Annotated in this window: 53 protein-coding genes (2 of these 53 running past the window's edge); 30 read left to right on the top strand and 23 right to left on the bottom strand. The window is 70.4% G+C overall.

What is annotated here, in order from left to right; genetic code table 11:
• The 3 genes in view from ACGFNU_RS33685 to ACGFNU_RS33675 are tightly spaced (at most 47 nt apart) and all read right to left on the bottom strand, a layout consistent with a single transcriptional unit that may run on beyond the window.
• Positions 1–243 carry the 5' portion of a RidA family protein gene (locus ACGFNU_RS33685; protein WP_392600258.1) on the bottom strand. It extends 159 nt beyond the left edge of the window, so 243 of the gene's 402 nt are visible here — the first part of the coding sequence; its start codon is at positions 241–243; the stop codon falls past the left edge of the window.
• A gap of 12 nt (positions 244–255) precedes the next feature.
• The gene (locus tag ACGFNU_RS33680; RefSeq protein WP_392600256.1) at positions 256–1,425 is read right to left on the bottom strand and encodes an MFS transporter; all 1,170 of its coding nucleotides are present in this window, start codon (positions 1,423–1,425) and stop codon (positions 256–258) included.
• 47 nt (positions 1,426–1,472) lie between these two features.
• On the bottom strand, positions 1,473–1,952 hold the full coding sequence (locus ACGFNU_RS33675) for an RrF2 family transcriptional regulator (RefSeq protein WP_392600254.1): 480 nt from the start codon (positions 1,950–1,952) through the stop codon (positions 1,473–1,475).
• Between the two features lie 255 nt (positions 1,953–2,207).
• Between ACGFNU_RS33675 and ACGFNU_RS33670 the strand changes: the two genes are divergently transcribed.
• Together ACGFNU_RS33670 and ACGFNU_RS33665 are read left to right on the top strand one after the other, a co-directional pair.
• The gene (locus ACGFNU_RS33670; protein ID WP_392600252.1) at positions 2,208–2,696 is read left to right on the top strand and encodes a cupin domain-containing protein; all 489 of its coding nucleotides are present in this window, start codon (positions 2,208–2,210) and stop codon (positions 2,694–2,696) included.
• 156 nt (positions 2,697–2,852) lie between these two features.
• Positions 2,853–3,071: an alpha/beta fold hydrolase gene (locus ACGFNU_RS33665; protein WP_392600250.1), complete on the top strand. Its 219-nt coding sequence runs from the start codon at positions 2,853–2,855 to the stop codon at positions 3,069–3,071.
• 92 nt (positions 3,072–3,163) lie between these two features.
• Here the strand turns inward: ACGFNU_RS33665 and ACGFNU_RS33660 are convergent, their stop codons facing one another.
• The 4 genes from ACGFNU_RS33660 to ACGFNU_RS33645 form a co-directional block, all read right to left on the bottom strand.
• Positions 3,164–3,835 carry a hypothetical protein gene (locus ACGFNU_RS33660; protein WP_392600248.1) on the bottom strand — a complete coding sequence of 224 codons (672 nt, stop codon included), beginning with the start codon at positions 3,833–3,835 and terminating at the stop codon, positions 3,164–3,166.
• A gap of 21 nt (positions 3,836–3,856) precedes the next feature.
• Positions 3,857–4,450 carry a hypothetical protein gene (locus ACGFNU_RS33655; protein WP_392600246.1) on the bottom strand — a complete coding sequence of 198 codons (594 nt, stop codon included), beginning with the start codon at positions 4,448–4,450 and terminating at the stop codon, positions 3,857–3,859.
• A 407-nt stretch (positions 4,451–4,857) separates the two neighbouring features.
• A complete protein-coding gene (locus ACGFNU_RS33650; protein ID WP_392600244.1) occupies positions 4,858–5,550 on the bottom strand; it encodes a hypothetical protein in 693 nt (230 codons plus the stop codon).
• 418 nt (positions 5,551–5,968) lie between these two features.
• Positions 5,969–6,541, bottom strand: a complete 573-nt coding sequence (locus ACGFNU_RS33645) for a TetR/AcrR family transcriptional regulator (RefSeq protein ID WP_392600242.1) — start codon at positions 6,539–6,541, stop codon at positions 5,969–5,971.
• 87 nt (positions 6,542–6,628) lie between these two features.
• On the opposite strand from ACGFNU_RS33645, the gene ACGFNU_RS33640 reads away from it, so the two are divergent.
• Positions 6,629–7,030: a nuclear transport factor 2 family protein gene (locus ACGFNU_RS33640; protein ID WP_392600240.1), complete on the top strand. Its 402-nt coding sequence runs from the start codon at positions 6,629–6,631 to the stop codon at positions 7,028–7,030.
• A gap of 33 nt (positions 7,031–7,063) precedes the next feature.
• The gene (locus tag ACGFNU_RS33635) at positions 7,064–8,068 is read left to right on the top strand and encodes an NAD(P)-dependent alcohol dehydrogenase (RefSeq protein ID WP_392600238.1); all 1,005 of its coding nucleotides are present in this window, start codon (positions 7,064–7,066) and stop codon (positions 8,066–8,068) included.
• On the opposite strand, the gene ACGFNU_RS33630 is transcribed toward ACGFNU_RS33635, so the two are convergent.
• Positions 8,058–8,693: a response regulator transcription factor gene (locus ACGFNU_RS33630; RefSeq protein WP_392600686.1), complete on the bottom strand. Its 636-nt coding sequence runs from the start codon at positions 8,691–8,693 to the stop codon at positions 8,058–8,060. The genes ACGFNU_RS33635 and ACGFNU_RS33630 overlap by 11 nt on opposite strands.
• 130 nt (positions 8,694–8,823) lie before the next feature.
• On the opposite strand from ACGFNU_RS33630, the gene ACGFNU_RS33625 reads away from it, so the two are divergent.
• Positions 8,824–10,014, top strand: coding sequence for a serine hydrolase domain-containing protein (locus ACGFNU_RS33625; RefSeq protein ID WP_392600236.1), 1,191 nt, complete (start codon positions 8,824–8,826; stop codon positions 10,012–10,014).
• 245 nt (positions 10,015–10,259) lie between these two features.
• On the opposite strand, the gene ACGFNU_RS33620 is transcribed toward ACGFNU_RS33625, so the two are convergent.
• Positions 10,260–11,246: a helix-turn-helix transcriptional regulator gene (locus tag ACGFNU_RS33620; protein WP_392600234.1), complete on the bottom strand. Its 987-nt coding sequence runs from the start codon at positions 11,244–11,246 to the stop codon at positions 10,260–10,262.
• A 63-nt stretch (positions 11,247–11,309) separates the two neighbouring features.
• Between ACGFNU_RS33620 and ACGFNU_RS33615 the strand changes: the two genes are divergently transcribed.
• Together ACGFNU_RS33615 and ACGFNU_RS33610 are read left to right on the top strand one after the other, a co-directional pair.
• Complete coding sequence (locus ACGFNU_RS33615; RefSeq protein ID WP_392600232.1) at positions 11,310–11,918, top strand: DinB family protein; 609 nt, start codon at positions 11,310–11,312, stop codon at positions 11,916–11,918.
• A 133-nt stretch (positions 11,919–12,051) separates the two neighbouring features.
• The gene (locus tag ACGFNU_RS33610; protein ID WP_392600230.1) at positions 12,052–13,152 is read left to right on the top strand and encodes a winged helix DNA-binding domain-containing protein; all 1,101 of its coding nucleotides are present in this window, start codon (positions 12,052–12,054) and stop codon (positions 13,150–13,152) included.
• A 513-nt stretch (positions 13,153–13,665) separates the two neighbouring features.
• Here ACGFNU_RS33610 and ACGFNU_RS33605 read toward each other — a convergent pair.
• A complete protein-coding gene (locus tag ACGFNU_RS33605) occupies positions 13,666–13,821 on the bottom strand; it encodes a hypothetical protein (protein ID WP_392600228.1) in 156 nt (51 codons plus the stop codon).
• Between the two features lie 261 nt (positions 13,822–14,082).
• The gene (locus tag ACGFNU_RS33600) at positions 14,083–14,445 is read right to left on the bottom strand and encodes a hypothetical protein (protein WP_392600226.1); all 363 of its coding nucleotides are present in this window, start codon (positions 14,443–14,445) and stop codon (positions 14,083–14,085) included.
• Positions 14,446–14,950: 505 nt separating this feature from the next.
• Between ACGFNU_RS33600 and ACGFNU_RS33595 the strand changes: the two genes are divergently transcribed.
• Positions 14,951–15,532, top strand: a complete 582-nt coding sequence (locus tag ACGFNU_RS33595) for a Scr1 family TA system antitoxin-like transcriptional regulator (RefSeq protein ID WP_392600223.1) — start codon at positions 14,951–14,953, stop codon at positions 15,530–15,532.
• Between the two features lie 318 nt (positions 15,533–15,850).
• On the top strand, positions 15,851–16,771 hold the full coding sequence (locus ACGFNU_RS33590) for a hypothetical protein (protein ID WP_392600221.1): 921 nt from the start codon (positions 15,851–15,853) through the stop codon (positions 16,769–16,771).
• Here the strand turns inward: ACGFNU_RS33590 and ACGFNU_RS33585 are convergent, their stop codons facing one another.
• Positions 16,772–17,680 (bottom strand): LysR family transcriptional regulator, encoded by a 909-nt coding sequence (locus tag ACGFNU_RS33585; protein WP_392600219.1) that lies wholly within the window; start codon positions 17,678–17,680, stop codon positions 16,772–16,774. It lies immediately after the preceding gene.
• Between the two features lie 79 nt (positions 17,681–17,759).
• On the opposite strand from ACGFNU_RS33585, the gene ACGFNU_RS33580 reads away from it, so the two are divergent.
• Together ACGFNU_RS33580 and ACGFNU_RS33575 are read left to right on the top strand one after the other, a co-directional pair.
• The gene (locus tag ACGFNU_RS33580; RefSeq protein WP_392600217.1) at positions 17,760–19,004 is read left to right on the top strand and encodes an MFS transporter; all 1,245 of its coding nucleotides are present in this window, start codon (positions 17,760–17,762) and stop codon (positions 19,002–19,004) included.
• An 18-nt stretch (positions 19,005–19,022) separates the two neighbouring features.
• Positions 19,023–19,886, top strand: coding sequence for an NAD(P)H-binding protein (locus ACGFNU_RS33575; protein ID WP_392600215.1), 864 nt, complete (start codon positions 19,023–19,025; stop codon positions 19,884–19,886).
• A 15-nt stretch (positions 19,887–19,901) separates the two neighbouring features.
• Here ACGFNU_RS33575 and ACGFNU_RS33570 read toward each other — a convergent pair whose 3' ends face one another.
• Positions 19,902–20,468, bottom strand: a complete 567-nt coding sequence (locus ACGFNU_RS33570; protein ID WP_392600684.1) for a flavodoxin family protein — start codon at positions 20,466–20,468, stop codon at positions 19,902–19,904.
• Positions 20,469–20,783: 315 nt separating this feature from the next.
• Here ACGFNU_RS33570 and ACGFNU_RS33565 point away from each other — a divergent pair, with 315 nt between their 5' ends.
• Positions 20,784–20,924 carry a VOC family protein gene (locus ACGFNU_RS33565; protein WP_392600213.1) on the top strand — a complete coding sequence of 47 codons (141 nt, stop codon included), beginning with the start codon at positions 20,784–20,786 and terminating at the stop codon, positions 20,922–20,924.
• A gap of 18 nt (positions 20,925–20,942) precedes the next feature.
• Here ACGFNU_RS33565 and ACGFNU_RS33560 read toward each other — a convergent pair whose 3' ends face one another.
• Positions 20,943–21,929 (bottom strand): pentapeptide repeat-containing protein, encoded by a 987-nt coding sequence (locus tag ACGFNU_RS33560; RefSeq protein WP_392600211.1) that lies wholly within the window; start codon positions 21,927–21,929, stop codon positions 20,943–20,945.
• Between the two features lie 460 nt (positions 21,930–22,389).
• Here ACGFNU_RS33560 and ACGFNU_RS33555 point away from each other — a divergent pair, with 460 nt between their 5' ends.
• Positions 22,390–23,700 (top strand): VWA domain-containing protein, encoded by a 1,311-nt coding sequence (locus ACGFNU_RS33555; protein ID WP_392600210.1) that lies wholly within the window; start codon positions 22,390–22,392, stop codon positions 23,698–23,700.
• Positions 23,701–23,953: 253 nt separating this feature from the next.
• On the opposite strand, the gene ACGFNU_RS33550 is transcribed toward ACGFNU_RS33555, so the two are convergent.
• Both ACGFNU_RS33550 and ACGFNU_RS33545 read right to left on the bottom strand, forming a co-directional pair.
• Positions 23,954–25,519: a sialidase family protein gene (locus ACGFNU_RS33550; protein WP_392600209.1), complete on the bottom strand. Its 1,566-nt coding sequence runs from the start codon at positions 25,517–25,519 to the stop codon at positions 23,954–23,956.
• Positions 25,520–25,649: 130 nt separating this feature from the next.
• Positions 25,650–26,255 carry a TetR/AcrR family transcriptional regulator gene (locus ACGFNU_RS33545; protein WP_392600208.1) on the bottom strand — a complete coding sequence of 202 codons (606 nt, stop codon included), beginning with the start codon at positions 26,253–26,255 and terminating at the stop codon, positions 25,650–25,652.
• 118 nt (positions 26,256–26,373) lie between these two features.
• On the opposite strand from ACGFNU_RS33545, the gene ACGFNU_RS33540 reads away from it, so the two are divergent.
• On the top strand, positions 26,374–27,399 hold the full coding sequence (locus tag ACGFNU_RS33540; RefSeq protein ID WP_392600206.1) for a hypothetical protein: 1,026 nt from the start codon (positions 26,374–26,376) through the stop codon (positions 27,397–27,399).
• A gap of 92 nt (positions 27,400–27,491) precedes the next feature.
• Here the strand turns inward: ACGFNU_RS33540 and ACGFNU_RS33535 are convergent, their stop codons facing one another.
• Entirely contained in the window at positions 27,492–27,827 is a 336-nt protein-coding gene (locus tag ACGFNU_RS33535) for an ArsR/SmtB family transcription factor (protein WP_392600204.1), read from the bottom strand.
• Between the two features lie 275 nt (positions 27,828–28,102).
• Positions 28,103–28,480 (bottom strand): hypothetical protein, encoded by a 378-nt coding sequence (locus ACGFNU_RS33530; protein WP_392600202.1) that lies wholly within the window; start codon positions 28,478–28,480, stop codon positions 28,103–28,105.
• Between the two features lie 77 nt (positions 28,481–28,557).
• Here ACGFNU_RS33530 and ACGFNU_RS33525 point away from each other — a divergent pair, with 77 nt between their 5' ends.
• The gene (locus ACGFNU_RS33525; RefSeq protein ID WP_392600201.1) at positions 28,558–29,268 is read left to right on the top strand and encodes a DUF6624 domain-containing protein; all 711 of its coding nucleotides are present in this window, start codon (positions 28,558–28,560) and stop codon (positions 29,266–29,268) included.
• Positions 29,269–29,271: 3 nt separating this feature from the next.
• Here ACGFNU_RS33525 and ACGFNU_RS33520 read toward each other — a convergent pair whose 3' ends face one another.
• Positions 29,272–29,946, bottom strand: coding sequence for a hypothetical protein (locus tag ACGFNU_RS33520; protein ID WP_392600199.1), 675 nt, complete (start codon positions 29,944–29,946; stop codon positions 29,272–29,274).
• A gap of 186 nt (positions 29,947–30,132) precedes the next feature.
• Between ACGFNU_RS33520 and ACGFNU_RS33515 the strand changes: the two genes are divergently transcribed.
• From ACGFNU_RS33515 to ACGFNU_RS33490, 6 genes are all read left to right on the top strand, one after another.
• Complete coding sequence (locus ACGFNU_RS33515) at positions 30,133–31,158, top strand: hypothetical protein (protein WP_392600197.1); 1,026 nt, start codon at positions 30,133–30,135, stop codon at positions 31,156–31,158.
• A gap of 139 nt (positions 31,159–31,297) precedes the next feature.
• A complete protein-coding gene (locus ACGFNU_RS33510) occupies positions 31,298–32,281 on the top strand; it encodes a hypothetical protein (protein ID WP_392600196.1) in 984 nt (327 codons plus the stop codon).
• Complete coding sequence (locus ACGFNU_RS33505) at positions 32,278–33,681, top strand: FAD/NAD(P)-binding protein (RefSeq protein WP_392600194.1); 1,404 nt, start codon at positions 32,278–32,280, stop codon at positions 33,679–33,681. The genes ACGFNU_RS33510 and ACGFNU_RS33505 overlap by 4 nt, the downstream gene beginning before the upstream one ends.
• Positions 33,682–33,754: 73 nt before the next feature.
• Complete coding sequence (locus ACGFNU_RS33500) at positions 33,755–34,177, top strand: SDR family NAD(P)-dependent oxidoreductase (RefSeq protein ID WP_392600192.1); 423 nt, start codon at positions 33,755–33,757, stop codon at positions 34,175–34,177.
• A complete protein-coding gene (locus ACGFNU_RS33495; RefSeq protein WP_392600190.1) occupies positions 34,105–34,449 on the top strand; it encodes a hypothetical protein in 345 nt (114 codons plus the stop codon). Before ACGFNU_RS33500 ends, ACGFNU_RS33495 begins: the two co-directional genes overlap by 73 nt.
• 305 nt (positions 34,450–34,754) lie before the next feature.
• Positions 34,755–35,414: a maleylpyruvate isomerase N-terminal domain-containing protein gene (locus tag ACGFNU_RS33490; RefSeq protein WP_392600189.1), complete on the top strand. Its 660-nt coding sequence runs from the start codon at positions 34,755–34,757 to the stop codon at positions 35,412–35,414.
• 155 nt (positions 35,415–35,569) lie between these two features.
• Here the strand turns inward: ACGFNU_RS33490 and ACGFNU_RS33485 are convergent, their stop codons facing one another.
• Positions 35,570–36,985, bottom strand: coding sequence for a PLP-dependent aminotransferase family protein (locus ACGFNU_RS33485; RefSeq protein ID WP_392600187.1), 1,416 nt, complete (start codon positions 36,983–36,985; stop codon positions 35,570–35,572).
• A 46-nt stretch (positions 36,986–37,031) separates the two neighbouring features.
• Here ACGFNU_RS33485 and ACGFNU_RS33480 point away from each other — a divergent pair, with 46 nt between their 5' ends.
• Both ACGFNU_RS33480 and ACGFNU_RS33475 read left to right on the top strand, forming a co-directional pair.
• Complete coding sequence (locus ACGFNU_RS33480; protein WP_392600186.1) at positions 37,032–38,267, top strand: MFS transporter; 1,236 nt, start codon at positions 37,032–37,034, stop codon at positions 38,265–38,267.
• Between the two features lie 146 nt (positions 38,268–38,413).
• The gene (locus ACGFNU_RS33475) at positions 38,414–38,866 is read left to right on the top strand and encodes a hypothetical protein (RefSeq protein ID WP_392600185.1); all 453 of its coding nucleotides are present in this window, start codon (positions 38,414–38,416) and stop codon (positions 38,864–38,866) included.
• Positions 38,867–38,986: 120 nt separating this feature from the next.
• Here the strand turns inward: ACGFNU_RS33475 and ACGFNU_RS33470 are convergent, their stop codons facing one another.
• Genes ACGFNU_RS33470 through ACGFNU_RS33460 form a run of 3 tightly spaced genes read right to left on the bottom strand, consistent with a single transcriptional unit; the run spans position 38,987 to position 44,052 of the window.
• A complete protein-coding gene (locus ACGFNU_RS33470) occupies positions 38,987–42,364 on the bottom strand; it encodes a DUF4132 domain-containing protein (protein WP_392600184.1) in 3,378 nt (1,125 codons plus the stop codon).
• Positions 42,365–42,421: 57 nt separating this feature from the next.
• On the bottom strand, positions 42,422–43,438 hold the full coding sequence (locus tag ACGFNU_RS33465) for a CU044_5270 family protein (protein ID WP_392600183.1): 1,017 nt from the start codon (positions 43,436–43,438) through the stop codon (positions 42,422–42,424).
• Positions 43,435–44,052, bottom strand: a complete 618-nt coding sequence (locus ACGFNU_RS33460; RefSeq protein WP_392600182.1) for an RNA polymerase sigma factor — start codon at positions 44,050–44,052, stop codon at positions 43,435–43,437. The genes ACGFNU_RS33465 and ACGFNU_RS33460 overlap by 4 nt, the downstream gene beginning before the upstream one ends.
• 300 nt (positions 44,053–44,352) lie before the next feature.
• On the opposite strand from ACGFNU_RS33460, the gene accD reads away from it, so the two are divergent.
• The 7 genes from accD to ACGFNU_RS33425 form a co-directional block, all read left to right on the top strand.
• Positions 44,353–46,218, top strand: coding sequence for an acetyl-CoA carboxylase, carboxyltransferase subunit beta (accD, locus tag ACGFNU_RS33455; RefSeq protein WP_392600180.1), 1,866 nt, complete (start codon positions 44,353–44,355; stop codon positions 46,216–46,218).
• The gene (locus ACGFNU_RS33450) at positions 46,219–46,746 is read left to right on the top strand and encodes an acetyl-CoA carboxylase biotin carboxyl carrier protein (protein ID WP_392600178.1); all 528 of its coding nucleotides are present in this window, start codon (positions 46,219–46,221) and stop codon (positions 46,744–46,746) included.
• A 5-nt stretch (positions 46,747–46,751) separates the two neighbouring features.
• Positions 46,752–48,110, top strand: coding sequence for an acetyl/propionyl/methylcrotonyl-CoA carboxylase subunit alpha (locus ACGFNU_RS33445; protein ID WP_392600176.1), 1,359 nt, complete (start codon positions 46,752–46,754; stop codon positions 48,108–48,110).
• 217 nt (positions 48,111–48,327) lie between these two features.
• A complete protein-coding gene (locus ACGFNU_RS33440; RefSeq protein ID WP_392600175.1) occupies positions 48,328–49,089 on the top strand; it encodes an IclR family transcriptional regulator in 762 nt (253 codons plus the stop codon).
• Positions 49,090–49,209: 120 nt separating this feature from the next.
• Positions 49,210–50,652, top strand: coding sequence for an acyltransferase domain-containing protein (locus ACGFNU_RS33435; RefSeq protein ID WP_392600173.1), 1,443 nt, complete (start codon positions 49,210–49,212; stop codon positions 50,650–50,652).
• Positions 50,649–55,487 carry an SDR family NAD(P)-dependent oxidoreductase gene (locus ACGFNU_RS33430; RefSeq protein WP_392600172.1) on the top strand — a complete coding sequence of 1,613 codons (4,839 nt, stop codon included), beginning with the start codon at positions 50,649–50,651 and terminating at the stop codon, positions 55,485–55,487. The genes ACGFNU_RS33435 and ACGFNU_RS33430 overlap by 4 nt, the downstream gene beginning before the upstream one ends.
• An 86-nt stretch (positions 55,488–55,573) precedes the next feature.
• Positions 55,574–55,805: the 5' portion of an ArsR/SmtB family transcription factor gene (locus tag ACGFNU_RS33425; protein ID WP_392600170.1), read on the top strand. 137 nt of this gene lie beyond the right edge of the window; 232 of the gene's 369 nt are visible here — the first part of the coding sequence; it begins with the start codon at positions 55,574–55,576; the stop codon falls past the right edge of the window.

Genomic DNA, 55,805 nt, shown 5'->3' with positions numbered 1-55,805 from the left:
GATGAACGTGCGGAGTTGGACGACGTCGGTGTAGCCGAGGTCTACGGCGGCCAGGGCGATGCCTAGGTTGGCCAGGGCACGGTCTACCTGCTCCGCGAAATCGGCGGTGGTGACCTGGCCCTGTTCGTCGGAGGCGTACTGGCCCGCGATGAACACCAGGCCGCCTGGCGTGCGTGCGATGTGGCTGTAGCCGAAGCCGGTCGGGTCGTGAAGGTCGGCCGGGTTGATGATGATGTGCGACATGGCTGCCTCTCGTTATCGGTTGGTACGGGAAGTGCTGATCGTGATGGTGGCCAGTAGCGCCAGGAGGGCGGCGGCCCAGAGGGCGCCGGTGGTCGTGGTGCGGTCGACGATGGCGCCCCCGAGGAGGGCGCCCAAAGCGATGGACAGGTTGAAGGCGGTGACGAAGAGGGAGGACGCGGCCTCGCCCGCTTGGGGCGCGGTGTCGTCCGCTTCGGGCGCGGCCTTCAGCATCCAGGTTTGCAGGCTCACCGACACCCCGCCGTAGGCCAGTCCCCAGGCGACCAGCAGGACGGTGGCGACGACGAGGCCGGAGCCGGACGCGGCGAACAGGGCCGTGACGGCCGCGAGCGCGGCGCAGAGCGTCAGGAGGGTGCCGCGCAGGTGTGCCGCGATCTGTGATCCGGCCACGAAGTTGCCCGCGATTCCGGCGACGCCGTAGGCCATCAGGAGGGGGCCGACGAACGCTTCGTCCACGATCGGACGCACGAAGGTGTAGGCGGTGAAGTGGCCGGTGATCAGCAGGAACGTGACGAGCACGCCGACGCGGACCCCGGCGTTGCGCCGCAGCAACTCCGGCAACTCCCGGAAGGCGATGGCGCCCCGGGGCGGCAGCGGCGGTACGAGGATGACCAGCGCGGCCAACGCGGCGAGGCCCAGGATGCCGACGGCGGCGAAGGCCGCGCGCCAGCCGCCGAGATCGCCGATCAGTGTTCCCGCCGGAATGCCCGCGACGGAGGCGGTGGAGACGCCGCCGAACACGATCGCCGTGGCCCGGGGGACGTGCTCGGCGCGGACGAGCCGTCCCGCCAGACCGCCGGCGATGGCCCAGAACCCGCCGACACTCACGCCGATCGCCAGCCGTGCCGCCAAGAGGACGGCGTAGTGCGGGGCCACGGCGCAGACCAGGTTGGCGGCCGCCATGAGGCCGACCAGCGCGGCCAGCAGCACCCGCCGGTCCACACGGGCGGCGGTCACGGTGACGAGGGGGGCCGCGGCGGCGGCGACGAGGCCGGGCACGGTCAGCATCAGCCCCGCCGCGCCGTCGGAGACGTCCAGGTCGGAGGCGATCGGGGTGAGCAGGCCCACGGGCAGCAGTTCGGAGGTCATCAGCGCGAAGATCCCGAGCGCGACCGCCAGGACCGCCGACCACTCCCGCTTAGCTACTATCTGACTATAGAACATCCAGAATTACTCCCGGGAAAAGCCCCCTCCGGGGGAGGGGGCGGTTTTCAGGTACGGGTCTTGCCCAGGCCGTTCCGCGTCTGGCCCGGGACGGCGGGGAAGCGTTCCTCCACCGTCGACTTGATGTCGGCGAGGGTGCGTCCCGCCAGCTCCCGCCGCCAGGTCAGCTCGGCCTGGCGCATGGTCTGGGAGATCACGCAGGTCGCCCGGTAGTCGGCACCCTGTTCGCCGCCGGGCGCCTGCCGAAGGATCTCGGTGCACTCGAACGCCTCCTGCGGGCCCTCGATCGCCGTCACCACGTCCAGCACCGTGATCTGCGCAGGCCGCCGAGCCAGCCGGAAGCCGCCTCGCGGGCCGGACGTCGAGCTGAGGATCCCGGCGCGGACCAGCGCCTGCAGCTGCTTGTTGAGGTAGGCGGGGGGCAGGTCGTAGAACGCGGCGAGCGTCGCGGTGGGCACCGCACGATCGTTATCGACCCACGCCAGGTTGAGGCACGTGTGCAGTGCCCATTCCACTCCCTCGCCCATCCGCATGATTCTGGACCTTACACGTCCAAGATTGTCCCGCGCCATCCGCCCGCCGAAACCGAGCACCCGCGATCGTCCGCCGACGGTGCACGTACTCAACGAGGAGGCGCGCTTGCAGGTCGGAGGACGCGTCGGTCGGGCGCGCCGGACGCCGGGAGGGCGAGCCGGAGTCAGGTCACTCCCGACGACCGGGCCGTCCACCGGCTGCGAGATCGTTCACCGCTACGTTGAGGGCAACTGACGAGGAGGAACGGAATGTCCTATCCGGACGCGCTCTACCTGGGTGACGAAGGCGAGATCACCGGCAGGTTCCACACCGCGGACACCGTGCCGGACCTGTTGATCGGCGGGCGTACGAAGGTGCACTACCTGGCCACCGGCGAGAGCACCGGCGGCCAGTACGGGCTCTACCGATGGGAGATGGGCGCCGAGCCGTCAGGAGGGAGCCCGCATTTCCACAAGACCTTCTCCGAATCCTTCTTCATCCTGGACGGGACGGTCAGCCTCTACAACGGGGACGCCTGGACCAAGGCCTCGCCAGGCGACTTCCTCTTCGCGCCCGCAGGAGGAATTCACGCGTTCCGCAACGAGGACGGGCCGGCCACGATGCTGGTGCTGTTCGCCCCGGGCGCTCCCCGCGAGCCCTACTTCGAGGAACTGGCCGAGATCGTGGCGAGCGGACGGCAGCTGAGCGACGCGGAATGGACCGACCTCTACAACCGCCACGACCAGTACATGGTCTAGCCGGTCGGGCGTGCAGTCCGAGATCGGCGTGGTCGACGAGCGTTCACCGGACGACCGGAACGCCGACATCCGGCGAACAGCGCATGCAAGGCCTTCCGCCCGCTCTCCGTCGTCTGCGGGCGGCTGCGGGCGGAGGTCGCTGGTTACCTGATCCCGATGCTCGCCGCCGATCATCGCGTTCTGGCCATCGATCTGCGTGGTCATGGCTGGTCGGATGCTCCGCGGCACGGCTATGCCAAGGAGGCGATGGCCGAAGACGTGCTGGCGGTCATGGACGCGCTCGGCGTGGAACGGGCGAAGCTGGTCGGCCACGACTGGGGCGGCTGGATCGGCTTCCTGCTGTGCCTGTCGGCGGAGCGGGCCGCCTGCAAGTAAGGAGGAGGCTGAGAGGCGGAACGTTCAATGTGATGTGTGTCATATTCGATGCCCGACCCCGTTGGTGACGGGGTCGGGCATCGGTTTCGCGCCTACTTGAAGGTGGCGGAGAACTGGGTGAGCGTCTTGGCGTGCTTCCAGCCGGCAGGTAGGTCGGAAGCCTCGGCGCCGACGCCGAACATCTGGGTGTCGCTCTGGCCTTGGAGCCACATGCCGTCGGTGTAGGGCGCGTACAGGGGCGCGGTCGCCGGGATGTTCGCCGGGCGGACGACGGTCTCGTCGGGGGAGGGGCGCCAATTGGTGATGTCGTCGAGGACGGCGACCACCTTGGCCTGCGGGTTGAGCGCCGTGAGCTTGGCGGGGGAGGTGCTGCCGTCGGTGTAGACCGAGACGTAGACCTTCCCGTCCTTCACCTTGTCCGCGTCGCCGTCCAGCACCTTCTGAACGTTGACGACGAAGGTGACGTAGGTCTCCTCGGGCCCGGCCTGGGCCGGATTGGCCGCGGCCAGCCGGATTCCGTTCTCCACCTTGGCCAGCGTTCCCTCGACGATGAGGTCGGCCTTCTTCCTGGCGTCCGCCGGGGACGTCAGCGCGTCGTAGTCGACGTGGACGTTCTGGCCGGCCAGCTCGGTCAGCTCGCGCACCGAGCCCGCGGTGCTCGTACCGCTCACGGCGGTGACCCTGCCACCGGAGTCCGCGCCGGAGCAGGCGGTCGCCGTGAACGCGAGAGCGAGCGCGGCGGCGGACATGACGACGATCTTCATTTCAGTGGTCTCCCGCTCGGCTCAGTAGGACCCGTTGAGATGGCTGCGGTCGTGGGCGCTGTAGCTGCGCCAGGCGATCGCGCGGCTCGGGACCTCGCCGCTGATCATGGCGCACTGGTGCGAGCCGGTGACGTGGTGGTCGAAGCCGACGGTGTGGCCGATCTCGTGCACGGCCGTCTTGCGGTAGTCGTACCAGTCGTCGGTGCCTTCGGCGATCTCCGGGAAGTCGATCCAGATGGTGTTGCTGTCACACCGGGGACCGATGGTCTTGGTGCACCTGGTGCGCCCCCGCACGCCCCCTTCCAGGTTCTTGGTGCGCCAGATGACGTCAGTCTTGATCGTGCAGCTCTCGGACGAGGCGGACATGTCCGTGGTGTTGGCCAGCCGGTTCATGCCCCAGACGACGGACGTCCTGCGATTGGTCGTCCAGCCGCCGCCGGTGATGCAGTACGTGTGGGTGGCGTTGTCGGCCAGTCGGTCCTCGGGCCACGGAGTCGCCTGCGCAGGGGCCTGGACGGCCACCAGCGCGCCGGAGGCTACGGCCGCGACGGCGAGGATCCGGAGGACGCCGTGAACGCGGCGCCTCCGGTCGTCCGGGGGAGGGGATTCTGTCATGTCACCATCTCGTTCGCTCAGGGGGTGCAGGGGCGCGCCGAGGCGTTGAACAGGAGCTAAGCCCTTTACCAAGTGGTGACGACAGATGCCACGGCACCATGTGGATCTAGTGCCCTGGGCCCATGCGCGCGACATTCAGCCCGAAAGCCGTCTTAGGGCGGCCCAGGCTGGGGCTTGTGGACGGAAACTCCTGGCGGAGCTGTTTGCGTGGGGGAGTCGGTGTCAGGTGCGCGGCGTGCAGCGTTCCTGCGGCGACCTCGTCCTGAACGGCTCCGGCGAGGACGTGCCGGTGCCGGTCTGGGGCTCGCCGCAGAGGATCGGCTGTGGTGCACGGAGTCGCGGTCGCGCCAGGAGCAGCCGGCATCGGCTGCGCATCTGCCTCCAGGTCCTACCCGCCGGCTGGGATCTCAGCTGAGGCCGGTTCCGCAGTCGGTGCGGATCCGGGCGCTCGCCGCGTAGGCGTCCCCTATCGGCGCCGCGTCGCTTTCGAGGTGCACGGTCAGGCGGTAGTTGTACGTGCCCACGCGTCCCTTGGGGCAGACGTCGGTCACCTTGCCGCCGCGTTGGTCCTGGCTTGTCGTCCAGGCGGTCTTCCCTACGCCGCCGTACGAACGCCAACTGGCCCAGCTGTCGCGCTGGATCACGTACCGCTGCCGCATGCGCCCGGGGCGGCCCGAGCAGCGGGTGCTGAATCCGGCGCTCTTGATCTGGGCTCGCGGTGGCGCGCCACCGACGACGATCTCGCCCGACACCGCGAGTTTCTCTACGGTCGTGGTGCACCACCAGCCGCGCACCTTGGTGATCCGGACGGTGTCGCACTCGTCCGGACGAAGTGGCGCACGATGGTCGGCGACCCGTTCGGCGTCCGGATCCTTGGGCGCCGCGTCCACGTCCCCGACCGTCATCCGCACCGATCCATCGCCCATCTCCTCCGCTCGCCACGGCACTCGGGTCGCGCTGGGCGTGGGCTTGGGCGACGCCGTGCCGGTTCGTCCGGCGCAGGGCTTCGGCGACGCCGGCAGCGCCGCGTCCCGCGGACTCGGCGAACCGCATCCCGCCGCGGCGAGCGTGCAGAGCAACATGACGGCCGGCCAGCGCATACGCCGCTCCTGGTGAGACGGGATCCGATCACGGCTCAGACGATCAGCCCGCCCCGCCGGTTCCTCGCGGGGCCCGCCCAGCCGGCAGGTGCACAGGAGCCCAGCTGGCAGGCGTGCAGCGTGCACGTGTCGGCAGGTGGCAAAGCGCAGCTGGCGGGTGCGCAGGGCGCGCGCGCGTATTGGCAGACGGGCCGCATGCGCGCGCGTATCGAGCAGGCGGGTAGCGCCAGCCGCCAGGTGCGCAGAGCGCAGCCAGCGGGCGCACAGGGCGCGCGCGTATTGACAGACGCACAGAGTGCGCGAGTTTGCAGGGCCGCAGCGTGCGCGTATTGGCAGGTGGGCAGGGCGTAGTCGGCGGGTGTGCAGAGTGCGTGTTGGAGGGCGGCTCCTGGTTCTTGCCGCTGGAAGCGCGCTTTCGTCAGCTGTCGGCCGCGTTGAGGATCTGTTCGGCCAGTTCGCGGGCGGAGGTCGCCGGGTTGGTGTCGGGGTGGGTCGCTCCGGTCGCCAAGGCGCCGTTGATGAGGAGGAGGAGCTGGCCGGCGGCGTGGGCGGGCTGCGGATGGCCGAGCTCGCGGAGTTCGTCTTCGAGGAGCTGGTGGACGCGCTCGCGGTAGTGGCGGGTGATGGCGTGCCCGGGATGGTCGGGGTCGGTCAGGGTGAGGTCGGCGGCCAGATAGCGGCAGCCGCGGAACTCGGGCTTGTCGACGACCTCGGCGAGCCTGTCGAAGATGGCCAGCAGCCGGTCGCGCGGGTCGGCACCGGCGGCGTTCATGGTCCGGTGGTAGTCGGCCTCGTCTTCGGCGGTACTGCGGCGCAGCACTTCGGCGATCAGCCCGTCCTTGCCGCCGAAATGCTCGTACAGCGAGCGCCGGGCCACGTTCGCGGCCTTGAGCAGCGCGTCGACGCCGATGCCCACGCCGTGGCGGTAGGTCAGGTCCTGGGCCGCGTCCAGCAGTCGGTCGCGCGGGCCCGGCGCGGTGCGTGTGCTCATGGACGCAAGCCTGCCAGGGGTTGACCGGTAGATCAACCGTTCTATATGGTCGAGTAGACCGAATGTTCTATCTACAGGGAGCCGATCATGACGGTTCGCACGACCACCGAGGTCATCGACCGCTTCAACCACGCCTTCGTCAACCACGACCCCGACGCGCTCACCGACCTGATCGGCGACGCATGCGTGATGGAGGCGATCCAGCCCGCGCCGGACGGAGCCCGCTCCGAGGGCCGCGAGGCCTGCCTCGCGTTCTGGCGCGCGCTCGCCGAGGACCGCACCACCCAATTCGAGGTCGAGGACGTCGCGGTCGCCGGCGAGCGGGCGACGATCCGCTGGCGCTACCACTTCGGCGCCGGCCCCGCCGATTCGGTCCGGGGTGTGAACCTCATGCACGTCCAGGACGGCCTGATCGTCGAGGCCCTCGGTTACAGCAAGACCGCCGGCGAGGTCCCGCTGGCGGCCGAGACGGACGTGGCCAACGGCTGACGATCGAGAACGAGGACGGAAGGAGCACCTCCCATGCGCAGCTACCACGTGAACAGCGGTGCCGGGATCGACGGGCTGGCGATCAGGAAGCACGAGGACCCGGTGCCGGGCGCCGGGCAGGTCCTGGTCGCGGTGCGGGCGACCTCGTTGAGTTACCGCGAGCTGATGGTGCTCCGCGGCGACTACGTGCTGCCGGTGAAGCCCGACGTGATTCCGGTATCGGACGGGGCAGGCCAGATCGTCGCGGTCGGCCCCGGGATCAGCGAGGCGCGAATCGGTGACCGGGTGGCCGCCACGCTCTTCCCGAGTTGGCAGGACGGGCCGTTCGGGGCCGAGCACCTGCCGCAGCGTGGCGGTTCGCTGGACGGAATGCTCACCGAGCTCACGTTGATCGACGAGGACGCGCTCGTAGCGATCCCCGGCCATCTCTCCTATGAGGAGGCCGCGACGCTCCCGTGCGCCGCGGTCACCGCCTGGAACGCGGTGACCGGAGACGGCATCGGACTGCGGCCCGGCCAGACGCTGGTGACGCAGGGGTCGGGCGGGGTGTCGTTGTTCGCGCTGCAGTTCGCCAAGGCGCTCGGCGCGCGGGTGATCGCCACGACGAGCAGCCCGGCGAAGGCCGAGCGCCTGGCCGAGCTCGGCGCCGACGAGGTCATCGACTACCGGGCCACGCCCGACTGGCCTGGCAAGGTGCGGGAACTGACGGGCGGCCGGGGCGCCGACCGCGTCGTCGATGTCGCAGGCCTTCTGGAGAGGTCGCTGGCCGCGGTGACGACGGCGGGCCACGTCGCCTGCGTGGGCTTCGTCTCCGGGACGGCGTCGCCGATCGACCCCCGGGCGATCTTCGCCTCCGGCGCCACCCTGCGTGCCGTCGCCGTCGGCAGCCGGGCGCAGTTCGTCGCGATGAACCGCGCCGTCGAGGTCAATGGCCTCAAACCGGTCATCGACCGCGTGTTCGCGTTCGACGACGCCCCGGACGCCTACCGCCACTACGCCTCGGGCAAGGCATTCGGCAAGGTGGTCATCACCCTCTGAACGGATATGGCCCCGGTCCGTCCACCCCAGACACTCCTGCCGGACCCTCGTCCCGACCTAGCCAGGACGTAACAAGCGTGGCCTGCTCGCCAGCATCAGCGCGACCCGCAGCGCCCGCGCACCCCACGGCCAAGGAGTAAGCAGCGCGGCGAGTCATTGACGTGGGCGGTCTAGGTAGGTGAGGACGGCTAGGCCGCGGCGGTGGCCGCGGTCGTCGGGGGATGACCTCGGGGTCCATGGCCGTGCCGCCCTCGGCGACCCGGCGTACGGCGTCGACGAACTCGGCCACCCGGCCGACCCGGTCCTTGAGCAGGTAGCCGATGCCGCCGCGGCCGTCGGAGAGCAGCTCGCCCGCGTACTCTCGTTCCACATACTGAGACAGCACGAGCACCGGCAGGCCGTCGTGGCGGCGGCGGGCCTCCAGGGCGGCGCGGATGCCCTCGTCGCGGAAGGACGGCGGCAGCCGCACGTCGACGATCGTGACGTCCGGGCGGTGCTCGTCGACGGCCGCGAGGAGGCCCGGCGCGTCCCCGGCGACCGCGCAGACCTCGAAGCCCTTGGCGGCGAGCAGGAGTTCCAGTCCGCCTGCCAGCAGGACGTTGTCCTCGGCGATCACGATCCGCACGGCGTGCACGTCCACCGGGACACCGGAACGCGCGGCCACAAAGGGAGATGGGGGCACTACAGCAGGCTGTACCTCTTGCGGGCAGCAGGCGGTATCGTCCCCGGCCGCCGCCGAACCTAGCGTCCGGGGCATGACCAAGACATTGAAGACATCGCGCCGTCCCTCGTCGCTCCGGCGCATCCTGCCCCCCGCCGTCACGTTCATCGCAATGCTGTCGGGAACGGCGGCGTACGCCCTGGACACCGGGGACGCGCCGACCCGGCTGCAGCGCGATGCCGACGCGCTGAGAGAGACCGGCGCGAGTGGAGTGCTCGCGGAGGCGCGGACGCCCGGCGGCCGTGCCGTCGCCCGCAGCGGTGTCGCCGACCTCGCCACCCGTGCTCCCGTCAGGCCCGACTCCTACCACCGGATCGGCAGCACGACCAAGACGTTCGTCGCCACCGTCGTCCTGCAACTCGCAGGCGAAGGCAAGGTCGGACTGGACGACACCGTCGACCGCTGGCTGCCCGGCGTGGTGCGAGGCAACGGCAACGACGGCACCAAGATCACGGTGCGGCAGCTGCTCGGCCACACCAGCGGCGTCCCCGAATACGCCGACGACGTGCCGATGGAGCAGGCCCGCACGCCCGAGGCGTTCCGGCGTGAACGCTTCCGCACCTACTCGCCGGAGCAGCTCGTCGCGATGGCGATGCGGCACCGGCCCACGTTCGAGCCGGGCGCCGGCTGGGCCTACTCCAGCACCAACTACGTCCTCGCCGGGATGATCATCGAGAAGGCCACCGGGCGGCCCTGGCAGCAGGAGGTCCACGAGCGGATCATCGAAACCCTCGGCCTCCGGCACACCCTCATCCCCGGAACCTCCGCCTCCTTGCCCCAACCTCACATGACCGTTTACAAGCGGTTCGTTCCCGGCGGACCGGAGACGGACGTGTCGACCTTCGCCGCGGGCCACCCGGACGGGTCGCTCATCAGCACGACCAGCGACGTCAACCGGTTCCTCCAGGCACTCGTGAGCGGTCGCCTGCTACGTCCCGCCCAGCTGGCCGAGATGCAGCACACCACTCCGGCCAAGCCCTTCCAGGAAATCTGGCGCGACGCCGGGTACGGGCTGGGCCTGATGAAGCGCCGCCTGTCCTGCGGGGGATGGGTGTGGTTCCACGGCGGAGGCGGCTGGAACTCCATCACCGACAACGCGGTGACCCCCGACGGCCGCCGCGCCGCCACCGTCTTCTACGCCACTCGCCTGCAGCCGGACCAGTCGCCGATCCAGCAGTACAAGGCTTCCGCAGACCTCATCGACAACGCCCTCTGCACCTCCTAACCGACGCCCCCGGGCCGACGTTCCTCCTGACCGACGCGCCCGTTGACCGACGCGCCTGTTGACCGACGCGCCGCGGCCGCTCGCCTTCGGGCGGCCGCGGCAGGTCTGGTCATGGAACGTCTGTGATGCGCTGGGTCGAGCGCGTTGTCTGGGGCTCTGACGTCTGCTGACCTGATCTGAGGCGGGTCGCTCGGCTCAGGCTTGCCGATTGCTCGCGAGGCGGGTCCGGCGCGGGATCAGCGGAATCAGTCGGGACGGTCGGCCGCTGCCTTGGCGTAGCGGCGGGCCAGGTGGGCGAACGCGTCCTTGAGTTCGGCCGGGCCGACGACCTCGATGTCGGCGTCGAACCTGCCCAGGGCGGACGCCAGGCCGGGCCATGACCACGAGCCCAGGACGAGGCGGCAGCGGTCCGGGCCGAGTTCCTCGACGACTCCGTCGCGGGTGTAGCCGGACACGACGGCGGCGGGCAGGCCGAGGATCACCTCGCCTCGGCAGGGCCAGTCGCCAGCGCCGCCACGGAACCAGCCGGCCACGAAGGTGGCCACGTCACCCCCTGGGAGTTCGCGCGGCGTGAAGCGGGGCCCGGTCGGCGTGCGCGGGGTGATGCGGTCCGCGCGGAAGGTACGCCAGTCCTCGCGGTCGAGGTCCCAGGCGACGAGGTACCAGCGTCCTCCCCAGGTGACGAGGTGATGCGGCTGCACCCGGCGCGGCGGGTTCGGCGCGCCGTCCGCCTCTGGCGTGGAGATCGGGCTGTAGTCGAAGCGCAGCACCTCGCGGGCGTGGACGGCGGCGCTGAGGGCCGTGAGCACGCCGCTGCCGACCCGCGGGTCCGGCCGGGACGAGGGCCGTTCGACGGCGGTGACCTGGAGGGTGTCGATCCGGTGGCGCAGCCGTCCTGGCATCACCTGCCGGATGGTGTTGAGCGCGCGCGCCGCGGCTTCCTCGATCCCGGCGCCGGTGGTGGTGGCGATCTGGAGCGCGATGGCGAGGGCGACGGCCTGCTCGTCGTCGAACAGCAGCGGGGGCAGCTCCGTACCGGCGTCGAGCCGGTATCCGCCGTCGGGCCCCTTGAAGGCCACGATGGGATAGCCGAGCTCGCGCAGCCGGTCGACGTCGCGGCGCACGGTCCGCGGGCTGACGTCCAGCCGTTCGGCCAGGAGCGCCCCTGGCCAGTCCCGGCGCGCCTGGAGCAGCGAGAGCAACGAGAGCAGCCGCGCTGAAGTCTTCGGCATGACGCCAATATTGCCGCGAGAAGAGGACACATCCTGACCGCTTCCCCCGCCACTGTGGGTCTCGTGCCGAACAACGACCACGACCCGAAGGGCCCGAATGCCGTGACCGCGACCACCACGCCCCTCGACACCGAGCGGGCCGACCTGCTCGCCGCGCTCGCGACCGCCCGATCGGCCCTGATCAAGACGACGCGCGGGCTGAGCGACGAGCAGGCCGCCGAGCGTCCGACGGTCAGCGCGCTGTGCCTGGGCGGGCTGATCAAGCACGTCGCGTCCCTCGAAGAAGGATGGCTCCGCTTCGCCGTCGAGGGCCCGTCGGCGATGCGCTACGACCTGCCCGAGGGCGTCACCTGGGCCGACCTCGCGGCCGGTACCGCACGCGAGATCCCGCAGTGGGCGATCGACCACCAGAACGAGTTCCAGCTGTCGCCCGGCGAGACGCTGGCCGGGATCGTCGCGCGCTACGAGCGGGTCGCGGCCCGCACCGAGGAGATCATCGCGTCCGTTCCCGGCCTGTCGGCGACGCACCCGCTGCCGGACGCGCCGTGGCACGAGCCGGGAGCGGTGCACAGCGTGCGCCGGGTGCTCATGCACGTCATCGCCGAGACCGCGCAGCACGCCGGGCACGCCGACATCCTGCGCGAGACCCTCGACGGCCGGAAATCGACCTGACCACCGCCGGATCACGGCAAGATCGGACGAGCCGCCGACCAGGCACCAGCACCCGGCCGGCGGCCGTCCGGTCCCCTCAAGAAAGGAACGCCGCCATCGTGACGACGCACGAGCGCGACGCGGCACGACCCCGATGACCGTTCTCGACACCCGGGCGCTCAACCGCGCGACGCTCGCCCGGCAGTTGCTGCTCGATCGCGCCGACCTCCCCGTTCTCGACGCCGTCGCGCATCTGTGCGGCCTGCAAGCCCAAGAGCCGCAAGAACCGTTCGCCGGGCTCTGGTCGCGGCTGCGCGCGTTCGACCCGTCGACGCTCTCGGACCTGCTGACCGGACGGGACGTGGTGCGCGTCCACCTCATGCGCCGCACCGTTCATCTCGTCACCGCCGACGACGCCCTGGCCTGGCGGGCCCGCCACGACAGCATGCTGCGCCAGAAAACGTTCGGTGCCTACCGCCGCGAACTCGACGGGATGGACCTCGACGAGCTCGCCGCGGCAGGCTGGGCGGTGATGGCCGACGGCGAACCCCGCTCGATGACCGAGCTCGCGCGGGCGCTGGCCGAACGCTGGCCGGCGGTCCCACCGCGGCCGCTGGGCGAGATACTGATCGCCGCCCTCATCCCGGTGGTGCAGTTGCCGCCGCGCGGGCTGTGGCGGACGAAAGGGGGCGTACGCAACGTCCCGCTTTCTTCGTGGCTGGGACGTGAGATCGACGCACCGCCTTCGGACGGCTCCGATCCTGTGGGGCAGGCGCTGGTACGGCGCTACCTGGCCGCGTTCGGCCCCGCCGCCACGGCGGACCTGCGCGCCTGGTGCGGCCTGACCGGCCTGCCAGGGGCGGTCGCCGCGGTGCGCGAGGAGCTGATCTCCTTCCGCGACGAGCGAGGCCGCGAACTGCTGGACCTCCCGGACGCGCCGCGTCCCGACCCCGGCACGCCCGCGCCGGTACGGTTCCTGCCCGCGTTCGACAACGCGATCCTCGGCTACCACGACCGCGGCCGCATCATCGACGACGCCCACCGCGGCCTGTCGGTCGCCGGTGAACGCGTCGTCCTGGTCGACGGCCGCGTCGCCGCCACCTGGACCGTCAAGGACGCCACAGTGATCGTCACCCCGCTGCGCGACCTCTCCCGAACCGACCGCACCGCCGTCGCCGAGGAGGGCGAAGCCCTGGCGGCGTTCCTCTCCGACAACGAAAGCCACCGCATCCAGATCGCCGCGTCCCCCAGTTGACGCCGCTTCCCGGAAGCACGAACCAACTCAGCGGGCGCTGCCTCTCGATGCGGTTCTACAGCGTCAGGACCGCAGGACCCGGCTTCGGACGATCAGGATGTTTCGGTGGCTGCGCGGGTGCGCCGGCGGGCGGCGCTCAGCCGTGACCAGTCGGCCCGCATACGTGACGGAGCCGCCGGCCTCCGGGATGGCAACGCCGTAGGACGTGATGAGTGGTCACAGGCGGCTGAGATGCACGCGGCCGGTCTCGATGAGCATGCCGCCGGCCTGGCCAAGCAGGTGGAGCAGTTGCTGGGTGAGGCTGCCGGACGTGACGATGCCGCCGCGGGTCAGGCGGGGTCACAGCCCACCGCACAGGCCCGCAACCGTGCGGATCGGGCGGTGATCCGGACGAGCCTGGCGGCTGCGCAGTTGTCGCGGTCCGCCGCTCGGATGGGGCGCGACAGCGCCAGCCGGCGACACCCCCGCCGAGGACACCTGACCAGGGTTAATCGGTGATGGCGGGTGTGGTGGTCAGGGCGAGGCCGGTGGGGTCCAGGCAGCCGTGCGCTTGTACTCCTCCAGGGTGAAGGCGGCGCGTTCGCCGGTGCGGCGGCGGTAGTGGTGCAGCCGGTAGATCAGCCGGGACCGGGCGCCGGGCCGGTAGCAGACCATCCCGGCCATCGACACCCGGCTGCCGTGCTGGCCGCGGTGCTTTCACCTGCGGCCACACCTCCTGCTTCCAGGCGGTGATCGCCTGTTCGTCGCGTTGGACGGCGCGACGGCCGGGGACCTGCGAACCACTGCGCGGCCTGCATCCGCGCCCGTTCACGCCGGCCACGGCCGGCAACTGTCGACCCACCGCCCTGAGGGTATCTGGCCATGCAACCGGCATACGCTCCCGCGCCTGGCCGGTCCATTCACCCAACCGCCATTACCCATTAACTCTGGTTAGGAACCCTCTCCGGTGGCGGCCTTTGTGTATTCGTTCCAGATGTAGCCATTTGTGCCAGTGCAGCAGTCCGAGTGCCACCACAGGTTTCCGGCGCTGTTCACGCAACGCTTGTCAACACGGAAAAGCTGACCGTACTTCCACGTGGCTATCACCCTGGACGACCCCGAATAGCTGCTGTGCACCTTAGCCGTGCCGGTGATGACTCCTCTGATATGCGGCGTCCAGTTCGTGCATCCGGCCATGATCCCGGCGTCCTTCTCGTTCGCCGCTGCGCTCGGAATGGCAACCACAGCAGGCGCCACGACCACGGTAAGCGCCGCGGCCACAATGGACAGGACTCGATTGCCCGTCATTTGCATTTCGAGCTCCCTTCGGGAAGATCTTGGTACGATGATCGTCTTCCTGTCGTGATCATCTGTCAATACCCACGTGAAGGTTTATTCCCGTGGACCGGCCACTTCCCGGCACCGTCGTGGTCACCGACCAGGGGCTGTCGGGAGAGGGCACCGAGGAGTTCTTCACCGGCCTTTCGCGCGCACCTGGTCCGGCCCGCTCGCCGCAACGAGGACGGGCTGCTCGGCCAGGGAGGCGACTTCGCGGCGTTGGCGGCAGGCAGATCGCAGGGCGTCGGCGACCAGCTCGGTGCGCAGGTGGGCGGCGGTGGGGGTCGGGTCGAAAGTCGCGGATTACCAGGTCGGGGCGGGTGGCCGTTCACAGATTGTGGTGCGGTGCCGTCGCCGATGGGGGCGGCCGGCCAGCCCGGCGGCCCGCATCATGCAGGCGACACGTCTGAGGCCACAGGCCGTGCCTGCGCGCTGCGGCACAGCGTGGACGCGAGACGCCGTAGGTGCCGCGTGGCCGCTGGTGACCAGCGGTGATCTGCTCGGTCAGCTCCACGTCCCGCACGGCGCGAGCCAGGCCGTCCACCCGCCCAATCACCATCACTCAGTATTCCGACCTTCGGGTCGTGACGAGTCGCGAGCCACGCGCCCGGAAGCCCGTCACGACTTCGCCGAGCGCGCCAGATCTTCCAACCGGCGAAGTCCGCCTGAAGCTCGTCCAGGATGTGCTGGTCGGTGTCCTGCTTGGCCCTGCGAGCTGGCTGAGGACGTCGAAGCGGCGCTGGAGAAACGGATCGCCCGGCAAGCATCCGTCTTCGACAGGCAGAAGCCGCCGCACATCTTCGTGATCCTCAACTGGGTGGCCCTGGCACAGCCCGTGGGCGGCAACGAGATCATGCGAGGTCAGCTTGGCCATCCGCTGCAAGTGGGGGAGCTCCCCAACGTCAGCATCCGGGTACTGGAGAGGGACGCGGGTGAGCACTGCGGTCTGGACGGCTCCTTCGCGCTCTTGAAGGACCCGCGCGGGCCCAAGATCGCACTCGATGCTTCCGGCTGGCGGTCCCTCGTCGCCGGCATCAAGGACGGCAGGCACGATTTCGCCTGACCCGGCGAGCGGGAACATTTCGATCCGGACGCACCGAACCCCCGGCCGTTGGCTGGGGGTTCACGTGTATCTGCGTCCGTCCCGCAAACAATCCGGAGGGTCTCGGCTGCCGGTGATCTAATCGTGATCTTCAGGTGGGCAACCAATACATGGTCGAGTGTGTCTTGTTATTGAACGTCATCTGGAGGAGGCACCTTGCGCCGAACTTTGTCTTTGTCCGTCGCCGCTGTTATCGCGGGGTCCGGTATGGGAATTCCGTCGCTCGCGCAGGCGGATACGGTAACTGCGGCCGTCGCGAAGCAGGAAACCGTCACGTCCATGAACTTGAAGCCTGGCGCCAACCTGGAACCGAACGACATGGTGGTCGTCAACGTCACGGTCAAGCGGCGCGATCCCAGCGGCCTGGTTCCCGCCGCGGACGTCCCGGTCGCCCTCTACTGGGACTACGGGACGTCCAGGGAGAAGCTCGCCGGAGAGATGGTGACCCGTGAGGACGGCACCACCTTCCTGGAAACGTGGGCGGGGTCGCCTGGCGAGACCCACACCCTGACGGTGGTCGCCCGTGACACCGAGCTTCTGACAGGAAGCCGCACGGAGAACGTCACGGTGCACTTCCGCTACACCCCCGGCATGTGGGTGGACGCGGGACCAAACCCGCACGCCTATGGCACCCCGATGACGGTGACCGGAAATCTCACCAACGGGGACACGGGATGGATCGGCGACGCGCTGATGATCGTGGAGTTCTCCCCGGACGGCAAGAAGGGCTGGCGGCGGATCACCGAGCGGAACACCAGGCCCACGTGGGCCGACGGCTTCCGGTTCTCGTTCGGCAAGATCACCAAGGACGGGTACTGGCGGCTTCGCTACCCGGGCTACGCCGGGAGCCTGCCGGCGGTGAGCATCCCGCAATACGTCGACGTGCGGTACCGGACCCAGGTGTCGGGCTTCAACGCCTCCCCTGAGCCGGTCAAGAAGGGCAAGGCCGTTACGGTCACGGGCCGGCTTTCCCGTTACGTGCCGAACGCCAAGCCCGGTGCCGGGGCGGTCGTCTATGTGTACTTCAAGGCCAAGGGCCATTCGACGTGGACGCAGATGGCCGTGGCGAAGACCGACGCCAAGGGGCGTTTCAAGAAGGCGCTGAAGGTGTCCAAGGACGGCACCTGGATGGCGATGTACAAAGGCAACTCCACTTACATGAAGTCGAACGCTCCCAGCGACTACGTCGACGTCAGGTAATTATCCGCCGCCATTGCTTGGCGGCGTTGATGAATCTGCTGGCGAGATGTCCAGCGCGGCAAGGAAGGCTGTGGCGGCCGGGGACGGCTGAAAGCGGCTCCAGATGACGTGCTCTATGCGAGCAGGCGCGTCGCTGAGCCGCACCACATGCAGGTCGGGGAACGCGGACACGAAGGCGGCGGGCAGCATTCCGATGCCCAGGCCCTGCCTGATCAGGCGCGCCATGAAGTCGGGTGTCGAGATCTCGAAGGCGACCTCGCGCCGCACCCCGGCCGCCGCGAACGCCTCGTCCGACTGGACGCGGCCGGCCGTCCCCGCGGGGAAGTCGACGAACGATTCGTCCGCCAGCCGGTGCAGTTCGACGCGGTCATCGTCCGCCAGCGGGTGGCCGGGCGCCACCACGGCGACCAGTTCGCCGCGCGCCAGCTCGCGGCCGCGGACGCCCTTGGGCCGGACGCCCGGGGGCAGCCCCAGGAAGGCGATGTCCAGTCCGCCCTGCTGCACCCGCTCGATCAGGTCCTCGCTGGCGCCCGAGCGGAGGCTGATCCGTACCTGCCGATGCCGCAGGTGGAACTCTTTCAGCGCGGCCGGGAGATCGACCGCGACGACGGTGGGGATGGCGCCGATGGCGAGCCGGCCGCGGATCTCGCCGGCGGCGGCCGCGACCTCGGCGCGGGCCCGGTCGGCGGCGTCGAGGGCCTGGCGGGCGGCGGGGAGGAACGCCTCGCCGGCCGGGGTCAGCCGGACGCGGCGGCTGGTGCGTTCGAACAGCTTGGCGCCCAGCTCGCGTTCCAGCCGGGCGATCTGGTGACTCAGCGCGGACTGGACGACCCGGCACTGCTCGGCGGCGCGGGTGAAGTTGCTCGTCTCCGCGACGGCGACGACGTACCGCATCTGCTGGAGCTCCATGGATCAATCTTGATACACGATCGTTCCGATGACAAATATGCGTTGGACTCATTGATCGCTCGTCGCCGAAGCTGGACGCATGACGACGACGAGACCCCATCCGAAGAGCGGTCTGCCGCGCGGGTTGCTCCTGCTCATGTCGGTGGCGACCGGGCTGGCGGTCGCGGGCAACTACTTCGCGCAGCCGCTGCTCGACGTGATCGGCCGCGAACTGGGCCTCGGGCCTTCGCTGGCGGCGCTGACGGTGACCGCCGCGCAGGCCGGGTACGCGCTGGGACTGATCCTGCTGGTGCCGCTCGGCGACCTGATGGAGCGGCGGCGGCTCGCCGTGGCCCTTTACGCGGCGACCGCGGCGTTCCTGCTGGTGTCGGCGACGGCGCCCAACGGCACGGTGCTCCTGATCAGCACGGCCCTCACGGCGCTGACCTCGGTCGGAGCCCAGGTCGTGGTCCCGTTCGCGGCGACGCTGGCGGACCCGGCCGAACGCGGCAAGGTGGTCGGCACCGTCATGACAGGACTGATGCTCGGCCTGCTGCTGGCGCGCACCGCGTCCGGAGCACTGTCCGAGCTGGGCGGCTGGCGCACCGTCTACTGGGTGAACGCGGCGCTGATGGCGCTGATGACCGTCCTGCTGCGGATCTTCCTGCCCCGCCTCGGCGGCGACGGCCGGCGCCTGTCCTACCCGGGCCTCCTGCGCTCGACGGTCGCGATGTTCCGGTACGAGCCGCTGCTGCGGTGGCGCGCGGGCATCGGCGCCCTGAGCATGGCCTCGTTCAGCGTGCTGTGGACGGCGCTGACCTTCCTGCTGGTGCGGTCGCCGTACGGCTGGTCGGAGCCGGCCATCGGCCTCTTCGGCCTGATCGGCGCCGCGGGCGCGTTCACCGCCATGGTGGCGGGACGGCTGGCCGACCGCGGGCACGTCCAGATCGTGACCGGTGCGGGAACGGTCCTGCTGGCGGCGTCGTGGCTGCCGATCGCCGCCGGGGCCCGCTCGCTGTTCTGGCTGCTCGCCGGCGTGGTCGTGCTGGACCTGGCACATCAGGCGGTGCTCAACAGCACCCAGAACGTCCTCTATGCCCTCCGGCCCGAGGCCCGCAACCGCATCAACTCCGCCTTCATGACCTCCTTCTTCATCGGCGGTGCCACCGGCTCGGCATTGACCTCGGTGATCTGGGTGAACGGCGGCTGGACGGGCGTCTGCGTCCTGGGCGCCACCCTCTCAGCCGGGACCGCCGTGCTCTGGATCTTGGAGCGCATCACCGTCAACCGGACGCCGGAGAAGCCCCCGGCTCACCTCCGCACCCCGGCCACCTCGACCAGCTGAACCCTGAAGGAGCAGAACATGTCACGCACCGTGCTGATCACCGGAGCCAACGGAACCGTGTCGACCGCCCTGGCGAAGGCGCTGGAAGGATCCGACGTGAACCTTCGCGCACTGGTCCGCGACGCGTCCAAAGCGGAAGGCCTCCACGCCACCGAGGTCTTCGTCGGTGACCTCGACGACGCCCGATCATTGCCGCCGGCCTTCGAGGGCGTCCAGGACGTGTGGCTGCTCACGCCGAACGGCCCGCGCGCTCCCGAGAACAACATGAACGCCGTGTGGGCCGCCCGCCAGGCCGGTGCCGAGCGGATCGTCCGCCTGTCCGTCGTCGGCGCGGCGCACGACGCGCCGAACCGCAGCGGCAGGCTGCACGCGCTGTCGGACCAAGAGACCAAGCAAAGCGGCATGAGCTGGACGATCCTGCGTCCGCACTGGTTCATGCAGAACCTCCTGAACGAGGCGGGCGACATCGCCGCCACCGGCACGTTCTCGCAGAACATGGCCTCCGCGCGCCTCGGCATGATCGACGTGCGCGACATCGCCGAGGTCGCCGCCCGCGTCCTCCTCGACGACCCCGATCGCCACCACGGCGAGACGTACACCCTCACGGGCCCGCGCTCCCTGACGTTCGACGACGTCGCCGGCCAGCTGAGCCTCGCCCTCGGCAGGTCCGTCACCCACCTGCCGGTCAGCGACGACGCCAAGCGCAAGACCCTGCTGGGCTACGGCGTCCCGAGCTGGATCGTGGACATGCTCGAGGAGTACGCGCAGGCGTACGCGTCGGGCTGGGGCGACTTCACCACCGGCACGGTCACCGACCTCCTCAACCGCCCCCCACGCGACATCGCAGACTTCGTCCGCGACCACACCCCGGCATTCAACTGAACGGATGCTCGCCCGCTATCCGGAGACCGCGGCCGGTCGGTTGGCGTTCTTGATGGCGCGGGCGAACGTGACGGTGCGTTCGGCCTGGACGCGGGCGGCGGCGCGGGTGGTGTCGTCGACGGGGGCGGTGCCGCCCTGGTCGAAGTGCGAGGTGCCGTAGGGGTTGCCGTCGGTGAACTTGGCCGGGTCGGTGTAGCCGGGCGGGACGAGGATGCCGCCGAAGTGGTGGAACGTGTGCGACAGGGCCAGCAGGGTGGCCTCGTGCCCGCCGTGCCCGGTGCCGGCGGAGGTGAAGCCGCTGTAGACCTTGTCGGCGAGCAAGCCCTGCTGCCACGCCGGTCCCAGGGTGTCGAGGAACTGCTTGAGCTGGGCGGCGATGTTGCCGAAGCGGGTCGGGGAACCCATCAGCACCCCGTCCGCCCAGATGAGGTCGTCGGCGGTGGCCGTCGGGACGTCGGCCGTCGCGGTGAGATTCGCCGCCCAGGCGGGGTTGGACTCGACCGCCTCCGGCGGGGCCAGCTCGGCGGCCCGGCGCAGCCGGACCTTGGCGCCGCCACCGGTGAGCCGCACGATCTGCCGCACCGAGTCGTCGGCGAAGCCCTGCTCTGACCAGTTGGTGCCGTACCAGTCCGCGGTCGGCACGGCCTGCTGGGCCGCAGTGCCCCAAGCAGCATGCCAGCGCGACCACCCGGCGTGCACAGGGACGGCGGCGTGCGCCGGGTCGGCGCCGTGCAGCGGGGCGGCGCCGTGCGCTTGGGCAGCGGCGGCGTGCGATGAGGCGGCTGCGGCGTGCGTTGCGGCGGCGGCCTGCCTTGGTACGGCGGCGGCGTGCGCTGGGGCGGCGTGTGCCGAGGCGGCGTCCGCTGGGGCGACGGCGTGCGTTAGGGCAGCGGCGGCTTGGACGACATCCTGGCCCGCCTCGCCGCGCACGGCATCGGCCACGAACCGGTGGAGACCTACGGCAACGGCGTGCGCCACGTCGTCGTGCTCGACCCGGACGGGAACAGTCTGTCGCTCGCCGAGGCGCCGGCTCAGTAGCCGCTGGGGTGGCGGCGTTCAGAAGCGGGTATGCGGGTCGGTCTTGGCCACCTCGCGGACTTGCTCGGCTGAGACACCGCGGATGCCCCGAAGGTTCGCGCCGCCGAGGTTCGCCCCGCCCAGGTTGGCGCCGGCCAGATCTGCGCCGCGCAGTATCGCGTTGCGGAGGTCCGCGCCTGGCATGTCCGCGCTGCGCAGATCTGCGTCGCGCAGGTCTGTGTGGCCCAGGAACGTGCCGCGCAGGTTCGCGCTGCTCAACTTCGCGCCGCGCAGTTTGGCATTGGTCAGGTCCGCGCGGGACAGGTTCGCGTTGCGGAGGTCTGCGCCGCGCAGGTCTGCGAGGTACAGGACTGCGCCGGTGAGATCCGTCCAATGCAGGTCGGCGCGGGTTAGGTTCGCGGCGTTCAACTGCGCCGTGCTGAGGCCTGCGGAAGACAGGTTCACGCTGTGCAGGTTTGCCTGACGCAGGTTGGCGCCGCGCAGTTTCGCGTAGCTCAGGTCCGCGTCGTGCAGGTCTGCGCCACTCAAATTCGCGCCTGGCAGGGCCACGCCTAGGTCCTGGCTGCGTGTGTCGAGGTAGGCGCTGCTGAGGTTCTTGCCGTGCAGGTCGATGTTGCGCAGGTCGAGGGTGACGTTGCCGGGTGCGGCTCGGATGAGGACGACCAGTGCCGATTCGACGTCGGCGGCCAGCCGGGTGTCAGCTGTTCCGGCAGGCGGACGATCCTGGGCGTGACTGCGGACGTAGGCCGCGAGCACCTGGACGATGGCGCGGCGGTCGCGGTCCGAGTCGGCCATCAGGCGTTCCAGAGCGTAGACGCCGCCCATCCGAACCTCCTGCTTGGCCGACCCGAGTTGGTCGACCGCGCTGATGTAGCGGTCGGTGACCTGCCCTTGCCGGACGGCCTCCAGGGTGCGCGCGGTGTACAGCAGCCCGGCCGCGGCGAGCATCACGCTCAGGGCCACCACCAGACCGGTGACCGGTGGCGTCGACCGGACGGTGCGCACCGCCTACGCCCGCTCGGCCGTGGTCGGCGTGCGGCGTTGGACCGCAGTTGGCCCGGCGCGTCCTGTCATGCTCAGCCTGGCGCGTCCGGCCGTGGTTGGTCTGGCGCGTTCGGGTGGGGTTGGTTCGGTGTGTTTGGGTGGGGTTGGGCTGGTGTGGTTGTTGGGTGGGCAGCGTGTGGCCCATGTTGTCGCGCCGGTCAGGGTGGCGGTGGCCAGGAGCCAGCGCACTGTGTCGGATGGCGCCCATGCCACCGCGCCCCACACTGCCGCCAGCACGCCCAACGCCACTACGTCCGCTGTCTTCGGCCGCTGCATCGCCGCCCCTTGCTCGGGCATCAAGGGATAAATCCCCCGGTCGTTCACCGACGTGCCGCGTGTGGCGTGTCCGCAAGCGGCCCGATAACGAGTTGTGGCGCTTTGGCCGTCGCCTTCACGATGTTGGTGATCGGAGGAGGCGCACATGCGGGTGAACGCCCATCTCGACGTGGAGATCGTGGCCCACGAGACCGAGGACGAACTCTCGCTCCTGGTGGAGATCGAGGCTCCGGAGCCGTCCGGTGCGCGGGGGGACCGGCCCGCCGGGACGTTCGTCGTCGTGCTCGACCGCAGCGGGTCCATGGGGGGCGGGCGGCTCGCGGGGGCGAAGACCGCGCTCAGCACGGTCGTGGACCGGCTGGACCCGGCCGACAACTTCGGGCTCGTGACGTTCGACCACGAGGTCGAGGCGGTCGTGCCGGTCGGGCCGCTGACCGACAAGGCCGCCGTCAGGCGGGCGATCGAGGGTGTGAGCAGTCGTGGTTCGACGGATCTGTCGGCCGGTTACCTGCGGGGGTTGCAGGAGGCGCGGTCGGCGGCCGGGCCGAGCGGGGCGACGGTGCTGGTGGTCAGCGACGGGCACGCCAATGTCGGCATCACCGAGGCGGGGGCGCTCGGCGCGATCGCGGCCGGGGCGCGCGACCAGGGCGTCACCACCTCCGCGCTGGGCTACGGTCTCGGCTACGACGAGGCGATCATGTCGGCGCTCGCGCGGGAAGGGCTGGGCAACGAGCTGTTCGCCGAGGAGCCCGACACCGCCGCCCAGCTCCTCGTCGGCGAGGTCGACAACCTGCTGGACATGGTCGGCCAGGCAGCCTCGGTGCTGATCCGGCCGTCCGAGCGGGTCAAGGCCGTCCGGCTGCTGAACGACCTGCCGTCCTCGGCCGGGCCGAACGGTGTACGCGCCGAGCTTGGCGGCTTCTACGCGGGGGAGCGGCGCAAGCTGCTGGTGATCTTCGAGATCCCGGCGATCAGCTCGCTCGGACTGGCCGAGGTGGCGACGCTGGAGTTCACCTGGGTGGAACTGCCCGCGCTCAAAGAGCACACGGTGACCGTTCCCGTGCACGTGAACGTGGTGCCGGGGGACGAGGCGGCCGGGCGGATCCCCGACGCCGTGGTGCGCACCGAGGTCGCCTACCTGCGGACGCAGCAGGCCAAACGGCGGGCGTCCACCCACCTGTCGCGGGGTGACGCCAAGGCCGCGCTCCGCGAGATCGGCGATGCGCAGGCGCTCAACACCGCCGCCCGCGCGCAGGCCCCGGCGGAGCTCGCCGACGACCTGGCCGAGGAGGCCGAGGCGCTCGACTACCTGCAGCAGCAGATCGAACGCGGCCAGATCAGCCGGGCATCGAAGTTCTCCTCCCACGACAGCGCCATGAAGTCGGGCAACTCCGGCCAGTCCGGCTACCAGTCGCGTCCCTCGTACAGGCGGAAGAAGCCCGACGAGCGGGAGTGATCGCCTCCAGCTCGCCGAGCTCCTGTCGTGGGCGCGTCGCCGCTGGTCGCGGGTCGGGGATCCGGGTCGAATACGGCGGCCACCCATAGTTGTCGTTCGGAAGCAGATTGTCATCTGTGCAGCTGGAAGCGGTATCCGGGGAAACACGTACAACGCCTCGTCCGGGCCAAGCCTGGGGCGCTGCCGCAGTACGCCCCGGCTCCCTGACGCACTGGCAAACCGCCCAAGTCGCTGGGCGGTTTGCTTGGTCGTGTTAGCGGGCGGTAGTGGCGTAGATGTTGCTGGCTGGCGCTGCCGGGGTTCCGGTGGCGACGCCGTAGAACGGGTGGAATCTGCCAGGGCTGGTGCCCAGTCCCATGTAGTCGCCGGTGAAGAAGCCTCCGGCCACGGCGGCGCCGGACATGTCGAAATCGGCACCGATCTTCGTCTCGCTGAAGGTGCGGCCGCCGTCGTGCGAGTGCAGCAGCAGCGTGCTCGTCGTGAGCGGAGCTGAGGCCGTGTCGTTGCGGAAGTCGTAGTGGAGTACGCCCACCGTGCCGTCGGGCAGTACCGCGATCGCGGCGGTGAAGGCCTGCGTCGAGGACACCTTGTTGATGCCGTACGACAGCGTCCGCCACGTCCGGCCGCCGTCGGTCGACTTGGCCAGCGCGATCTGGTCGCGGGCGCCGCCCGTCGCGCGCGCGTCCTGCCAGACCGTGTAGACGGTCTTGCTTCCCGGACGCGGGTCGGCGGCGATCGAGGGCAGGATGTCGCCCGTACGGACCGGGGCGCCGGTCGTGGGGTCGGTCACGCCGGCGAACAGGTGCCGGTCGACGATCACCGGCCGTCCCCAGGACGCGCCGCGATCGGTGGACCGCTGCGCGGCGACGTTGAAGTCGCTCACCTGCTGGTCCGCGTCGAAGATCAGGTCGAAGCCGTTCACCAGCGCCCGGTCGCCGGTCTGCACGATCTGGTTGCCGATCGTCTGGTTGCCGGCGCCCGGGTCGAAGATCGGCCTGGCGCGCTGCCACGTCCGGCCGCCGTCGGTCGTGCGCGCGAACCAGGTCGGGCCACGGAACTCGGTGGGCGCTCCCGGGGTGGCCGACCGCAGCAGGCTCTGGCGGGCGGCGGCGCGCCCGTCGGTGACCTTGGCAGCGGCGGCGGCCTGCGCGTCGGGGATCTCCAGCCGGTCCCAGATCGCGTAGGCGAAGCGCGAGTCGAAGCGGTCGGCCGTCAGGCTGTTCTTGTCGTTGAGGATGTTGGGCGAGGTGTCGCGGCGCAGCTCGGTCGTGGGCCCCCACGTCCGCCCGCCGTCGGCCGACCTGCTGACCAGCATCGCGTGGTCGGCGTCCTGCGCGATGTCGAGCGCGAGGCTCATGAAGTAGCCGTTGCCGTTGGGCGAGATCGACGTCCACGGGTCGGTCGCCCGTTCGTAGTCGCCCTTGTTGGCTGCGGTGCCGCCCGTGCAGCGCGTGTGCCGGGGCTGGCGCGCCGACAGCCGCCAGCTCCGCCCGCCGTCGAGGGAGAACGCGGCGAGGTTGCTGTTGGAACCGCCGTCGGACCAGCGGTCCTGCTGCCAGCCGCCGATCAGGTTGAACTTCGACCTCGGGCTCACCGACACCCACGGCTCGACCTCGGTGCCGGGGAAGTTGGTGCCCGTCTGGGCGCTGCCCGGCACGCCGTTGCAGGGCGGGCCCAGGGGACCGGCGCCGGGGAACGGGCTGCCGGTCGGACTGACCTGCACCGGGGGACCGGCGGTGACGGGGCCGGCCGCCGCACTGACCGCTGGGGAGATCACCAGGGCCAATGCTCCCGTGAGGGCCATCGCGGATCTGCGCATCCTTACCTCCTCGGAGACTCGAGGTTGCCGAGCACGCCTTGAAGACGGGAGCGAGCCCAAACTCCGCCCGGTGAGGAAGGCTGTCAACGTCCGCTAATGGACACCCGCCAGGTGAACCGCTGTGGCCGGGTCAGCTCGGGGCCGGGCCGCGTCGCCGCACCAGCGGCAGGTACACCTCGTCGACGATCTCGATCAGGACGTCGTCGGGCGCGGTGGGGACGCCGCGCACGACGAACTCGTTGCGCAGCAGGACGACCGCCACGGTGGCCACGCGGGGATGGAGCGCTTCGGGGGCCGCTTCGCCGCGTGCGACCGCGCGTCCGAGAACGGTCAGCCAGGGGGCGGCCGCCGCCTCGCCGGACTTCTCTTGCAGCGGCGCCAGGAGTTCGGACGCGCCGCCAGCAGCGGCGAGCAGTTCGCGCAGGATCGCGCCGAGGGGGGAGCTCCAATGGTGGTTGGCCCCGCGAAGCAGTTCGAGGACGTCGCCGCGCAGTGTGCCGGTGTCGGGAGGCTGGACGGACGTGGCGAGCCGCCGGTACGCGGCGATGCCGAGCGCGAGGCGGTTCGGCCAGCGGCGGTAGATGGCGTTCTTGTTGGTACCGGCGCGAATGGCGACCTTGTCCATGGTCAGCCCGGCGTATCCGGACTCGGTGAGCTCGTCGATCGCGGCGTTGAGGATCGCCTCCTCCAGGACGGCTCCGCGCCGCCGCGTCTGCCTCGTCCGGCCCTCTACCATCGCCTACCCCTTCATTAGCGGTACCGATCGTACCCTCTCACTGCGGTTGCCAGGACGGGGCGCTGATCCATAAGGTACTGCCCGTACCGTAAATTCTCTCCTGGAAGGTGGACTCGACATGCGAGCCAAGGGCATCAGCTACGACACCGGCTTCGTGTACAACGGGGCGGTCGGCCACAACCCCTTCGACCCGGAGGTGGTCGAGCGCGAGTTGCGCGTCATCCGCGATGACCTGCACTGCACGGCTGTCCGCGTCATGGGGGGCGATCCGGAACGGATGGAGCTCGCGGCGGGGTACGCCGCCGACCTCGGCCTTGAGGTGTGGTTCTCGCCCTATCCCCTGGAACTGACCACCGACGAGATGTTGGCGCTGTTCGCCGACTGCGCCGCACGCGCGGAACGGCTCCGGCAGCGGGGAGCCGAGGTCGTGTTCGTCACCGGCGCCGAGCTCAGCCTGATGAGCAAGGGGTTCCTGCCGGGCGACGGCACCGACGAACGGGTCGAGCTGCTGATCCGATCCGATGCCGTCCGTGAGCAGATCGGCGAGGTCAGTGCACGGATCAACGACTTCCTCGGCAAGGCCGTGGCGGTCGTCCGCGAGCACTTCGGCGGCAAGGTGACCTACGCCTCGGTGCCGCTCGAACGCGTCGACTGGACGCCGTTCGACATCGTGTCCGTGGATCTCTACCGGTCGGCCGAGATCGCCGACCGCTTCGCCGAAGGAGTCCGCAGCCTCGCCGCGCAGGGAAAGCCGGTCGCGATCACCGAGTTCGGCGCGGCCTGCTACGAGGGTGCCGGCGACAGGGGCGCTCGCGGTCTGGAGATCGTCGAGTACGACAAGGTCACTCATTCGCCCGTCCGGCTGAAGGGCGAGTACGTTCGCGACGAGGCCGGCCAGGCCGCGTATCTACGTGAACTGCTGGAGGCCTTCGACGCCGGCGGCATCGATGGCGCGTTCGTGTTCACCTTCGCGCTGTACGACCACCCGCACCGGCCCGACGGCGACCCCCGCGAAGACCTGGACCTCTCCAGCTACGGCATCGTCAAGGTCTACGAGGACCGTCGTGGAGCCACCTACCCCGACCTGCCATGGGAGCCGAAAGCCGCGTTCGCCGCCGTCGCCGACTACTACCGGGAGCACTAAGCACGAGCAGGCGCGGATGCAAGCAAGGCGCGCGTCAGCCCCGCGCGCAGCGCCTGCGCGCGGCGGCCAGCTGCGTGCGGCGGCTGTGCGGGTTAATGGGGGTTGGCGGGTTCGTGTGTGCGGGCCAGGACTGTCAGGACGGAGTCGAGCAGGCCGGGGAAGAGCGCGTCGAGATCGTCGCGGCGCAACCGCACCAGGCGAGAGCGGCCCTGCACGGTCGTCCAGGTCACGCCCGCTTCGCGCAGCACCCGGTAGTGGTGCGACAGCGTCGTCTGGTGGACGTCGGGGTCGCCCTCGGCGGTGGCCTGGGCGGGCTGGCGCAGGAGACGCTCGACATCGTTCCCACCGAACTGGGGCTGCCCGCCGCAGGCGTCACCGTCCTGGCCCTGCTGTATCACCTGGCCACTACGCGCAACCGCACTGACCACGTGCCTGTGACATCGGCCCAGGAGCCGACCTCCGACCACACGGTGGGAACGAACGCGTCATAGAACTGGCCTAGGGCAGGGAGCGCTGGCGGGCTGCCAAATTCGCCGCTGCCCACGGTGTCAGTTATTGAGTCTCGACCTGAAACTCAGGTACGTGCTCACACTGACACCGTGGGCTCGGGGCGCGTCCGGTTTGAGATTCTCAGGGGTTGAATCTCAAGCTGACGCGTGGCCTGCCTTCAGCTGGAATTACCGCCTGAACGCGAGCGCATGAGCTAGCACTTCTTGACGAACTGGATGTGGGTGACGCCGAATCCAGGGTGACGGACCTTCTTCTTGCCCTTGGTCTTGGCGTTCACGGCGATGCAGGCGAGCGTGCCGAACTTGGGCGGCTTCTGGCCGGTGGCGCCCATGACCTTGAACGCGCGCCGCTGGTTGCAGTGGTTATTGAAGTAGAAGGTGGTGCTGACGATCCCCGTCTTGTAGGAGATGTTGATTTTCTTGCCCTTGGGGGACGTGCACTTGGAGCTGCTCTTCTTCTGGATGGTGGCGGTGGGGCCCTTGGCCTCGGCGACGGCCTCGGCGCGCGGGGCGGCGGTCTGGGCGGCCCCGGCGGGAACCACGGTGGTCATGCCGACGGCGATCGATGTCATGGCCACGATGCCAAGACGGCGGTAATTCATAGACGCTTCCCTTCGTCAGATGATCTTGAACTGCGAATGATCTTGCCATGCCGTCATCCACAAGTCACCACCCCGTTACCGGGGATATTCGTCCAGTTCACGGCGGACAATACAGATCCGCAGGTCAAGATCATTTCGTGCCGTCCCGGCACTTTCAGAATTTCGCGGGTGAGTGCGCCCGTGTGACGGATCCGCTACAGGGAGTTTCTGGGCCTAGTCTCTGTGTCAACGGGAGAAGGGGGAGACCGATCGACAGTGTGCTCCGCGAAGAGTTGCTCCGCCGTATGGAACTCGACCAGGATCTGCGACTATCGGCACCACGGAACGAGCCGATGTCCGCAGAACTGGTCCGGCAATGGCTGGAACTCAACGCCGACAACCTCGCGTACCTCAAACAGGTGATCGAGAAGCACGGCTGGCCAGGGCGGGATCTGGTCGGCGACGACGGTGCCCATGCCGCGTGGATCCTCGCCCAGCACGCCGACCGCGACCGCGCCTTCCAGCGGCGCTGCCTCACCCTGCTCACGGCCGCCGTCGAAGCCGGCCAGGCCGCCGCCAGGGACCTGGCCTACCTCACCGACCGGTGCCGGGTCGCCGAAGGGCGTCCCCAGGTGTACGGGACGCAGTACAACCCGGACGGTCCGGCACCCATCGAAGACCCCGACGGACTCGACGCTCGCCGGGCGCAAGCCGGCCTCGGCCCGCACGCGGAGTACGACCGCGCGATCCGCGCCGAGATGGAGTCGTCCGACCAGTAGCGTTCACATCGTTGGCCTTGTTCTGAGTCGCGCCGTGAGATGCCCCGCCACGCACACGACCAGGAGACCGGCGAGGAGAGCGAGCAGCGGGTTGACGAACCCGGGCACCGTGTCGGCGCCACATGAGGTGTCGCTCAGCGGCAGAAGGCTCTGCCCGCCGCCGGGTTTCACCTGCCCACCGGACGCGTCGGAGCGGCATACCCGGTCCTTGACGTCCGCCATCGCGTCGTCCAGGTGGGAGAACCCGTACCCGTATGCCGCGACGACGCACAGCAGCAAGGTCCATGACAGCCGCGCCCACATCCGCCGCGCCGCCGCCGGGCCCGGCGCCAGCCCCGACCTGACGGCCGCGACCGCCATCACACAGGCGCCGGAGATGGCCAGCGGCCACCCGATCAACAGGTACAGCGTGCCGATGAGCGCCAGCAGCAGCGCGAACTCCGGCGCGGTCGCGGCCACGATCGCCAGCCCGGCAGTGAGCACGGCGGTGACCGACCATCCGATCCAGCGCAGGCCACCGGGACGGGGCTCCGACCGCAACGGCAGGACGAACAGTGCGATCAGCGCCCCTGGCACGCCGACCAGGTAGAGGATGTTGAAGGCGCCCTCGCCGTACGCCGCGTACGCCAGCGCCACACCGCCGAGAAGGGTGACGGCGGCGGCGACCACATGCTTCATGATCGGCGAGTTCAGCAACAACGGACGAAGCATGTCAAATACGTGCCTGCCACCGCCGGTCGCCGGTCGGCCGTCGCCGGTCGCCCCAAAAGATCATCTTTGGGACGCGTCTCGTTCACCAAGATCATGATTCTCTTCTCCCGACCATCCCCCGATGATCTTTGTCTGCCGAGATGAGGACCCACTGTGACGACCCGACGTGGCACCGTCCTGCTCGCCATGGCCGTGGCGGCCGGCACGCTCACCGCGAGCCCCGCCCAGGCGCTCGCCGCCACCGATCCCTGGGCCGCCGCCACCGGTACCCAGGCCACGATCTCCGCCTCCTCCGCCGCCGAGATCGAGGCGTACTGGACCCCCGAACGCATGACCGCCGCCGTTCCGGTCGAGGCCCCCGAGCCGACGGCCGACGCCGGCCCCGAACCGCCGAGCACGGCCGGCGAGAGCGGCGACGGTTTCATCCCGGCCGAGGCCAGTGCGCCGACCACGCCGGAGCCGCTGCGGCTCGACTACTTCGCCACGTCCAAGGTCTGGGCGGGCCACGGCGCCCTGCCCGCGAGGACGATCGGCAGGCTCTTCTACACCAACAACGGCAGCAACTACTCGTGCTCGGCCGCGGTCATCAACTCCTCCAACCGCAACACGATCTGGACGGCGGGCCACTGCGTCACCAACGGCAGCAGGCGCTGGTACTCCAACTTCGCGTTCGTGCCCGACTACCACGACGGCCAGCGGCCGTACGGCACCTGGACGGGCAAGAGCTGGTCGGCGCCGAACGGCTACCACGACGGCAAGCAGCACCGCTACGACATGGCCGCCATCGCGCTGAACACCTCGGGCGGCCGCAGGGTCGGCGACGTGGTCGGCTACCAGGGGTACAAGTTCGGCGAGGACTTCAACGAGACCACGTTCCACGACACGAGGGCGTTCGGCTACCCGTCCAAGACCCACCCGGCCCGCAGTGGCATCAGCAGCGAGAAGCTGAGGTACTGCGTCGGCGGCGCGACGCCGGACGCGCTCTACCGGCGGATCGGCTGCGACATGGGCGCCGGTTCCAGCGGCGGTCCGTGGATCACCGACATGCCGCTCTCCCGCGGCTGGGGCTACATCGTCGGCCACCAGGCCTGGAACGAGGGCGCCGGTGTCGCACGGGAGTGGAGCCCCACGCTCGGAACGGCCGCCATCAACGTCCGTAACGCCGTCCACCGTGACTGACCAGGCGGCATAGAAGATGGCCCGGGGCAGCCTCCCCGGGCCATCGTGCCGTCGGGGCCACCGTCATCGGTCTTGAATGTCGAGGCGCATAGGGTTGCGGCCGGAGAGACCGGCCGGTGGGGAATGGTGATCGCGCAGCATGCGATTCGGTGTGCTGGGGTCCCTGGAGGTGTGGTCCGCCGATGGCGGGACCGTCGCCGCCGGTGGGCCGCGGCTGCGGGCGCTGCTGGCGATGTTGCTGCTGAACGTGGGCCGGACGGTGGACGCGCGGCTCGTCGAGGGGCTGTACGGGCCGGAGGCGCCGACTGGTGCGGCGCACGCCTTGCAATCTCAGGTGTCCCGGCTGCGTAGTCGGCTGATCGCGGGGCTGGCCGATCGGCGAGTGCTGCTCGTCCTGGACAACTGCGAGCACGTCGTCGCCGAGGTCGCCGCGCTCACCCGTCGCCTGCTGGCGGCCTGCGCGGACCTGCGGATCCTGGTCACCAGCAGGGAACGCCTGGGCATCACAGGAGAGACGCTGCACCCGGTCGCGCCGTTCGGCGGCTCGGAGGCGTTCGGCCATCCGGCGGTGCGGTTGTTCGCCGACCGAGCCGCCGCCGTGCGGCCCGGTTTCCAGATCGACGGCGCCAACGTCGGCGCGGTGCTGCGGGTCTGCCGGGCCCTCGACGGCCTGCCGTCGGCGATCGAGCTCGCCGACCTCGTCGACAAGTCGCTGGTGGAGGCGGGCGGCGGCAGGTACCGCATGCTGGAGACCGTCCACGAGTTCTGCGCCGAGCGCCTGGCCGACAGCGGCGAACGGGAACGAGTGAGAGCCGCGCACGCGGCGTTCTTCCTCGACCTCGCCCAGACCGCCGAGCCGCACCTGCGCGGCCCTGACCAGCTCGAATGGCTGGCCCGTCTCGACGCCGAACGCGGCAACCTCCACGCGGCGCTCCGCTGGGCGGCCGGGGCCGAGCCCGCGCTCGGGCTCTGCCTGCTCGCCGCCCTGTCGTGGCTGGGGCAGCTGCGGGGACTGCCCGGTGAGCGGGCCGTGGTGGCCGCCGATCTCCTGACCCCGATGACCGCGGCGAACGCATTTGCCTATTATTCTTGTTGGAAATATGGGTTAGCCTCGTCCTCATGAGCGAACGAGCAGTGCACCGCGGCACCGAGCGGGTCGTCGCGATCGTGGGCGGCGGGGCGAGCGCCGCGCTGACGGCGGCGCATCTCCTGCTGCGCGGCGAGCGGGTGCCGCCCCGGGTGGTCGTGTTCGACCGGGACGGGCGGCACGGGCTCGGCCAGGCCTACGCGACCGGCGATCCCCGGCACCTGCTCAACGCGCCCGCGGCGCGGATGAGCGCGCTCGCCGACGATCCCGACCACCTGGTGCGCTGGGCTCGCGCCCGCGGCCTCGAGGTGGGCGCAGCCGACTTCCTGCCGCGCGGGTTGTACGGGCGCTACCTGCGCGACCTGCTCGCCGAGGCCTCGAGCCGCCATCCCGGCAAGCTCGTCGAGGTCACCGCGACCGTGAGCGGGCTGGCGGAAGGACGTGAGCGGGCTTGGCGGGTGCACGCCTCGAACGGCACGAGCCTGGACGCCGACGCCGTGGTACTCGCGACCGGTAACAGGGCCCCGACCGCCTGGCCCTGGGCGCCCGACGATCCGCGCTACGTGGCCGACCCGTGGCGGCCGGGCGCGCTGGACGGGATGAGCGGTGGCCCGGTGCTGATCGTCGGCACCGGCCTGACCATGATCGACGTCGCCACGACGCTCGCCGCCCGCGCCACGGACACGATCGTGTACGCCGCGTCCCGGCACGGCCTGCTGCCGCGCGTCCATCGCTCGCCCAGCCCGCCCGCCGCGGTCATCTCCCCGCCGTCCGGCGAGCTGGCCGTCACCGACCTGCTGCACCTGTTCACCGCCGCCCTCGCCCGCAACGACGGCGAGTGGCGGTCCGTCGTCGACGGCCTGCGCCCGCACGTCCCCGACCTGTGGGGGCGCCTCCGGCTCTCCGAGCGGCAGCGGTTCCTGTCCGTCTACGCGCGCCAGTGGGAGATCCACCGCCACCGCATCCCGCCCGCCACCGCCGCGCGCATCGACGATCTGCGCGCCACCGGCCGCCTGCGCGTGCTGCGCGGCCTGGTCGACACCGTCACCCCCGCCCGGCACGGCCTGAGGGCCACCCTCACCGCCGACGGGGCGGCCCGCGAGCTGGACGTCGCCTGGATCATCAACAGCACCGGCCCCGCCGCCGATCCGCGCACCGAACCGCTCCTGCGCGGCCTGCTCGACTCGGGCCTGGTCACCACCGACCCGCTGCGCCTGGGCCTGGCCGCCGACGGTTGCGGCTGTGCGCTGGACGAGTCCGGCCTGACACGCCCCGGCCTGTTCACCCTCGGCCCCACTCTGCGCGGCCTCCGCTACGAGACCACCGCCATCCCGGAGATCCGCGAGCAGGCCTCGCACCTGGCCTCCGTCCACCTCGCCGAACTCTCCACCCCGAACACCCCGGACGTCCTGGAGGACGAGCCTCTGCTGCGGTGAAGGGGCGGTGTGCGCGCGGTGAGCGGCTCCCGTCAGCCTCGTGGTCATCGCCTCACACTGACGGGAGCCCGACATGACGGACCTGAAAGGCAAGACCGCGCTGGTGACCGGCGCCTCGCGGGGAATCGGCCGGGCCATCGCGCAGCGGCTGGCCGCGGACGGCGCGCTGGTCGCGGTGCACTACAGCCGCGGCGCCGACGCGGCCAAGGAGACGGTGACCACGATCGAACAGGCCGGTGGCGAAGCCTTCTCACTCCAAGCGGAGTTCGGCACCGACGGCGACGTGCAGACGCTGCTCAACGGCTTGACGGAGCGTCTAGATGGGCGACCGCTCGACATCCTGGTCAACAACGCGGCCTGCGGAAACCAGGAGACGGTTGGCGCGCTAGTTGGCAGACTCACCTCTACTGTGGGAGGAGGGTCATGGCCGGAGACGATCCGCACATCCATGTCGAAGCCAAGGTGGTCCAGGGCAGCGCCGCCGTCCGCAACGTGATGGCGTCCACGTTCGGGCTGGCCAGCGATGCGCCGAGTGGGGTCACCGCCGGATGCGGGCTGGAGGTGCCCTACGCGATGACCTCTCCGCATCCGGAGAAGGTCACCTGCCTCGCCTGCCGTGAATACGCGCACCAGGAGCACCTGCGCCTGGCGGAGCAAGTCGAACGCTTGGGCAACATGCCCGGCTCGGCCATCAGCGCCACTCAGACGAGGCAGGCCGCCGACTGGCACCGCGCCCTCGCGGAGAGGTTCACCGACACGAAGCGCTGAGCCCGGCAAGTCGTGCATTGAAGCGTTCGATGTCGGTAGCGGTCGAACAGCGCGGCGAACCGTTCCGGCTCATCCAAGGACCGTTCGATGATGGAGGCGTCGCTCTCGTCCGCGCTGCCTTGCTCGATGGTCACATGGGCCCCTTTGAGTCACAGCGATTCTTCCGAATGCGGGCATGGTCGCCCTCTGTTGGCCGATGCCGCTCATCGGGTTCCCGCCGTCATCCCCGGGGCGGGCTCACCAGCCGCTCAGCCCAATTGGAAATGCGGTTGTCCGCTGTCGCGGCGCCGCATTACCGTGCCGTGGTGGATCATCTCTTCTCACGCTCGTGGACGGCGTTGCGCGCGGCGGTCGCCGAGCTCCCGGACGAGGATTTCGGGCAACCGTCCGGCTGCGGCGGCTGGCTCGTCCAGGACCTGGTGTGCCACCTGATCATCGACGCCCAGGACGTCCTGATCACCCTCGCGACCCCCGCCGAGACGGAACCGACCCGCGACGCGGTGACCTACTGGGACGTCCTCGACGCGCCGCCGACCGGCGACGACCCGCTCGACGCGCTGACCGTCCGGCTGGCCGCCGCGTACGAGGAGCCCCGGCTGCTCAAGTTCCACCTCGACGACCTCGGCTCCGCCGCCGGGCGCGCCGCCGAGCTGGCCGACCCGGGCCTGCGGGTCGGCACCCGCGACGAGGTCCTGACCGTGGGCGACTACCTCTCCGTCTACGTCATGGAGTGGACGCTGCACCACCTCGACCTGATGGCGCACCTCCCGGACGTGGCGCCGCCGCCCGCGGAGGGGCTCGCCCGGGCCCGCGAGATGCTGGAGGTGATCGCCGGGACCGCGTTCCCCGCCTCGTTCTCCGACCAGGACGCGCTGCTCGTCGGCACCGGACGGCGTGCCCCGACCGACGCGGAGAAGACCGAACTGGGCGAACTGGCCGCGAAGGTCCCGTTCATACTCGGCTGACCGAACGAGGCGTCGCGCAGGAGAGACGACGGCACACCACTCAGCCGAGGTGAAGGATCAGCCGCCGCCACCTCCCGAGGAGACGGCCGGCGCAAGGCGCAGCTGCTTCGTCACGTGGCCTCTCTACTCCGGCGCCGCGAAGGTCGCGTTGGCATTTACGGGACGAGTTGGCGCAGGGTGTCGTGGAGGGCGTCGAGGGCGGCGGAGTACGCGTTCCCGGGCGGTGTTCCGTAGCCGACGATGATGCCCTGCGGGTGGTCTCCGGGGGCGTGCCATCGGTCGGCCAGCCGTCCGATGGCCACTTCATGGGCCGCCGCCTCGCGCAGCACGTCGCCTTCGGTGGGTCCGCCGTCGGGCATCCTGATCAGCACGTGCAGGCCGGCGGCGATGCCGTGCACGGTGAGACCGGGCGGCAGGCCGTCCGTCAGCGGACGGAGCCGAGCCAGCAGCAGGTCGCGGCGGCGCCGGTAGCGCAACCGGCACGCGCGCACATGCCGGTCGTAGCCGTGGCCGGTGATGAAGTCGGCCAGTGTCAGCTGGCCGAGGGCCTCGGTGTGGTGGTCGGCCAGCCGCTTGGCCTCGATGACGGGCTCCAGCAACCGGTGCGGCACCACCATCCAGCCCAGGCGCAACGCCGGGGCCAGCGTCTTGGAGACGGTGCCCACGTACGCGACGTGATCGGGTGCCATGCCCTGCACCGCGCCGACGGGCTGGCGGTCGTAGCGGAACTCGCCGTCGTAGTCGTTCTCGATGACCAGGCCGCCGTCCTCGCGCGCCCAGTCCACCAGGGCGCGGCGCCGCGCCGCGGTCAGGGTGTGGCCGGTCGGGTACTGGTGGGCCGGCGACACCTCCACGGCGTCCACCTCGAGGGAGTCGAGCAGGTCGGTCCGGGCGCCGAGCTCGTCCACCGGCAGCGGGACGACGCGCGCGCCGTTGTGGCGGACGACCTCGCGGTGATTCGCGACCCCCGGGTCCTCCAGCGCGATGACCGCCGGGCCGAGCGCGCGGGTGAGCAGCGCGAGCGCCTGGACGTAGCCGTTGGTGATCACGATCTGGCCGGGCCGGGCGAGCACGCCGCGGGTGCGTCCCAGATACTCGGCGAGCGCGGTGCGGAGCTCGATCTGGCCACGCGGGTCGCCGTAGCCGTACACCTCGGACGGCGCCGCGGTGAGCGCGCGGCGCGCGGACCGCAACCACGCCGCCGTGGGGAAGGTCGACACGTCGGGACTGCCCGGACGCAGATCATGCCGGGGCCGGACGGGAGCGAGGACGGCGTCGGCGGCGGTTCCGTCGGGCCCCGGCCGCACGAAGCCCGCCACCACCGTGCCCGCCCCAGGCCGGGCGGTCAGGTAACCCTCGGCGATGAGCTGGTCGTAGGCCGCGCGGACGGTGCCCCGGGCCAGCCCGAGCTCGTCGGCGAGCCTGCGGGTGGCGGGCAGCCGCGTGTCCGGCGCGAGGCGCCCGTCCCGCACGGCCGACCGCAGCGCCCGCTCCAGCCCGGCCCGGCGGCCCGCGCCCGGATCGATCTCCAGATGCAGGTCGAGCCCGAAAGTGGGCCAATCAATCGACATAAATCTGGATCTTAGCTACAGCCCAATCGTTCCGTAGCGTCGGGCCGTGACCACCGAGAAGACCCTCCAGCGCATCGGGCCCCCTGGCGCCTCGCGCGGGCTCGCCCGCTTGCTGGCCCTGATCTACGGCCTGACGATCGCCAACCTCTACTACTGCCAGCCGCTGCTGCCCCGGATGGCCGAGTCCTATCCGTCCGTGGGGAACCTGGTGACGGCGGGCCAGCTCGGCTACGCGCTGGGCCTGGTGCTGATCGTCCCGCTCGGCGACATCGTCCGCCGCCGGCGGCTGGTGTGCGTGCTGCTCCTCGTCGAGGTGGTGGCTCTGGCGGCGACCGCGACGGCGTCCACGGTCACCGTCCTCCTCGCCGCGGGCACGGTGATCGGCCTGACCAGCGCGAGCGTGGTGAACGTCCTGGTCGCCTACGCCGCCACCGTCGCCGCCGACCACGAACGCGGCCGGGTGATCGCCACGGTGCTCACCGGCGGATTGACGGGAGTCTTGCTGTCCCGCACGATCGCGGGCCTGGCGGCCGAGGCACTCGGCTGGCGGGGCGTCTTCTGGGCCGCGGCCGCAGTGACCCTTCTGCTGTCCCTGGTGACCTCGGCCATCATGGCGCCGTCCGCACCCGAAACCAGCATCAGCTACACGCGGCAGTTGCGTGACACCGCCAACCTCTTCTTGACCGAGCCCGTTTTGCGGCAGCGCTCGCTGATCGGGTGCTGCGTCTTCGCGAGCTTCGGCGTCTTCTGGGCGACGGTCGCGTTCCTGTTGGCGGGCCCACCGTACGAGTACGGCGAGGCGCAGATCGGCTTGTTCGCACTGTTCGGCGCCGTTGGGACGCTCGCCGCACGCGTCGCCGGCACAGCCGCAGACCGCGGACGCCAACACTCGTCTACGGGCCTCCTGCTCGCGCTGGGCGTGGCCGCGTTCGCCGTTCTGTCGGCAGGGGCGGGTGAACTCGCCTGGCTGATCGCCGGACTGGTGGCGATGAACGTGGCGATCAGTGGCACGCAGCTGCTGAACCTCAGCGTGGTGTACGGCCTGGTCGAAACCGCCCGCTCCCGCGTCGCCGCCGCGTACATGACCTGCTATACCCTCGGCGGCGTACTCGGCTCAGCCACGGGCACCATCGCCTACCGCCTCGGCGGCTGGACCGCCGTATGCGCCCTGGGAGCCGCCCTCATGGCGACAGCCCTGGCAACCTGGGCCCGCAGCGACCGCACGCCCCGCACGCCCCGCCGCGGTGGCCGGCGGAGTCGTGGAGACCTCGCACGGAGATGAGTGTCGGCCGGTTCGCTCATGTCCTCATACGGTCGCGCCTGAACCCGGTGCGTGCGGCGACCCGTGAACACGACGAACCATCGTTCTCCACCAGCATCGGGGGCAGATCCATGCCAAGCACACGTCGCACGCGGAAGGTGGCCTTAGTGGCCGCCGTCGGCGGAACCACGGCGATCGCGGCCACGTTCCTCATCGCCCGGCCGGCCGGGGCCATTCCGGTCGCCCAGGCGGGCTGCGAATTCAGCAGCTTCACGCTCTCACCGGCCAGCGGGTTCCTTCCGCTCACCAACCTCCGACGTGTCTCGCCGACCAGCGAGACGTTCCTGAAGGCGGAGGTGACCGCCGACGTCGGAGTCAGCGCCGGAGCCGAGGTCCGGCTCGGCTGGTCGGTCAACTCCGGCCGGGTGACCGAGAGCTTCTTCGGCCCGGCCAACTTCGCCAACCATCAGGAGTTCTTCGAGACTCGCTCGACCTTCGCCATCATGAGTGTCGGCGCCGGCAACCAGACCGTCCAGCCCTTCGTCAGGGTCGTCGGTCCGAGCAGCGCCCGGGCCACCTTCGTGAACCGTTGCTCCACCGTCGAGGGTTCGACCAGCTGACCGGCGCCCCGCGGCCGGGCCGGGTGGGACCTGGCCCGGCCGCGGATACCTGTGCGGCTGCTGGCCCGGCCGCGGTACCTCTGCGGCTGTCAGCGTCCGTCGGGTCGTCCACAGGGCGCGCTATCGGGCCTCCGTCAGGCGGACGAGGTCGTAGATGATCTCGGAGGTGGTGGCCGGGTGGAGATCGCCGAAGCGGAGCGGGCCCTCCCGGCCGGGCTGGTAGCGGCGGGGTTGGTCGGCCAGCCAGACGGTCGTGATGGTCTGGTCGGGGTACTCGCCGGGTCGGCCGTAGCGCAAGCCCGGCCTCAGCCCGACGACGACGTAGTTGTCGGCGGCCCGGCGGGCGATCCAGCCGCCGCCGCTCGCCTCGTTGTCGGCGTCCCATCGGCCCTGTGACAGCCCCTTCGCCTTGCCGTACGGGGCGGTGGCTCCCTCGAACCGGGCCAGGACGCCGCTCTCGCGTTCGTCGGGCGTCAACGTGAAGGTCGGGCGGCCCAGCTGGGGGAACGGCTGGAGGATCTCGTAGTCGGCGAACAGTTCTGACCAGGTGCCGAGATCGTCGCCGAGGTGCAGGGGATGGGCGACGGTGATGCGAGTGGTTTCGGGGGGCGTGAAGGAGTTGTCGTCCACGTCCGCGAAGGTGCGGTCCTCGGCCAGGCGGAACGCGGTCTCGTCGGCCAGCCAGACGAGGCGGCGCGCGATGTGCCACATCAAGGGGTGGCCGACGAGGTACGTCCGGAACTCGTCCAGTGACCAGTGCCGGTTGGTCGCCATCGCGTGTTCGAGCCGGCGGATCTCACCGTCGGCTATCGCCTTCACCTCCTTGCGCAGGGCGGTGAAGCGTTTCTTGGTTTCGGGAGCGATCGTGGCGTCGTCGGTGGCGGCGGGCTTGGGGAGATCCTTGCGGTGCTTGCCGTTCTCCTCGATCACGTACGGCTTGAGCTGCTCGTCGAAGCCGACCGTGAAGCGGCGGGGGCCGTAGTCGAGCGTCATGCTGCCGTCGGCGTCGAGGCCGAAATCGGGGACGGCGCGGTCGGCGAGCTGGTCGCCGCTGAGGCCGAGGGCGGCGGCGACCTCCTGGATCTTCTCCTGGGCGCGGGCCCTGAGCGCCTTGAACTTCATGCGCCGGGAGATCTCGTACAGGTGCAGCAGGGCGACGTCGGAGCCGATCGCGGCGAGGATGTCGAGGCCCGCGACGGCGCGGGCGCTCAGCTTCTCCCCGGGCCAGGCCCGGATGAGCGGCGCCAGCCGGCGGACGGTGTCGTCGTCGCCGAGCCAGCCGAGCTGGTGCAGCGCCCAATTGTCCTTGGACGGCGCGCCTTCGAGCTGCCATCGCTGGAACACGGCCCAGCTGAAGCGCGCGAGCGACTGGGGGTCGCCTATCTCGCGGACGGTGTCGAGGCCCGCGTACACCCTGCCGGGCTTGGACATCGCGAGCATCGCCAGCACGTGCCGGGTGGCGGAGTCGGGCAGGATGCGCTCACGTCCCCGCAGGTGGACGGGCGGAAGCATCGCTGGGTCGGCCCAGGCTCCGATCTTGGACGGACGGGCCGGGAGCAGTTCGAGGGGGTCGGCCGCGAGCATCGAGCCGATCGCCTGGGCGGCCTCGTCGCCGTGCACCCGCGCCGCTTCGACGATCGCCTCGGGACCGTGCGCGGCGGCCAGCAGGCGCAGGGTGTTCTCCGCGTTGCGCCGGTCGTCGCTCGGCCTGTCGAAGGCGGCGGGGAGCAGCAGCGGCACCGCGGCCAGACCGTGCCGCTCGAACCAGCGGCGCGCGACGTCCCCGGCCGACTTGAGGCGGGCCAGCCAGTCGGCCATCATCCAGGCCACCTCGGCGTCCAGGAACGGCAGCAGCACCTCGCTGAACGCGGCGGGCGCCGAGTCGGCGACGCTGAGGGCGAGGGGCAGCGCGTCAAGCTCGAACCGGCTGATGAGAGGCGGCAGCCACTGGTTGGCTTGGGCCACGTCCCATTCCGCGGCCTCGCTGAGCAGCGGACGGAGGAGGTGCTCCGGGGCGACGGCGAACAAGCCCGCTTTCACGCCGCCGCTCATGTGCTCGCTGCGGCACCGGGAGATCGGGTCGTGCCAGTCGCCGCTGTAGCCGGTCGACCAATAGTGCGTGTGCGAGGGATTGGTCATGGCCCAGCGCTCTCGTTCACCTGGCTGCCAGAGGATCCGGGAGTCGCTTGGCTCAGTGAGCCCCTCCAGGACGAACGGCTTGAGCCTGGCCCGGGTGCGGGTCCAGGGTGGCTCGACCAGGAGCCGGGGCAGGTCGTCGGCCACCTCCGTACGGGCGATCGCGGCGATGATCGGCTTGAGGGTGTTGCGCGTCTCGTCCGGGAGCCGGGACACCAGCTCGGGATCGCCCAGCAACTGGCAGGTCACGAGGGTGGCGGCGAGCTCGGAGCTCCCGATGAGCGGCGCCAGCAACCGCGCGGCCCGGACGGGAAAACGTGCCATCGCCGCACGCACCGACGGCACGACGCTCTTGTCGTCCAGCCGTTCGACGAGCGCCTGGAACGCCGCGTCCGTGGGCATCCGCGCCAGCGCCTCCACCACCGGCAGCTCAGGTGAATACCGGCCGTCAAGACTCGTGACCATCAGCGACACGGTCGCGTCCACGCCGACGCCCTCGACCAGGGTGGCGACAAGTCCCGGGTTCCAGTTGAGCCGGTCCAGCCACTTCCCGTCATCGATCCGGTCGGCTTGGCCAGGCGAACCCAGCGAGCAGAGCAGACGGTCTTGCATCGACAGCTCGTGATACCTCGCGCAGCACTCGTCGACCCAGGCTTGCTCGGTAGGCACCAGGTAGGAGACGAAGACCTGGTCCTCCAGGGAACGCCGGTACTCCGCCAGCCCCTTGACCGCGTCCGCGTAAGCCACCTCGTCAGTCCCGGCAAGCAGAGCGCGCAACCGCCGAGTGAAGTTCTCCGCCACGCCCCGGAAACCCCAACGATCGGCAGGAGTGCCGTCGGCCAAGTAGCGGATCGCTCTGTAGGACGGCGGTGCGGGACTTGACCCAGCTGCGTGCGACCCAATTCTGTAGGCCGTCAGCACGACCCCGACGAAGCTTTGATCCGGGCTCCGATCCGGCTTCCTGGACGTTTCCGTGACCTGGACACGACGGTACGCGGCGAAGGCACAAGCGGCGAAGGCGACCCCATGTTCGATCACCCATGCGTCCAGGAAGCCCAGAACCTCCTCGCTCTTCCAGAACAACGTCTGGCGGCAGGCGATCGCCGCGATGGCTCCCGCGCCAACGGCATCAGGCTCCCCGTCGAGATAGGCCCGGACCCGCGCGGCCAGGTCCGCCTCCGTCTCCGGATGCCCCAGAATGGCTTCGATCACGTACAGCGCGTCCTCGATGCCGGCACGTATCGAGGCGGCCGCGCCGGGATCGACCGCGACGTCGGGAACGTGCCGGCCACCGCGCCGGGGATGCGAATCCCGCCACCACGACTCAGGAAGATCCAGGACGTTCTCGTCCGCAACGTTCATGCCGCCAACCGTAAAAGCGACCACGGACAGAACGCCGCCCCGGCTTCTTCCGCGCGGTCAGCTCGGCAGTTGGCGTGCCTTGTCGACGACCGCCACGCGCAGTTGGGCGCTCCATCGCAGGACCGTTCCGGCCTTGACTCCGCCCGGATGGTCCTTGACCGCCGTCACCTTGTCGCCGAGGTAGCGGTAGGTGCCGCGCGCCACGATGATCTGGACGGTCTCGCCGTGGCCGGTGCGGCTGAAGCCGAGGCCCCGGCGGCCGGCGTTGTCGACGGCGTTCCGGTCCATCCGCACGCCGGGGACGCGGGACAGGGCGTCGTACAGCGCCGCGCGCAGGGCCTGCGAGACGTGGCCGTCCATCAGGTCGGCGATCGCTTCGACCGCCTCCTGATCGCGGTCGAAGCCCTGCCAGCCGGCCTTCCGGTCGGCGTAGGAGTAGACCCGCTTGAGCAGCGCGCCGGCGTCGGTGGGCAGCTTCCGGACGAACGCCTGGTCGTCGGGGTCCCAGCCGGACGAGTTCGGGAAGAGCGCCAGCCGTATCTCGCGGCCGTTCACCTGCTGGACCAGGGTGGACGCCACGGCGGGCCCGCAGACCTTCGGCTCCTTCGGGATCGGCGGGCACTTGAGGATCGCGCCGCCGATGGCCGGGTACCAGCTCCGGATGTCGAACGACGTCGTCGGCCGGGGAGTGTCGGCGTCCTCGCCAGGAGCCCACATCACGCCCTGCCCGGGAACGCCCCGGACCTTGGTCTCGATGTAGACCCACTGCGAGGGCTTCACCGTCGGCTCGGGGGCGGCGCGCACGGCCGCGGCCGCCAGCCGGAGCTCGACCGCCGCGTTGGCGGGCGCCGCGCCCTTGCCGCTCAGGACGGGCACCAGGCCGACGCCGGCGGCGGCGACCGCGCCCAGACCCCCCGCGAGGAGAATCCGGCCACGCGGCGACCGCCGAGCGAGGCGGCGTCGCGCACTCGGCTCGGCGTCGTTCAGCACCCGGACGAGGGCGGCGTCGAGCACCTCGGACGCGGGATCGTGCACCTCGGGCCGCGCGGCGCGCAGCATCTCGATCTCGTTCAAGTCGGTTCCTCCTCAACGGCGAGGGTCGGGTCGGTGCCGCCCAGCGCGTCACGCAGGCGGCGGCGGGCGCGGTGCAGCCGTGATCGCACCGTCCCGACCGGTACGTCCAGCGCCTCGGCGACCTCCTCATAACTGAGGTCGGCCCAGGCGACGAGCAGCAGAACGTTGCGGACGCGGGCGGGCAGATCGGCCAGCGTCCCCGCCAGCGGGCCGTGCAGACTCTGAGCGGCCACCCGATCCACGACGGCGTCGCCCATGTCCTCGGCCGGGTGGCCGCCCGGACCGACCCGTTCGAGCAGCCGGTACTTGCGCACCTCCGCCGCCCGATGCCGCGCGATCAGGTTCGTGGCGATGCCGTACAGCCAGGGCCGCGCGTCGGCGCGGTCCAGGTCGTAGCGGTGCCGCCGCCGGAACGCGATCAGAAAGGTCTCGGCCATCAGATCGTCGGCCGCGTCCGCGCTCAGCCGCCGCGCGATGTAGCGATGGATCAGGGGCGCGTGCCGGTGGAACAGCGGCGCGAACCGTTCCGGCTCGGACCGGGACCACGCGATCAGCTCCGCGTCGTCCGGTTCCGCGCCGGCCGCCCGCCGGTCCTCCTGCCCCACAACGGTCACGTCCGGCCTGGTGTGCTCGCGGGTCTCGCCAAGGTGGCCTCCTGTCTCAGGGGGGTGTCGTCACCCTTGATTCCTCGCCCGGCCGAATCGGGTTCCCTTGCGCGAGCGTTCCGCCAAATGGAACAGCCAGTGGGCCGATTGTCGGCCGGCGCCTAGATTCTGTGGCAGAGCGGAAACATCGATCATGCCGCTCGAAGACCTGCCGAGCGCTGGGCCGGGACCCTCGTCAACGCAGCGAGCGGCCCAAGCCGGCTCTTCGTCGCGGCGCCGAACACCACGACCCCAAGAGGTGACCACGCGGTGGACGTGTTGTCGCGCATCGACGAACAGGCCGAGCAGTGGCGAAAGTGCCCGGCATGCGAGACGTGGCTGAGCCGGGAACGCCTGCGCCCGGCAGGGGTCTGCCTGGAGTGCGGACACTACTTCCGGCTCGGTGCCTACGATCGCATCGCCCACTGCGTCGACGACGGGACCTTTCACGAGTTCGGCTCGGACCTCACGGCCACCGACCCGCTGGGCTTCGCCGACCGGATGCCCTACCCCGAGCGGCTGCGCCAGGCGATCGCCGACACCGGCCTGGCTGAGGCCGTGGTGACGGGAACGGCGCGGCTGGGCGGCCGTGACGTGGTCGTGGCGGTGCTGGACTTCGACTTCCTCGGCGGCAGCATGGGCGCCGTCGTCGGCAGCAAGATCGTGTGCGCGGCCGAACGCGCGCTGCGAACGAGGGTCCCCCTTCTCGTCGTCTCCGCCTCAGGGGGCGCGCGCATGCAGGAAGGCGTGATCTCGCTGGTGCAGATGGCCAGAACGGCGGCCGCGATCGGCAGGCTGCGCGAGGCCGGCGTCCCCTTCGTCAGCGTGCTGACCGACCCGGTGTACGGCGGGGTGGCGGCCTCGTTCGCGAGCCTGGGCGATGTGATCGTGGCCGAGGAGGGCGCCCGGGCCGGATTCACCGGGCCCCGGGTGATCGCGCAGACGATGGAGCAGGAATTGCCCGACGGTTTCCAGCGGGCGGAGTTCCTCAAAGAGCAGGGCCACGTGGATCTGGTGGTCGCCCGCACCCAGCTCCCCGACACGCTCAGGCGGCTGGTGGAGTTCGCGACCGCACGGAAAACCGGCACGTCGGAACCGGCAGCGGAAGCGCAACCAGCAGCGGAAGAGCAGCCGACGGCGGAAGCGCAACCGGCGGCGGAAGAGTGGCCTGCGACGGAGGCACAGCCGACGGCGGAAGAGCAGTCGGCGGCGGAGGGGCGGCCGGCGGCGCGGCGTGAGGTCCCTGAGCCCTGGGCTGCCGTACGGGCGGTGCGGGATACGGCACGTCCCGACCCGCGCGCGTACGTCGACCGGGTGTGGACGGGGTTCGTCGAGGTGCACGGCGACCGATGGAGCGGCGACGACCCGGCGCTGTTCGGGGGGCTGGGATGGCTGGACCGGCTGCCCACCGTGGTGCTGGGTCACCGCAAAGGCAGCGATCCGGCCCAGTTGCCGCGGCACAACTACGGTATGGCGCACCCGGCCGGCTACCGCAAGGCGGTCCGGCTGATGGAACTGGCCGGGCGATGGCGCCTGCCCGTCATCACGCTCATCGACACCCCCGGAGCGTTCCCGGGAGTCGCCGCGGAACAGGACAACCAGAGCGCGGCCATCGCCGAGAGCCTGCTCACCGCCGCGGGCACGGCGGTCCCGGTGGTGTGCGTGGTCACCGGTGAGGGCGGCAGCGGCGGCGCGCTGGCGCTCGCGGTCGGCGACCGGCTGCTCATGCAGGAGAACGCCACGCTCTCGGTGATCAGCCCCGAAGGTTGCGCCGCGATCCTCTTCAACGACGCGGAACGCGCCCCGGAGGCCGCCGGGGCGCTGCATCTGCGGGCCGCGGACCTGCACGAGCTGGGACTGGTGGACGCCATCGTCCCCGAACCGCCGCACGGGGCCGGGGCCGACCCTGATGCCGCCGCTCGGCTCCTCGCCGGGGAACTGCGGAGACAACTCGCGCCGCTGCTCGACATCCCTCGCGAGGACATCACCGCCGGCCGGTGGCAGCGCCTGCGCGACCTCGGCAGCCGATGGTGCACTCGCCTTGCCTCCGACGACGGTGCGGACGGTGGTGCGGACGGTGGCGCGGGCGACGGTGCGGATGGTGGCGTGGGCGACGGTGCGGACGATGGGAGGTAGATGATGGACAAAGAGCGGCAGACTCAGGAGAGCGGCGACGTTGAGGCCACGGAGGCGGGGCTCGACGACGCCGTGACGGCGGCCAAGGAGCTGATCGACGCGGCGAAGGGGAGCCCGGTCAGCACGGTTCGCCTGCAGGCGGAGGGCGCCGTCGTCGAGATCCACGGCGAGGGGACGCCCGCTGCCGCGGCGGAGGCACCCGACGCGTCCGCAACCACCGAGACCGAGGCGGCGCCGCCCGCGGGTCAGGACGAGGAGCAGGGCGGGGACAGCGGCCTGCTGGAAGTGAAGGCGCCCGCCGTGGGTGTTTTCTATCGCCGTCCCGCCCCCGACGACCCCCCGTTCACCGAAGCGGGGGAGCACGTCGGGGAGGACGAGCAGATCGGCCTCATCGAGGCGATGAAGACCTACACCCCGGTCAAGGCCTCCCGGGCCGGAGTCGTCGAGGAGTTCCGCGCCGAGGACGAACAGGTGGTCGAGTTCGAGGAGGTCCTCGCCACTCTGCGGCCCGACCAAGCTGGGGGGTGACGAGGGTGTTCCGCAGCATCCTGATCGCCAACCGCGGCGAGGTGGCCGTCCGGGTCGTGCGCACCTGCCGGGAGATGGGCATCCGGGCGGCCGTGGCCTACTCCACCGCCGATCGCGACGGTCTCGCCGTCCGCCTCGCCGACGACGCCGTCTGCGTCGGCCCGCCGCAGGCAGGCCGCAGTTACCTGTCCATTCCCTCCCTTCTCTACGGGGCGGCGCGCACGGGAGCCGACGCGGTACATCCCGGTTTCGGGTTCCTGGCGGAGGAGAGCGAGTTCGCGACCGCGTGCCGCGACGCGGGCTTGGCCTTCATCGGACCGGCGCCCGAGCATCTGGCGCTCATGGGCGACAAGCAGGCCGCCCGAGCGGCCATGCGGGCGGCGGGCCTGCCCGTCCTGCCCGGTTCGCCCGATCCCTTGGCCGGTGCGGACGACGCGGCCACCCAGGCCGAGCAGATCGGCTACCCGGTGGTCCTCAAGGCGCTGGCCGGCGGCGGTGGGCGCGGCATCGTCCCGGTCCACGATCCGGCCGAGGTGGTGGCGGCGTTCGAGACGGCCCGTTCGACGGCCCGGGCACTGTTCCAGGACGAGCGCGTCTACCTGGAGAAGTTCGTGCGGGACGGCCGCCACATCGAGGTCCAGGTCATCGCCGACTCCCACGGCGAGGTGATCCATCTCGGCGAGCGTGACTGCTCGGTGCAGCGGCGCAACCAGAAGGTCATCGAGGAGTCGCCCGCCCCCGGTCTGCCGGACGACGTGCGGCGCGGTCTCTGGGAGGCCGCCGTCACCGGCGCTCGCGCCATCGGGCTGCGCAACGTCGGCACCTTCGAGTTCCTTGTGGACGAGAACCTCCAGCCCCACTTCATCGAGATGAACGCCCGCCTGCAGGTCGAGCATCCGGTGACCGAGGCGCGCACGGGCATCGACATCGTCGAGACGATGATCCGGGAAGCGGCCGGGGAGCACCTCGGGCTGAGCCAGGACGACATACGGCTCGACGGTCACGCCATCGAGGCACGCGTCAACGCCGAAGACCCGGCCCGCGACTGGGCGGGCTCGGCGGGTGACGTCGGCGATCTGGCCCTGCCCGGCGGCCCCGGCATCCGCGTCGACACCTATCTGGTCCCCGGCGCCGTCGTCCCGCCGCACTACGACTCGCTGCTCGCCAAGGTCATCGCGTGGGCGCCCACGCGTGCTCGCGCGATACGGAGACTCGATCGCGCCCTCGACGAGTTCCGGTGCGACGGCTTGACCACCAACATTGACTTCCTGCGTTGGATTTTGGCGGACACCGCGTTCCGTTCGGGCGAGCACCGTCTCGGCCTCGTCGAGTCCCTGCTCGAGAACGGCAAGAGCTCAGAATGATACGAACAGAGGCCTCAGAGTCGACATCGCGACACTTATGACAGGGCCGCCACAGCGGCGGCGCGGCGGAAAGGAAATTACATACCTGCCTTAATGTGAATCGGTGATTTCCTGGTGCATTGACGGGTCTGCTGGTTTATCCAAGGTACGGCCCGGGTAGTTCATGATGCAATGAAACATTGATCGCGTCGTTGCCCGATGTCGCAGGGAAATCACCATGCCGGAAGCCACGTCGAACGGTGCCATCGGCAAGGCGATGATCGTTCTTCGATATCTGGCCAGCAAGGAAGCGCCCGTCCAGTTGTCAGAGGTCGCCCAGCGAACCCAATTGGCCAAATCGACCGTTCACCGGCTGCTCGCCACCCTGGAGATCCATGGCATGGTGTGCCGGAGCGGGGACCGCTACGCGCTCGGCGACGGGATCCAGCACCTGGCAGAGAGTGCCCGGCCGAGGCAGCGGCGCCACGCCCGCCTCAGGCGTCTCCTCATGCCCCATCTCGCCGAACTCTTCGAATCGACTCACCACGCGGTCAGTGTGGCCGTCCTGCACCATTCATTTGTTCTCTACCTGGAGACGATATACCCGTCCTCATATGCTCCGTGGATCTTGCGGACGGGCATGCGAGCTCCGGTGCACTGCACAGCGGCGGGCAAGGTACTGGTCGCCATGAGCCGGTGCCCACGGCCCGATATCATCGCCCCCGGCACCATGAATCGTTTCACCAGGAATACCATTGACGATCCTGGCCGGATGGAGCGCGAATTCCTCGAGATCAGGGAACGCGGCATCGCTGTGAGTCGCGAAGAATATCTGCCCGGATATGTGGGCATGGCCGCACCCGTCGGAGGACGCGCAGATCCCGTTGCCTGTTTCACGGTGTCCGGACCGGCCAAGGAATTCGACTTCGAATCCGTTGAACCGCTGCTGCGCAGGACCGCGCACACCGCCTCACCGATCGCCCGATGCGAGAGATTCTGACTACACCGGAGCCCGCGCCCTGACTCCCGCGCGACCGGCGTTCCGAGTCGTGGAACACGTTCTTGCCCGCCGGCCGGGCCTGTCCGAGTGTGAGCAGGAGACGGCGGCGGAAGGAAGGAAATGAACGTGCGGACGGCGGCCTTGTTCCCAGGTCAAGGCGCATATCTGCCCGGTGCGATGGCGGAGGTCGTGCGCGCCTCCGCGGACGTGCGGGATGTGATCGAGCGCATCGACGGCGTGACCCAGGAGTACGAGGGCGATCCGGCGCTGCCGTTGCTGGCCGAGACGGATGTTCCGAGCCTTGAGGACCTGGCGGAGAACCCCGGCCGGCTCTCACTGATCATTTTCGCCGCCTCGGTCGGGCTGTTCGAGTTCCTGCGGAGCGAGGGCCATCGGTTCGATGTGCTCATCGGGCACAGCGTCGGTGAGATCGCGGCGCTGACGGCGGCGGGGAGCCTGACCGTCGAGGACGCCACCCGGATGATCTGGGAGCGCGATGTGGCGCTGCGCACGTCCCGGTCGCCGGAGGGCGGCATGGTGGCGCTCGCGACGAACTCCCGGCGCGCCGACCATCTCCGTGGAGCGGTGGACGACGGGTCGGTCGCGATCGCCGCGTACAACGCCCCGAGACAGACCGTCCTGTCGGGAGCGGAGGAGGGCTTGGCCGCGCTGGAGCGAGTGGCCGCGGCGCTGGAGGTGGGCAGCCGCCGGCTGGCGGCGCCGTATCCCTACCACAACGCGATGCTGGGCGGCGCGTCCCGGCGTTTCGGCGAGGCACTCGCCCGCATCAAGACGGAGATCCCCGAATGCCGTGTCCACTCGCCGATCCTGGGACGCGAGGTGATGGACGAGTCGGACGCGCGGGAGGTGCTCGCCCGGCACCTGACATGGCCCGTCCGGTTCCTGCGAGCCGTACGAGCCGTCCACGCGGACGGTGTCGACGCGTTCGCGGAGTGCGGTGCCCGGGGCGCGCTGACCGGACTCGCGGCGCAATCCCTCCCGGCGGACGTGCGGACGGTGGCGCCGTTGGCACGCCGCGCCAGTCTTGAGGAGATACGGGCGGCGTTCGAATCCTGGCCGGACAGTGCGGCACAGCAACCCAGGACAAAGGACCCAGAAGCGAAGCAGCCCGAACCAGAGCAGCCCGAAGCAGAGAAGCCGGAAACAGAGAAGCCGCAAACAGAGAAGCCGGAGGCCGAGCGGTCGGAAGCGGAGCAGCCAGAAGCGGAGCGGCCGCAGGCAGAGTCCGCCGAAGCGGCGAGCGACGCGCAGACGACCGAATCGTCCGAGCCGAAGTCCGACTCGTCGGCACCCGCGGACGACGACCTCTTCACCGAACTGCAGGAACTGTATGCCGAAGTCGTCGGCTATCCACCGGAGGTGTTCACCGAGGACGCCCAGCTCGAAGCCGAACTCGGCATCGACTCGCTCCGGCAGACCCGGCTCCTCACCAAGGTCGCCGAGAAGTACGACGTCCCAGGTCCCGAATCCGGAGGCCGGCTCAGCGACTACCCGACCCTGCGCCACATCGTCGACGCGGTCCGGGAGGCGCGCAGCACATGACACGGGACACCAGCATCGCCGTGGTGGGAATGGGAGTCGTGGCTCCGGGGGCGAGCGATCCGGAGGACCTGTGGGACGTGCTCCGCGGCGGCCGAAGCATGATCGGCGAGCCGGGGCGGAGCCGGCTGGACCTGGGCCCGTTCTGGTCGCTGGATCCGGACGCCGAAGACCGCATTCAGACGGTTCAGGCGGGATACGTCAACCATTTCGCTCCGCATCGCCGGCTGGCGGAGGAGATCCGCGCGGGCGACTGGGACAGCGACTCCGATCGCGTCGCCACCTGGCTCCGCCATTGCGTCATGCAGGCGCTCGAAGGGGTGCGGCAGGAGCCCGGCGACCGCGTGCAGGCCGCCGTGGCTCTGTCCGCCGACACGATTCAGCACCTGGAGTCGGCGACCGTCCGGCATGGGATGCGATGGCGGCTGGCGGACGCCCTCTCCGCGGAGGACGCCGCGATGGCGCTGCCCGCGATCGCCCGCGAGCTCGACCGCCGCTATCGCCCGGCGATGTCGGGCCGGCCGACGCATCTTCCAGACGACATCTGGCGGCGGGCCATCGCGGATCTGCTGCCTGGCCGATGTGAGACGGCGGTGCTCACGGCGACGTGCGCGTCCGGTCTGATGGGCATGGGCGCCGCCATCCAGGCACTCCGGTCGGACGCCTGCGACGTCGCGGTCTGCGGGGCCGCTCAGGAACTGACCCCGCGCAGCTTGATCGCGATGGCCAAGGCGGGAGTGCTGTCCCAGAAGGCCCGCATCCGGGCGTTCGATCATGAGGCCGACGGCACCGTCTTCGGTGAGGGAGCGGGTTGCCTCGTCCTGAAGACCCTGGAGCGCGCGCGCCGGGACGGTGATCCGATCCTCGGTGTGCTCGCCGGTTACGGCGGAGCCTCCGACGGGCGCGGCAAGTCGGCGGGTGCCCCGAACCCCGCGGGTCAGCGCAGGGCGATCGAGCGTGCCTGGCGCGCCGCGGGTGCCGGCAGCGGCGACGTGGGCGTGGTCGTGTGTCACGCGACCGGCACCCTGGCCGGCGACCCGGTGGAGATGGAAGCCCTGGCGGGCCTGTTCACCGATGACCGGCGTCATGCCCTGGTCGGCAACAAGCCCACGCTCAGTCACCTGGGCACCGCCGCCGGAATGGTGTCGGTGCTGCACGCCCTGCTCGCCTTGCGGCACGAGCTCATACCCGCGCAGCCGTCCTTCACCGAGTTGCCCGAGCACGTGGAGCTTCCCGCCTCCGTGTACATCCCCACCGAGGACATCCCCTGGCCGGCCGAAGGTCCGGAGCCCAGGGTCGCGGGCGTCTCGTCCTTCGGGCTGGGCGGGTCGAACACCCACGTCCTGGTCAGCGACAGGCCCATGACCGACAGGCCGATGAACGACGAGTCGAAGGAGACCGCGCCGGACGATCACCCGTCGGCAGAGGACCGCCCATCGCCGGAGGACCACCCATCGGCGGAGGACGAGATCGTCCTGGTGGACTGGACCGCCTACTTCCCTGGCGGCGCCGGGCGCGAAGAGGTCGAAGCCTGGCTGCGCGGCGAAGCCGAGCCGCCGGAGCGCGAATTCGGCGAAGACTATCCCCTGCCCGGATTCGAGGAGATCCGCATTCCACCTCCGGTCCTTGCGGAGATGGACCGCACCGAACTCACCGCGTTGCGCATGACCAACGACCTTTCCTCGCGCCTGGGCGACGCGTGGGACGAGCTCCGCGAAAGGACGTCGGTCACCGTGGCGCACCTCGGCCAGATGCGTTCCGCCACCCTCAGCACGTTGCGCTGCTACCTGCCCGACTGCCAGAGCGCGCTCGCGTCGGTGGAGGTGCCGCAGTCCGACTCCGTCCATCTCGCCTATCAGGCCGTCCGTGACGACCTGCGGGCCAACGCCCCCGAGGTGACGGCGGACACGCTGCGGATGACCGTCGTCGCCAGCTTGATCGGCGGCTGGATGGCCAACTACTTCGACATCCACGGCCCGCACATGGCGGTGGAGACAGGCTGGGACGCGGGCCTGTCCGCGTTGCGCCTGGCCGAGCAGCAGCTCCGCCACGGCGAAGTCGACGCGGCGCTCGTGTGCGGCGTCGCCGCGAACAGCACACAAGAGTTCACGGCGATCGTGAAGCATGACCTGCCGCCCGGGGTGAGCCTGGCGGAAGGGGGAGTCCTGCTCGCCATCACCCGCCGTTCCGTCGCGGAACGGCGCGGGCTGCGACCGCTCGCGACGATCGCCACGCGGCTCGGCACCGAGGGGCCGGCGGCCCGAGAGCTCCCACCGTTGCGGGGCCTCGACCGCGTCTATCCCGGCATGGACGGCCTGATGGTGCTCCTCGGCGCGGCGGACCAGGAGGTGCAGATCTCACCGGTCCACTCCGACTGCCCTGCGGTCACCGTGACACCGTCCCGGCCAGGCGCGGATCGAAACGCGGGGGCGGAGGCGGACCGGAACGCGGACCGCCAGACGGACGGGGAGATCGTCGTGCGAAAACGCATGGCGTTCACGGAGCTCTCCGATGAGATCGCCCCGAAGACCCGGTCGCGGATGGCCGCCCTGCCGGACGACGTCCTGATCATCACGACCGATCCCGAATTGGCCGGGAGGCTGGATCTTCCCGAGAGGTCCGCGGTGGTGACGCCTCGCGATGGGATCGAGGCCGTGACGGAGGAGAGGCTCCCGTTCGCCGTTCGCCACATCCGGGTCGTGGCCGACCTGCGCTGCCATGACCGGCCGGCGGACGACTGGGGCCCCGACCCGCGTGAGCTCCATGATCTGGCCTTCGCCGCGATGCGACCGCGTCTGTCCGCTGATCTGACCTATGCGGTCCTGATGATCGATGCCGTCCGCGACGGCCGGCCTCATCCCTGGACCGGGCTTTTCACCGGCCTCGTCAAGACGCTGGCCCTGGAGGTGCCCGAGTCCCATTGCTGGGCCGTTCTCAGCGATACGACGGACCTGGCCACCGGGCTGGCGCAACTGGACGAGGAGTCCGCCTGCGACCTGCCGCTCAAGGTCGTGGTCCGTGCGGGGGACCGGCGTCTCGGCTACGCGCTGGCGGCACTCGATCCGCCCGCCCACCGGGAATCGCCGATCACCGGTGACAGTGTCGTCGTCGCCGTCGGCGGCGGTACCGGCATCACCGCCGAGCTGATGAAGGCCCTGGCCGAGCGGCACGCGCCGATCTGCTATCTGATCGGCCGCACGCCCGCTCCGGAAGACCCGGAGTCGACCGTGCCCGATCGGCCGGAGTACATCGCGGAGCAACGCCGGGCACGGCCCGACGTGCCGGTGCCGCGACTGCTGGACGAACATCGGCGGCTCGACCGCCAGGCGACGATCGCGGCGAACGTCGCCGCGATGGCACGGCACTGCGGCTCCGATCGGGTCCGCTACCTGCCCTGCGACATCACCGACGGCGACGCGCTGAGCGCCGCCATCGACACGATTCACGACGCGCACGGCCAGGTCGATCTGCTGGTGAACGCGGCGTCGGCGGCAGGCCAGGGAATGATCGAGAAGAAGGAGCTGCCGGACTTCCGCCGGGGGCGCGACGCGAAGGTCCTCGGCTACCTGAACCTGCGCGACTCGTTCGCCGGCCGGTCGCCCCGGCTGTGGGTCAACTTCGCCTCGATCATCGGATTCATGGGCTGGCCCGGTGAGATCGACTACGCCGCGGCGAACGACTTCCTGGCCGCGGCGGCGTACTGGTCGGGAAACGAGAACGAGTTCACCCTGGACTGGACGAGCTGGGACGGCGTGGGCATCGCGAGCGAGCCGGTGATGCAAGAGGCCCTGCGGTCGCTCGGCATCACCGAGTTCATGTCCGTGGACGAAGGCGTCGTCCGGTTCTTCGAGGCGATCGAAGATCCCCAGCGCCCGCCGGTCATCGTTCATCTGCCGGAGGCCGAACGTCGATGGCTGGAAGAGCGAGCGCCGCGGCTACCGTACTTCGGCGCCGAGAAGTCCGCCGTGTTCGAAAGAACGCTGAGCCTCGACGATGACGGCTGTCTTGCCCACCACATCATTCAGGGGCGGCCACTGGTTCCCCTTTCCGCACTGTTCGACCTGGCCTTCGACGCGGCGTCCACGCTCGTTCCCGGCAGGGTGGCCACTGGAATCCGGAAGCTGGAGGCGCGGGCACCCATCATCCTGACGCCGGAGAGCCCGCAACGGCTGGCCCTCTCCCTCTCCGTGATCGAGCAAGGCGACCCGGCTCGGCTGCACGCGCGTATCACGTCCGCCATCAGGCATCCCGAGACGGACGAGATCCTCGATCGGCGACTGCACACCGAGTTCGACCTGCTCATGGCACACGAGCGGCCCGAACCGCCCGGCTGGGAGCAGCCCGATCCGGCCCCGCGACGAAAGGTGCCGAACCCGCTGCACGAGACCAACCCCCTTGCGTATGTGACAGGTCCGCTGGCCTGCACGGCCGACCATCGAGCCGACGATTCCGGTGCCGCCTCGGTGATCGAGCCCGGGGAACGTGGCTGCGGTGAGCACCGTGTGCCCTGCCAGCTTTTCCATGGCGTGTTCGAACTCGCCAACATCGTCCGCACGAACGGCGATCGGACACCCCTCCTGGTATTGCGGGCCGCAGAGGAGATCGACCTGTTCACTGACCGTACCGATGACGAGATCTTCAGTGATGGACCCGTACGGGCCTTCGCCGACCCGGTGGGGAAGGGCAGCGCTCTGGTGGGGGTGGACGCCAACGGGTCCGTGCTGTTGAGGGCCCGCGGCATCCGTGCGGCCGTCCTCGGACACTTCGATCTCACGCGCGGCGAATTCCACGAGTACGCCGGCCCGGACTACCCGACCTGCGATTCCGAGCAGAGTTAACGGCGCCGCCGGCCGCCGCTGCGGCGCCTTGACCGAGCGCACTTCCGCGCTATCATTCCAACGTGACGATTGATTCTGATTGTGGAATGACTTCGTTGGACGGGCTGGCGCCGGCGGCCGCCCTGTTCCACTCTCTGGCCGACCCCGTGCGGCTGTCGATCGTGCAGCGGCTGGCGTACGGGGAGGCACGCGTGGTGGACCTGACCCGCGAGCTGGAGCTGGCGCAGTCGACGGTGTCCAAGCACCTCGCCTGCCTGCGCGGCTGCAAGCTGGTCGACTACCGAGCCGAGGGCCGCCAGTCGTTCTACTTCATCGCCG

Source organism: Spirillospora sp. NPDC048911 (assembly GCF_043198015.1).
GTDB lineage: Bacteria > Actinomycetota > Actinomycetes > Streptosporangiales > Streptosporangiaceae > Spirillospora.
This window is presented reverse-complemented; position numbering and strand designations above follow the sequence as displayed.

Excerpts from the sequence above, each read along its gene's own strand:
- ACGFNU_RS33680 (WP_392600256.1), bottom strand. The coding sequence starts at position 1,425 with ATGTTCTATAGTCAGATAGTAGCTAAGCGGGAGTGGTCGGCGGTCCTG.
- ACGFNU_RS33675 (WP_392600254.1), bottom strand. The coding sequence starts at position 1,952 with ATGGGCGAGGGAGTGGAATGGGCACTGCACACGTGCCTCAACCTGGCG.
- ACGFNU_RS33670 (WP_392600252.1), top strand. The coding sequence starts at position 2,208 with ATGTCCTATCCGGACGCGCTCTACCTGGGTGACGAAGGCGAGATCACC.
- ACGFNU_RS33665 (WP_392600250.1), top strand. The coding sequence starts at position 2,853 with ATGCTCGCCGCCGATCATCGCGTTCTGGCCATCGATCTGCGTGGTCAT.
- ACGFNU_RS33660 (WP_392600248.1), bottom strand. The coding sequence starts at position 3,835 with ATGAAGATCGTCGTCATGTCCGCCGCCGCGCTCGCTCTCGCGTTCACG.
- ACGFNU_RS33655 (WP_392600246.1), bottom strand. The coding sequence starts at position 4,450 with ATGACAGAATCCCCTCCCCCGGACGACCGGAGGCGCCGCGTTCACGGC.
- ACGFNU_RS33650 (WP_392600244.1), bottom strand. The coding sequence starts at position 5,550 with ATGCGCTGGCCGGCCGTCATGTTGCTCTGCACGCTCGCCGCGGCGGGA.
- ACGFNU_RS33645 (WP_392600242.1), bottom strand. The coding sequence starts at position 6,541 with ATGAGCACACGCACCGCGCCGGGCCCGCGCGACCGACTGCTGGACGCG.
- ACGFNU_RS33640 (WP_392600240.1), top strand. The coding sequence starts at position 6,629 with ATGACGGTTCGCACGACCACCGAGGTCATCGACCGCTTCAACCACGCC.
- ACGFNU_RS33635 (WP_392600238.1), top strand. The coding sequence starts at position 7,064 with ATGCGCAGCTACCACGTGAACAGCGGTGCCGGGATCGACGGGCTGGCG.
- ACGFNU_RS33625 (WP_392600236.1), top strand. The coding sequence starts at position 8,824 with ATGACCAAGACATTGAAGACATCGCGCCGTCCCTCGTCGCTCCGGCGC.
- ACGFNU_RS33620 (WP_392600234.1), bottom strand. The coding sequence starts at position 11,246 with ATGCCGAAGACTTCAGCGCGGCTGCTCTCGTTGCTCTCGCTGCTCCAG.
- ACGFNU_RS33610 (WP_392600230.1), top strand. The coding sequence starts at position 12,052 with ATGACCGTTCTCGACACCCGGGCGCTCAACCGCGCGACGCTCGCCCGG.
- ACGFNU_RS33600 (WP_392600226.1), bottom strand. The coding sequence starts at position 14,445 with ATGCAAATGACGGGCAATCGAGTCCTGTCCATTGTGGCCGCGGCGCTT.
- ACGFNU_RS33590 (WP_392600221.1), top strand. The coding sequence starts at position 15,851 with ATGAACTTGAAGCCTGGCGCCAACCTGGAACCGAACGACATGGTGGTC.
- ACGFNU_RS33585 (WP_392600219.1), bottom strand. The coding sequence starts at position 17,680 with ATGGAGCTCCAGCAGATGCGGTACGTCGTCGCCGTCGCGGAGACGAGC.
- ACGFNU_RS33580 (WP_392600217.1), top strand. The coding sequence starts at position 17,760 with ATGACGACGACGAGACCCCATCCGAAGAGCGGTCTGCCGCGCGGGTTG.
- ACGFNU_RS33575 (WP_392600215.1), top strand. The coding sequence starts at position 19,023 with ATGTCACGCACCGTGCTGATCACCGGAGCCAACGGAACCGTGTCGACC.
- ACGFNU_RS33555 (WP_392600210.1), top strand. The coding sequence starts at position 22,390 with ATGCGGGTGAACGCCCATCTCGACGTGGAGATCGTGGCCCACGAGACC.
- ACGFNU_RS33550 (WP_392600209.1), bottom strand. The coding sequence starts at position 25,519 with ATGCGCAGATCCGCGATGGCCCTCACGGGAGCATTGGCCCTGGTGATC.
- ACGFNU_RS33545 (WP_392600208.1), bottom strand. The coding sequence starts at position 26,255 with ATGGTAGAGGGCCGGACGAGGCAGACGCGGCGGCGCGGAGCCGTCCTG.
- ACGFNU_RS33540 (WP_392600206.1), top strand. The coding sequence starts at position 26,374 with ATGCGAGCCAAGGGCATCAGCTACGACACCGGCTTCGTGTACAACGGG.
- ACGFNU_RS33530 (WP_392600202.1), bottom strand. The coding sequence starts at position 28,480 with ATGACATCGATCGCCGTCGGCATGACCACCGTGGTTCCCGCCGGGGCC.
- ACGFNU_RS33525 (WP_392600201.1), top strand. The coding sequence starts at position 28,558 with ATGCCGTCATCCACAAGTCACCACCCCGTTACCGGGGATATTCGTCCA.
- ACGFNU_RS33520 (WP_392600199.1), bottom strand. The coding sequence starts at position 29,946 with ATGAAGCATGTGGTCGCCGCCGCCGTCACCCTTCTCGGCGGTGTGGCG.
- ACGFNU_RS33510 (WP_392600196.1), top strand. The coding sequence starts at position 31,298 with ATGCGATTCGGTGTGCTGGGGTCCCTGGAGGTGTGGTCCGCCGATGGC.
- ACGFNU_RS33505 (WP_392600194.1), top strand. The coding sequence starts at position 32,278 with ATGAGCGAACGAGCAGTGCACCGCGGCACCGAGCGGGTCGTCGCGATC.
- ACGFNU_RS33500 (WP_392600192.1), top strand. The coding sequence starts at position 33,755 with ATGACGGACCTGAAAGGCAAGACCGCGCTGGTGACCGGCGCCTCGCGG.
- ACGFNU_RS33495 (WP_392600190.1), top strand. The coding sequence starts at position 34,105 with ATGGCCGGAGACGATCCGCACATCCATGTCGAAGCCAAGGTGGTCCAG.
- ACGFNU_RS33485 (WP_392600187.1), bottom strand. The coding sequence starts at position 36,985 with ATGTCGATTGATTGGCCCACTTTCGGGCTCGACCTGCATCTGGAGATC.
- ACGFNU_RS33470 (WP_392600184.1), bottom strand. The coding sequence starts at position 42,364 with ATGAACGTTGCGGACGAGAACGTCCTGGATCTTCCTGAGTCGTGGTGG.
- ACGFNU_RS33450 (WP_392600178.1), top strand. The coding sequence starts at position 46,219 with ATGATGGACAAAGAGCGGCAGACTCAGGAGAGCGGCGACGTTGAGGCC.
- ACGFNU_RS33440 (WP_392600175.1), top strand. The coding sequence starts at position 48,328 with ATGCCGGAAGCCACGTCGAACGGTGCCATCGGCAAGGCGATGATCGTT.
- ACGFNU_RS33435 (WP_392600173.1), top strand. The coding sequence starts at position 49,210 with ATGAACGTGCGGACGGCGGCCTTGTTCCCAGGTCAAGGCGCATATCTG.
- ACGFNU_RS33430 (WP_392600172.1), top strand. The coding sequence starts at position 50,649 with ATGACACGGGACACCAGCATCGCCGTGGTGGGAATGGGAGTCGTGGCT.